Origin of the sequence: Pseudoramibacter porci (assembly GCF_009696145.1) — a bacterium.
In the GTDB taxonomy this organism is placed as follows: domain Bacteria; phylum Bacillota; class Clostridia; order Eubacteriales; family Eubacteriaceae; genus Pseudoramibacter; species Pseudoramibacter porci.
Genome location: NZ_VUMO01000003.1, coordinates 1 through 57,671, shown reverse-complemented (window position 1 = coordinate 57,671; position 57,671 = coordinate 1). Strand labels below are relative to the sequence as shown.

The 57,671-nt window shown below is 49.7% G+C and carries 51 protein-coding genes and 1 tRNA gene (1 of these 52 running past the window's edge); 32 read left to right on the top strand and 20 right to left on the bottom strand.

The genetic code is table 11. The features are described from left to right. Positions 1-387, top strand: the 3' portion of a protein-coding gene (locus tag FYJ52_RS03265) for a MarR family winged helix-turn-helix transcriptional regulator (RefSeq protein WP_205960748.1). Its footprint begins 93 nt before the window's first position; the window shows 387 of its 480 coding nt (coding positions 94-480); the start codon falls outside the window, past its left edge; the stop codon is at positions 385-387. Positions 388-449: 62 nt separating this feature from the next. Here FYJ52_RS03265 and surE read toward each other — a convergent pair whose 3' ends face one another. From surE to FYJ52_RS03245, 4 genes are all read right to left on the bottom strand, one after another. Continuing rightward, positions 450-1,256, bottom strand: a complete 807-nt coding sequence (surE, locus tag FYJ52_RS03260; protein WP_154575835.1) for a 5'/3'-nucleotidase SurE — start codon at positions 1,254-1,256, stop codon at positions 450-452. Positions 1,257-1,317: 61 nt separating this feature from the next. Then, a complete protein-coding gene (locus tag FYJ52_RS03255) occupies positions 1,318-2,136 on the bottom strand; it encodes an N-acetylmuramoyl-L-alanine amidase family protein (RefSeq protein ID WP_205960747.1) in 819 nt (272 codons plus the stop codon). 11 nt (positions 2,137-2,147) lie between these two features. Further along, on the bottom strand, positions 2,148-2,831 hold the full coding sequence (locus tag FYJ52_RS03250) for a YARHG domain-containing protein (RefSeq protein ID WP_154575944.1): 684 nt from the start codon (positions 2,829-2,831) through the stop codon (positions 2,148-2,150). Positions 2,832-2,978: 147 nt separating this feature from the next. After that, the gene (locus tag FYJ52_RS03245) at positions 2,979-3,725 is read right to left on the bottom strand and encodes a FadR/GntR family transcriptional regulator (RefSeq protein ID WP_154575833.1); all 747 of its coding nucleotides are present in this window, start codon (positions 3,723-3,725) and stop codon (positions 2,979-2,981) included. 233 nt (positions 3,726-3,958) lie between these two features. Here FYJ52_RS03245 and FYJ52_RS03240 point away from each other — a divergent pair, with 233 nt between their 5' ends. Next, positions 3,959-5,521 (top strand): L-lactate permease, encoded by a 1,563-nt coding sequence (locus FYJ52_RS03240; RefSeq protein ID WP_154575832.1) that lies wholly within the window; start codon positions 3,959-3,961, stop codon positions 5,519-5,521. A gap of 151 nt (positions 5,522-5,672) precedes the next feature. Here FYJ52_RS03240 and FYJ52_RS03235 read toward each other — a convergent pair whose 3' ends face one another. Next, a complete protein-coding gene (locus tag FYJ52_RS03235) occupies positions 5,673-6,890 on the bottom strand; it encodes an FprA family A-type flavoprotein (RefSeq protein ID WP_154575831.1) in 1,218 nt (405 codons plus the stop codon). A gap of 291 nt (positions 6,891-7,181) precedes the next feature. On the opposite strand from FYJ52_RS03235, the gene FYJ52_RS03230 reads away from it, so the two are divergent. The 8 genes from FYJ52_RS03230 to FYJ52_RS03195 all read left to right on the top strand — a co-directional run bounded on the left by FYJ52_RS03230 (position 7,182) and on the right by FYJ52_RS03195 (position 18,373). Further along, positions 7,182-8,618, top strand: coding sequence for an FAD-binding oxidoreductase (locus tag FYJ52_RS03230; RefSeq protein ID WP_154575830.1), 1,437 nt, complete (start codon positions 7,182-7,184; stop codon positions 8,616-8,618). Positions 8,619-8,812: 194 nt separating this feature from the next. Further along, positions 8,813-9,982, top strand: a complete 1,170-nt coding sequence (locus tag FYJ52_RS03225) for an acyl-CoA dehydrogenase family protein (RefSeq protein WP_154575829.1) — start codon at positions 8,813-8,815, stop codon at positions 9,980-9,982. A 310-nt stretch (positions 9,983-10,292) separates the two neighbouring features. Beyond that, positions 10,293-10,952: a recombinase family protein gene (locus tag FYJ52_RS03220; protein WP_328598753.1), complete on the top strand. Its 660-nt coding sequence runs from the start codon at positions 10,293-10,295 to the stop codon at positions 10,950-10,952. Positions 10,953-11,090: 138 nt separating this feature from the next. Next, complete coding sequence (locus tag FYJ52_RS03215) at positions 11,091-11,936, top strand: AP2/ERF family transcription factor (protein ID WP_154575828.1); 846 nt, start codon at positions 11,091-11,093, stop codon at positions 11,934-11,936. Between the two features lie 100 nt (positions 11,937-12,036). Further along, positions 12,037-14,583, top strand: a complete 2,547-nt coding sequence (locus FYJ52_RS03210) for a Cna B-type domain-containing protein (RefSeq protein ID WP_154575827.1) — start codon at positions 12,037-12,039, stop codon at positions 14,581-14,583. Between the two features lie 193 nt (positions 14,584-14,776). Next, positions 14,777-16,327 (top strand): SpaH/EbpB family LPXTG-anchored major pilin, encoded by a 1,551-nt coding sequence (locus tag FYJ52_RS03205; RefSeq protein WP_154575826.1) that lies wholly within the window; start codon positions 14,777-14,779, stop codon positions 16,325-16,327. A 256-nt stretch (positions 16,328-16,583) separates the two neighbouring features. Then, complete coding sequence (locus FYJ52_RS03200; protein WP_154575825.1) at positions 16,584-17,426, top strand: class C sortase; 843 nt, start codon at positions 16,584-16,586, stop codon at positions 17,424-17,426. Next, entirely contained in the window at positions 17,426-18,373 is a 948-nt protein-coding gene (locus tag FYJ52_RS03195) for a Cna B-type domain-containing protein (RefSeq protein ID WP_154575824.1), read from the top strand. The genes FYJ52_RS03200 and FYJ52_RS03195 overlap by 1 nt, the downstream gene beginning before the upstream one ends. A 346-nt stretch (positions 18,374-18,719) precedes the next feature. Here the strand turns inward: FYJ52_RS03195 and FYJ52_RS03190 are convergent, their stop codons facing one another. After that, entirely contained in the window at positions 18,720-19,028 is a 309-nt protein-coding gene (locus tag FYJ52_RS03190; RefSeq protein WP_328598752.1) for a cupin domain-containing protein, read from the bottom strand. Here FYJ52_RS03190 and FYJ52_RS03185 point away from each other — a divergent pair. Further along, positions 18,984-20,357 carry an MATE family efflux transporter gene (locus FYJ52_RS03185; protein WP_154575823.1) on the top strand — a complete coding sequence of 458 codons (1,374 nt, stop codon included), beginning with the start codon at positions 18,984-18,986 and terminating at the stop codon, positions 20,355-20,357. The two genes, FYJ52_RS03190 and FYJ52_RS03185, sit on opposite strands and share 45 nt — an antisense overlap. Before the next feature lie 4 nt (positions 20,358-20,361). On the opposite strand, the gene pheA is transcribed toward FYJ52_RS03185, so the two are convergent. After that, positions 20,362-21,255, bottom strand: a complete 894-nt coding sequence (gene pheA, locus FYJ52_RS03180; RefSeq protein WP_154575822.1) for a prephenate dehydratase — start codon at positions 21,253-21,255, stop codon at positions 20,362-20,364. Between the two features lie 420 nt (positions 21,256-21,675). Here pheA and FYJ52_RS03175 point away from each other — a divergent pair, with 420 nt between their 5' ends. Beyond that, positions 21,676-21,963 carry a Veg family protein gene (locus FYJ52_RS03175; protein WP_154575821.1) on the top strand — a complete coding sequence of 96 codons (288 nt, stop codon included), beginning with the start codon at positions 21,676-21,678 and terminating at the stop codon, positions 21,961-21,963. A gap of 80 nt (positions 21,964-22,043) precedes the next feature. Beyond that, on the top strand, positions 22,044-22,931 hold the full coding sequence (locus FYJ52_RS03170) for a DegV family protein (protein ID WP_154575820.1): 888 nt from the start codon (positions 22,044-22,046) through the stop codon (positions 22,929-22,931). Between the two features lie 73 nt (positions 22,932-23,004). On the opposite strand, the gene FYJ52_RS03165 is transcribed toward FYJ52_RS03170, so the two are convergent. Beyond that, on the bottom strand, positions 23,005-24,987 hold the full coding sequence (locus FYJ52_RS03165) for a fructose-1,6-bisphosphatase (protein WP_154575819.1): 1,983 nt from the start codon (positions 24,985-24,987) through the stop codon (positions 23,005-23,007). Positions 24,988-25,211: 224 nt separating this feature from the next. On the opposite strand from FYJ52_RS03165, the gene FYJ52_RS03160 reads away from it, so the two are divergent. After that, positions 25,212-25,287: transfer RNA gene (locus FYJ52_RS03160), tRNA-Val, on the top strand. A 124-nt stretch (positions 25,288-25,411) separates the two neighbouring features. On the opposite strand, the gene FYJ52_RS03155 is transcribed toward FYJ52_RS03160, so the two are convergent. Beyond that, positions 25,412-26,254 (bottom strand): undecaprenyl-diphosphate phosphatase, encoded by an 843-nt coding sequence (locus FYJ52_RS03155; protein WP_154575818.1) that lies wholly within the window; start codon positions 26,252-26,254, stop codon positions 25,412-25,414. A gap of 153 nt (positions 26,255-26,407) precedes the next feature. On the opposite strand from FYJ52_RS03155, the gene FYJ52_RS03150 reads away from it, so the two are divergent. After that, complete coding sequence (locus FYJ52_RS03150) at positions 26,408-27,385, top strand: hypothetical protein (RefSeq protein WP_154575817.1); 978 nt, start codon at positions 26,408-26,410, stop codon at positions 27,383-27,385. Positions 27,386-27,426: 41 nt separating this feature from the next. Here FYJ52_RS03150 and FYJ52_RS03145 read toward each other — a convergent pair whose 3' ends face one another. From FYJ52_RS03145 to FYJ52_RS03130, 4 genes are read right to left on the bottom strand one after another with little or no spacing between them, the layout of a single operon-like run. After that, a complete protein-coding gene (locus FYJ52_RS03145; protein WP_154575816.1) occupies positions 27,427-29,178 on the bottom strand; it encodes an acyl-CoA dehydratase activase in 1,752 nt (583 codons plus the stop codon). 31 nt (positions 29,179-29,209) lie between these two features. Next, positions 29,210-30,463, bottom strand: coding sequence for a 2-hydroxyacyl-CoA dehydratase subunit D (locus tag FYJ52_RS03140; protein WP_154575815.1), 1,254 nt, complete (start codon positions 30,461-30,463; stop codon positions 29,210-29,212). A gap of 51 nt (positions 30,464-30,514) precedes the next feature. Further along, positions 30,515-31,393 carry a DMT family transporter gene (locus FYJ52_RS03135; RefSeq protein WP_154575814.1) on the bottom strand — a complete coding sequence of 293 codons (879 nt, stop codon included), beginning with the start codon at positions 31,391-31,393 and terminating at the stop codon, positions 30,515-30,517. Beyond that, positions 31,393-31,971, bottom strand: coding sequence for a manganese efflux pump MntP (locus FYJ52_RS03130; RefSeq protein WP_154575813.1), 579 nt, complete (start codon positions 31,969-31,971; stop codon positions 31,393-31,395). Before FYJ52_RS03130 ends, FYJ52_RS03135 begins: the two co-directional genes overlap by 1 nt. Positions 31,972-32,197: 226 nt before the next feature. Between FYJ52_RS03130 and FYJ52_RS03125 the strand changes: the two genes are divergently transcribed. The 10 genes from FYJ52_RS03125 (at position 32,198) to FYJ52_RS03080 (ending at position 42,801) form a co-directional block, all read left to right on the top strand. Then, on the top strand, positions 32,198-33,475 hold the full coding sequence (locus FYJ52_RS03125; protein ID WP_154575812.1) for a GGDEF domain-containing protein: 1,278 nt from the start codon (positions 32,198-32,200) through the stop codon (positions 33,473-33,475). Positions 33,476-33,555: 80 nt separating this feature from the next. Next, positions 33,556-34,410, top strand: a complete 855-nt coding sequence (locus tag FYJ52_RS03120) for a deoxyribonuclease IV (protein ID WP_154575811.1) — start codon at positions 33,556-33,558, stop codon at positions 34,408-34,410. A gap of 24 nt (positions 34,411-34,434) precedes the next feature. Then, complete coding sequence (locus tag FYJ52_RS03115; RefSeq protein WP_154575810.1) at positions 34,435-35,391, top strand: cation diffusion facilitator family transporter; 957 nt, start codon at positions 34,435-34,437, stop codon at positions 35,389-35,391. 85 nt (positions 35,392-35,476) lie between these two features. Continuing rightward, a complete protein-coding gene (locus tag FYJ52_RS03110) occupies positions 35,477-36,184 on the top strand; it encodes a hypothetical protein (RefSeq protein WP_154575809.1) in 708 nt (235 codons plus the stop codon). Positions 36,185-36,234: 50 nt separating this feature from the next. Then, positions 36,235-37,740, top strand: a complete 1,506-nt coding sequence (locus FYJ52_RS03105; RefSeq protein ID WP_154575808.1) for a nicotinate phosphoribosyltransferase — start codon at positions 36,235-36,237, stop codon at positions 37,738-37,740. A 42-nt stretch (positions 37,741-37,782) separates the two neighbouring features. Further along, positions 37,783-38,862: an L-threonylcarbamoyladenylate synthase gene (locus FYJ52_RS03100; RefSeq protein ID WP_154575807.1), complete on the top strand. Its 1,080-nt coding sequence runs from the start codon at positions 37,783-37,785 to the stop codon at positions 38,860-38,862. A 131-nt stretch (positions 38,863-38,993) separates the two neighbouring features. Next, positions 38,994-40,271, top strand: a complete 1,278-nt coding sequence (larA, locus tag FYJ52_RS03095) for a nickel-dependent lactate racemase (protein WP_154575806.1) — start codon at positions 38,994-38,996, stop codon at positions 40,269-40,271. Positions 40,272-40,391: 120 nt separating this feature from the next. After that, positions 40,392-41,510: a glycerol dehydrogenase gene (locus FYJ52_RS03090; RefSeq protein ID WP_154575805.1), complete on the top strand. Its 1,119-nt coding sequence runs from the start codon at positions 40,392-40,394 to the stop codon at positions 41,508-41,510. Positions 41,511-41,698: 188 nt separating this feature from the next. Continuing rightward, complete coding sequence (locus FYJ52_RS03085; RefSeq protein ID WP_154575804.1) at positions 41,699-42,478, top strand: AzlC family ABC transporter permease; 780 nt, start codon at positions 41,699-41,701, stop codon at positions 42,476-42,478. After that, positions 42,475-42,801, top strand: a complete 327-nt coding sequence (locus FYJ52_RS03080; RefSeq protein ID WP_154575803.1) for a branched-chain amino acid transporter permease — start codon at positions 42,475-42,477, stop codon at positions 42,799-42,801. Before FYJ52_RS03085 ends, FYJ52_RS03080 begins: the two co-directional genes overlap by 4 nt. Positions 42,802-42,897: 96 nt before the next feature. Here the strand turns inward: FYJ52_RS03080 and FYJ52_RS03075 are convergent, their stop codons facing one another. From FYJ52_RS03075 to dhaM, 6 genes are all read right to left on the bottom strand, one after another. Beyond that, positions 42,898-43,551: a cupin domain-containing protein gene (locus FYJ52_RS03075; protein ID WP_154575802.1), complete on the bottom strand. Its 654-nt coding sequence runs from the start codon at positions 43,549-43,551 to the stop codon at positions 42,898-42,900. 232 nt (positions 43,552-43,783) lie between these two features. Beyond that, positions 43,784-45,682 carry a DUF2207 domain-containing protein gene (locus FYJ52_RS03070; RefSeq protein ID WP_154575801.1) on the bottom strand — a complete coding sequence of 633 codons (1,899 nt, stop codon included), beginning with the start codon at positions 45,680-45,682 and terminating at the stop codon, positions 43,784-43,786. Positions 45,683-45,708: 26 nt separating this feature from the next. Continuing rightward, positions 45,709-46,269, bottom strand: coding sequence for a LemA family protein (locus tag FYJ52_RS03065; RefSeq protein WP_154575800.1), 561 nt, complete (start codon positions 46,267-46,269; stop codon positions 45,709-45,711). Positions 46,270-46,384: 115 nt separating this feature from the next. Next, positions 46,385-47,035: a dihydroxyacetone kinase subunit DhaL gene (dhaL, locus tag FYJ52_RS03060; RefSeq protein WP_154575799.1), complete on the bottom strand. Its 651-nt coding sequence runs from the start codon at positions 47,033-47,035 to the stop codon at positions 46,385-46,387. A 20-nt stretch (positions 47,036-47,055) separates the two neighbouring features. Further along, positions 47,056-48,078 (bottom strand): dihydroxyacetone kinase subunit DhaK, encoded by a 1,023-nt coding sequence (locus FYJ52_RS03055; RefSeq protein ID WP_154575798.1) that lies wholly within the window; start codon positions 48,076-48,078, stop codon positions 47,056-47,058. A gap of 81 nt (positions 48,079-48,159) precedes the next feature. Further along, on the bottom strand, positions 48,160-48,561 hold the full coding sequence (gene dhaM / locus FYJ52_RS03050; RefSeq protein WP_154575797.1) for a dihydroxyacetone kinase phosphoryl donor subunit DhaM: 402 nt from the start codon (positions 48,559-48,561) through the stop codon (positions 48,160-48,162). Positions 48,562-48,792: 231 nt separating this feature from the next. Between dhaM and FYJ52_RS03045 the strand changes: the two genes are divergently transcribed. Next, entirely contained in the window at positions 48,793-49,569 is a 777-nt protein-coding gene (locus FYJ52_RS03045) for a triose-phosphate isomerase family protein (protein WP_154575796.1), read from the top strand. 109 nt (positions 49,570-49,678) lie between these two features. Here FYJ52_RS03045 and FYJ52_RS03040 read toward each other — a convergent pair whose 3' ends face one another. Beyond that, positions 49,679-50,029, bottom strand: a complete 351-nt coding sequence (locus FYJ52_RS03040; RefSeq protein ID WP_205960745.1) for a cupin domain-containing protein — start codon at positions 50,027-50,029, stop codon at positions 49,679-49,681. Positions 50,030-50,230: 201 nt separating this feature from the next. On the opposite strand from FYJ52_RS03040, the gene FYJ52_RS03035 reads away from it, so the two are divergent. The 6 genes from FYJ52_RS03035 (at position 50,231) to FYJ52_RS03010 (ending at position 57,446) form a co-directional block, all read left to right on the top strand. After that, entirely contained in the window at positions 50,231-51,265 is a 1,035-nt protein-coding gene (locus tag FYJ52_RS03035) for a sugar-binding transcriptional regulator (protein WP_154575794.1), read from the top strand. Between the two features lie 64 nt (positions 51,266-51,329). Then, positions 51,330-52,865: a glycerol kinase GlpK gene (gene glpK, locus FYJ52_RS03030; protein WP_154575793.1), complete on the top strand. Its 1,536-nt coding sequence runs from the start codon at positions 51,330-51,332 to the stop codon at positions 52,863-52,865. Positions 52,866-52,953: 88 nt separating this feature from the next. Continuing rightward, positions 52,954-54,459 carry an NAD(P)/FAD-dependent oxidoreductase gene (locus FYJ52_RS03025; protein ID WP_154575792.1) on the top strand — a complete coding sequence of 502 codons (1,506 nt, stop codon included), beginning with the start codon at positions 52,954-52,956 and terminating at the stop codon, positions 54,457-54,459. Then, the gene (locus FYJ52_RS03020) at positions 54,440-55,717 is read left to right on the top strand and encodes an NAD(P)/FAD-dependent oxidoreductase (protein WP_154575791.1); all 1,278 of its coding nucleotides are present in this window, start codon (positions 54,440-54,442) and stop codon (positions 55,715-55,717) included. Before FYJ52_RS03025 ends, FYJ52_RS03020 begins: the two co-directional genes overlap by 20 nt. 13 nt (positions 55,718-55,730) lie before the next feature. Continuing rightward, positions 55,731-56,093, top strand: coding sequence for a DUF1667 domain-containing protein (locus FYJ52_RS03015; protein ID WP_154575790.1), 363 nt, complete (start codon positions 55,731-55,733; stop codon positions 56,091-56,093). Positions 56,094-56,111: 18 nt separating this feature from the next. Continuing rightward, on the top strand, positions 56,112-57,446 hold the full coding sequence (locus FYJ52_RS03010; protein WP_154575789.1) for a RuBisCO large subunit C-terminal-like domain-containing protein: 1,335 nt from the start codon (positions 56,112-56,114) through the stop codon (positions 57,444-57,446). The last annotated feature ends 225 nt before the right edge of the window (positions 57,447-57,671 follow it).

Sequence of the window (57,671 nt, the reverse complement as noted above, 5' to 3'; positions counted from 1 at the left end):
GAAAAGGCGGATTTGATGGAACTGCGTTACGGTGAATTCGTCGCTTTTCTTCAGATTCTGCGGGCGGGCGAACAAGGCGCGAAAACGACGGTGTCTTCCCTCAGCCGGGCCAATCACTGCACCAAATCCAACATGTCGCAGATTGTGCGGGTGCTGGAGGAAAAGGATTACGTGACGCGGGTGCCGAGCCAAAGGGATCGCCGCACCGTTTTCCTCGAATTGACCGACCACGCCAGGGACACGATGATCAAGCATCGCTTGTTTCTCGACACGCCCCTCAACGAAGCGGCCAGCCGCATGGGGCAGGAAAAATCAGACCAGCTCATCGCCCTGCTTCGGGAGCTTTGGCACACCATGGAAGAAATCAAAGCGGACGATAATCCATAAAACACAACACCTGATTCTCACGAGTCAGGTGTTGTGTTTTTGCGCTAAAACGCGGCAACAATCTAAAGAATCGGACTTAAGTCGGTGTCGGCGACAGCGATGAACCGTTCGATGTGGCTGTAATCGGTCACGTCCATGTCGAGGGGCGTGACGACGACGTAGTTGTGGTTGACCGCGTAATCGTCATAGCTCAGATCTTCGGCGCTGTCGGCGTGATTGGGCGCGACCTTCATGTCGAAGTACATCGTGTCGGCGTCTTCGCCGAGGGTTTTCGCGTAGGAGTTGGTGTAATTGTGGCGGTGCCCCATTCGGGAGACGATGGTGCCCTTGATGTCGGCGTCGGGGCAGTTGGGCGTGTTGATCGAGAGGATGTAGTCGCGGTTGTCGGGCTGATTGACAAACCATTTGGCCGCCTTCAATGCGTATTTTGCCGAGTAGGTGTAGTCGTAGCGGCTGCCGCCGTTTAACGACATGGCGATGACGGGCACCCCGTTGAAATACGCGGCTGACGACGCGCCGATGGTCCCCGAGTGGAGGATGTCGTAAGCGACGTTGGAGCCGTGGTTGATGCCGGTGACGACGAGATCGGGCCGGGTTTCCGGGTCGGTCAGGATCGCCCTGAGGGCGACGTCGACCGAGTCGTAGGGCGTGCCGAAGACGCGGTAGCCCTTTTGAAGAGCGGGATCTTCCGGCTCGAAAGGTTCGGCGTGGACTTTGAGCTGTCCGCGGACCGCTTTGGCGTGGGATTTGGCGGACTGGGGTTCCGCCGGGGCGGCGACGACAATTTCGCCGAGCTTTTTCATTTCGGCGGCCAGGGCGTGAATGCCCGGCGCGTCGAAGCCGTCGTCGTTGGAGAGTAATATTTTCATGATAACGTCCTTTCTGGTCAAATGGAGAACACAAATAGAAAAATCGAAATTGAATTGGCAGTTAGTTTTTGAAAAACTGATCGATGCCGTTCGCGATGCCCTGGACCATTTTGGCCTGGTAGGCGTCGGTCTGCATGCGCTTGTCTTCGTCCGGGTTGGTCATGTAGCCGACCTCGATGAGGGTGGTCGGCACCTTCGCCCAGTTGTTGCCGGTCAAGTCGTCGCGCTCGACGACGCCTTCGCGCTTCGCGCCGGTGGCGCTGCAGTACGCGTTGAGGACGCAGTCCGAGAGCTTGCGGCATTGGCTGTAGGTCGACGGGGTGTACGGGCTGTGCGCTGTGATGTTGATGGTCATGGCGCCGTTCGGCGCGGGGCTTTCGGCGGCGTTGGCGTGCAGCCGGATGAAGGCGTCGGCATGGTTGTCGTTGGCTACCTGCGCCCGCTGGGTGCAGGAGTGGGCGGACTGGCTGTCGGTGCGGGTCAGCACGACTTTGTAGCCGCGTTTTTCCAGCTCGGGCTTGAGCTTGTTCGCGAGACTCAGCATGAAGTCGTACTCGGTCACGCCGGTGGCGACGCCTTTGGTGCCGACCATGTCCTTGGCCTTGTTTTCGCCGGCGCCCGGGCCGACGGGCTCGCTGCCCGAGGGCATGACGGCGGAATGCCCCGGATCGAGGACGATGGTCTTTTGATTGGCGCTTTGGTCCGATGCGGCAGACGTCTTCTGGGAGGTTTCTGTCTTGGAAGTTTCGGCGGCCGCCGTTTTTTGGGAGGTTTTCGAAGAGACGGCGGCGCTTCTGGCATGGATATCGTAGGCGACGGCGCCGATTGCGACGGCGATGACGGCAATGAGCACACCGATGATCAGATTTTGATGTTTCATCAGGTGCCTCCTCATTCCGGTGTGTAGCCGCCGCGGTCTTCCATCGCTTGTTTCAGCAGCTCGACGTTGGCCCGTTCGACGTCTGTCAGGGCGTAGTTGTCGTCGAAGTCGTCCGGGTCGATGGTCCCGTCGTACCAGCTTTTGCTGTTAAAATAGCGCTGCAGTTCCACCGCCTTAAAGCGCCGGCCCTCCCTGGCGTAGATTTCGTTGAGGGCGTAGTTGCATTCTTTGTTAGAAAAACCGGCAATGTCGCTGGAAGACAGGTATTCCGTTGTCGAATTGGGAAGGATGTAGGTCCGGTTCATCCAATCTGACGACGAAGAGGATGAGGAAGAGGACGACGCGGTCGATTTGCGGCTCTTTGACGGCGACGTGCCGCTTTCCGAGGATGCAGACTGGGATGTGCCGGCGCTTTGGCTTCCACCGGAATGGCCAGGTTTGACCAATAAGAAATACCGAGCCGCAACGCCGACGGCCACGGCACAGACGATGGCGACGACAATGACCAGGATGTTGCTGGTACGCGATGCCTTTTCCCGCTTTGGCGGCTGCTGAGCCTGAGCGTATTCGGTTAAGTCGTCGGTCTCGGCGTACAAGTCGTCGTCCGATGACGCGCCGTAGGGATTGGGTGCGCCGCAGACCGGGCAATAGGGTGAACGGTCGTCCAGATCGGCGCCGCAATGCGTGCATTTCATAGGGACTCCTTTTTGATCGGTGAATTTTATTGAACTTCAATAAGTTAAATTAATTATAGCATAAAGACCGGGTGCCGCGGGTGAAATCTAGAGGAAAAGAGGCAAAATAAAAACCGGCGGGAAGCCGGTTGATGTCAAGGTTAACGCTTATTTCTCGGGAGGCAGCTGTGCCAGATCGGGCAGCTTGTCCGGCGAAATGTCGGAGAGAAAATCCTCGACGTAGAGCATGTGCTCGAGCATGCGTTTGCGCGCGAGGATCGGGTCCTTTTCGGCGATGGCGTCAGCGATGCGCCGATGCTGGAAATAGAGGGCGTTGCCTTCGTCCTTTTCCCGTGTGATGATGGCGATGCGGGCTTGGTAGCGTACGGTTTCCAAGAGATTGGTCGCGGCGGTCAAGGCGTCGCGGATCAGGCAGTTGTCGGACGCGGCGGCGATGGATTGGTGAAAGTCGTCGTCGAGGGCTGCCGAGGTGTCGATGTCCGGCGCGATTTCCATCTGGTCGGCGAGGGCGGTGAGATGAGCGGCGAAAGATGGGGAGGGGGCGACGGCCGCGAGCCCGGTGGCTTCAACTTCGAGGCTTTGTCTGAAGTGGTGAATGTCGTAGAGGGAGCCACCGCCGAGGTAGAACGAGATGGTCATCGGCTGGAGCAGCGCCAAATCCATGCGGTCGCTGATGAAATTGCCTTCGCCCTGCCGGCTGACGACGAGGCCGATCATTTCCAGGGCGCGGATGGCTTCGCGGATGGTCGCCCGGGAGACGCCTAAGTTTTCCGCGAGCTGGCGCTCCGGCGCGAGCCGGTCGCCCGGGCGCAGTGTTTTGCTCTGGATGTCGTGCTGGATGCGCCGGATGACGGTCTGAAAGGCGCGGGATGCGTTTTGTTTTTTGTCGCTCACAGTTTTCTCCTTTATGTTTTCAATTGGCTTTGTTTTTGCAAATCCAAGGGATCGTGATTAATAAACTTTATTGTAAATCAAAACCGTCATCAAGATAGTGAATATTTTGTTCTAAAAAGATAGAAAATTTCAAATTTCGGAGAAATTGCAATTGACAAATTGGTCAGACCACTTTATACTTAAAGTGTCGGTAGTCGTTTACAGGTGCGAGGCTGCCGAGAAAAGGGGGAAATATGAATTTTGGTTTGTTTCTGTTGGCTTTGATTCCGATTATCTGGCTGATTATCGCTCTCGCGGTAATGAAAATGCCGGGATACTGGGCCTGTGTGATCGCGCTCGTGATTGGCGCGGTGATCGCAATGGTTTCCTTCGGAAGTTCTGGCTCTAACGTCGCGACTGCGGCTCTGGAAGGCGCGCTCAATGCATTGTGGCCGATTATTCTGGTCATTATCGCGGCGCTGTTTACTTACAATATCACGCTGGAAACCGGCGCGATGGACAAAATCAAGGCGATGCTCGCGTCGGTCTCGACCGATCAGCGCATCCTGCTTTTGATCATCGCCTGGGGTTTCGGCAACTTTATGGAAGGGATGGCCGGCTTCGGGACCGCCGTTGCGATTCCGGCTTCCATTCTCGTCGGGCTGGGCTTCGATCCGATCCCGACGGTTGTGGCCTGTCTGGTGATCAATTCGACGCCGACGGCCTTCGGTTCGGTCGGGGTTCCAACGACGACCATGGCGGCCGTTACCGGTTTAAGCGCGACGACCCTTTCTGCGAACGTCGCACTCATCGAATGTCTGATCATGTTCATCTCGCCGATCATCGCGGTTATGATTCTCGGTAAGGGCGCGAAAGCTATGAAAGGCGTCTGGGGCATCACTCTGGTCTCGTCTCTGGCCTTCACACTGCCGTGCTTCATCGTCGGCCGTTTCGTCGGCGCGGAATTGCCCAACATCGTCGGCTCTATCGTCTGCATGGCTGTGACCGTTTTGATGGCGCGGAAAATGCGCGGCCGCGAAGTGCCCGAAGCTTACAGCACGATTCAACAGAAAGATGGGAAAGGCGCGAAAGAAAAACTCACTGTGGCCGCAGCGGTTAACGCGTGGCTCCCGTTCATTTTAATTTTTGTGATTTTGGTCTTCACCTCAAGTTTGGTGCCCGTCATTCACGATCCGCTTTCGAAGGTGGCGTCGGCGGTGACGATTTATAACGGTAAGGGCGCATCGCCGTTGACTTTCACTTGGATTAACACGCCGGGTGTTTTGATCTTCATCGCCGCCATCATCGGCGGCCTGGCCCAGGGCGCCAAGGGCTCAACCCTCGGGCGGGTCTTTGTGAAGACCGTCACCGGCAACTGGAAAACCATCGTGACGATCTGCTCGGTGCTTGCGCTGGCGAAGATCATGACCCACAGCGGCATGACCGGCGAAATCGCCGCCGTCCTCGTCGCCGCAACGGGAACCGCCTTCCCGCTGATCTCGCCGTTGATCGGGACGATCGGCGCCTTTGTCACCGGCTCCGGGACCTCGACGTCCGTGCTGTTTGGAGATCTGCAGCGCCAGACGGCACAGGCCATCGGCGCCAACCCGGCTTGGCTGTGCGCAGCGAACGAATTGGGCGCTGGTATCGGCAAGATGATCAGCCCGCAGGGCATCGCCATCGGGACATCGGCCGTTGCCTTGGCTGGATCGGAAAGCGTTGTGCTTCGCAAGGTCGCGAAATACTGCCTGCTCTTCGTGGTCCTCGCCGGGATTATCTGTTTTGTATTCCCGATGATCGGACTGGTCATTCACTAGACAGCGCGTAAAATCCAAAGTATACTTAAAAGATTTGCTTATTTTTTACACCTATAGCAAAACATCCCCGTATCGATTCGATACGGGGATGTTTTTTTGTGCCGTGAGACTTGCTTAGGCTGACGACATGCGAAAGTCCGCACATCACCGCTTAATTCTTTTTTGCGTAAATATCGTCGGCGATGGCTTGAGCCAGCGCGATCAGGCTTTCGCGGTTGTCTTCGGATACCGATGATTTGAGGGTGACGCGGTTGCCGAGAATCGAGCAGTCGCTCAAGCCTTCCAATTCTTCCCCGATTAGGGTGCCGCATTTGATCGCCCAGCTGCCGTTTTCGACGATCGAGATGGTCCGGTTCTGGATGTTCAGGTTTTTCATATCGTCGATCAAATTGTGCACCGGCGGGTAAATGCCGAGGTTGTAAGTCGGCGAGGCGATGACCAAATGGGAGTATCTGAAAATGGCGGCGATGACGTAGGATGGGTGGGTCTTGGAGACGTCGAAGAAGCGGACACGCTTCACGCCGCGCTGCACCAGCGCGTTGGCCAGGATATCAGCCGCTTGTTCGGTGTTGCCGTACATGGAGCCGCAGGCGATGACGACGCCTAAGTGTTCTGGCTCGTAGCGGCTCCACAAATCGTATTTTTCGATGAAGCGGGCGATGTCATGGCGCCAAATTACGCCGTGGAGCGGGCAGATCATTTTGATGTCGAGGCCAGCAGCTTTCTTCAGAAGCATCTGAACGTTTTTGCCGTATTTGCCGACGATGTTGGTGTAATAGCGGCGGGCTTCGTTGAGCCAAGCGATTTCTTCAGCGCCGTTGATTTCATCTTCGAACAAAACGCCGTCGAGGGTTTTGAAAGAGCCGAAGGCATCGGCGGAAAACAGGGTGCCCGTCGTTGAGTCGAAGGAGACCATGACTTCCGGCCAATGCACCATCGGCGCGGCGATAAAAGTCAGTTCGTGTTTGCCGAAGGAGACGGTGTCGCCGTTTTTGACAGTGTCGACGCGGTTGGCGACGTCGTGGCCGAATTGTTCGAGGAAGGTCTTGGCCTTGGCTGAGCACAACACCCTGGCTTTCGGATAGCGGATGAGAATTTCATCTAAGGTGGCGGCGTGATCGGGTTCTGCGTGGTGGACGACGATGTAGTCGAGATCCTGACCGTCCAGCGCCGCTTCGACGTTTTCAAAGAACTGGCGCCCGCAGGACCAATCTACCGTGTCGAAGAGCACGTTTTTTTTATCTTTCAGCAGGTATGAATTGTAAGAGACGCCCTCCGGCAGCGGGTGGACATTTTCGAAGAGGTTTAACCGTCTGTCGTTGACGCCGACGAAGGTTAAATCGTCATCGATTTTGCGAATATTGTACATAGTTGACCTCCAAAATATTAACTAAATTCATATCGCCCTTATTTTATCATGATTTGTCAATTTTTTCTGGTCAAATGTGGAAAAAGAAGATATAATAAAGGAAAATATGGACAACAAACGATTTCACAAAAAAGAGTAAGCATCCCAAAAATAATTGGACAATTTGTGACGAATAACTTGATTTCAGAACAGGTTTACATTATAATAAGGGAAGTGGTCAGACCAATTTGTGAATTTGACCGTTAGCATGATTTAAAGTGTATTTGTTGGATAGTAAGAGGAGGAAGCTAAATGAGCTACACGTACAACCCGGTCACACCGGAAATTATCGAACAGATTAAAGAAGCGGCGAATGGCCATGTCATTTTGGGGGAAGACATTAACGAAGATTTCGCCCATGACGAAATGCGCATTTACGGGCAGGAATACCCGGATGTTGTTGTCGAACCAAGAACCACTGAAGAAGTGGCAGCTGTCGTCAAAATCTGTAACGAAAACAAAATTCCAATTACGCCGTCAGGTGCCCGCACCGCTTTAACTGGCGCACCGGTTTCCGTGAAAAAAGGTGTCATGATCTCAACCCTGAAGATGAACAAAATCCTCGGGTATGACGAAGAAAATTTAGTCGTCCGCATTCAGCCGGGTGTGCTCCTGAACGATCTCGCACAGGATGCCCTGACGCACGGCTTGATGTATCCGCCAGATCCTGGTGAAAAATTTGCAACTGTCGGCGGCAACGTCTCCACCAACGCCGGTGGGATGCGCGCGGTTAAATACGGCTGCACCCGCGACTACGTCCGCTCACTGACCGTCGTTCTGCCGACTGGGGAAGTCGTCACAGAAGGCGCAACCGTCGCAAAGACCAGCTCCGGTTATTCTTTGATGAATTTGATCGTCGGCGCTGAAGGGACCCTCGGCATTGTCACCGAAATGACGATGAAAGTCGTCGTCGCGCCACAGGCCACCATGTCCATGATCATTCCTTATCCGAGCATCGAAGAAGCCATCGGTTCCGTGCCGAAACTGTTCCAGGCACACCTCGATCCCCAGGCCCTCGAATTTATGGAAAAAGACGTCACGATGGCGACTCAGAAGTCCCTCGAAAAAGACGTTTATCCAGCGGAAATGGACGGCGTTGAAGTTGCAGCGTACGTTCTGGCTACCTTCGACGGCAACGACGAAGACGAATTGATGGACAAGATCGAAAAGGCATCGGAAGTCGTGCTCGAAGCGGGCGCTCTGGACGTGCTCGTCGCCGACACCCCGAGACTGCTCGCAGACGCATGGGCCATCCGCTCTGCGCTGCTTGAAACCATCGAAGAAAGCACCAAGCTGCTCGACGAATGTGACGTCGTCGTGCCGATCACCAAGATTCCGGAATTCTTGATCTACGCGAAATCCTTAGGCGAAGGCAAAGATTACGAAATCAAAGACTTCGGCCACGCTGGCGACGGCAACCTGCACATCTACCTGTGCTCCAACGGCGACGACAAGGAAGCCTTCATGAAAGAATCCGACGAATTCATGACCAAGGTTTACAACAAATGCGTCGAACTCGGCGGCTTGATCTCCGGTGAACACGGCATCGGCATGGGCAAGATGAAATACTTGAAGAACATGGTCGGTGAAAAGAACATGGAACTCATGCGCGGCATCAAGAAGGTCTTTGACCCGAACATGATCATGAACCCGGGCAAAGTCTGCTTCGATCCGGAAGCCGATGACTAAATATTATCTTTTTAAAGATAAATTTAATAAATTGACAAATATTTCACAGTTTACTTTTCAACACGAAAAATCTGTGATATAATATGTTCTGTTAATTCGGAACCTTCTCATTCCGGATTGACAGAACTTTTTTATAAATTTTGCGGAAAAATTTGAAAAGAGAAAATTTTAAAGAGAAGAAGGGAAACTAAAACATGGCTTATCAAATTTCTGACCAGGCGAAGGACTTATTGAACGACGTTCATGAATTCTGCGAAAGAGAAGTCATCGAACAGGCAAAGGATTACGACAGATCAGGCGAATTCCCAACCGAAATGTACGACAAGGCTAAGGAAATGGGCCTGAACATTTTGGAAGTTCCGACAGAATACGGCGGAATGGAAATTTCCGGTCCGGACGATGAAGAAGGGATGTCCCGTGTCGATATCGCGGCACTTTTCGAAGAAATGGCAAGAGCAGATGCCGGCTTCGCAACGACCATCTCCGCTTCTGGCCTTGGGACCAAACCTGTTCTGATCGCCGGCAACGACGAACAGAAATCCCGCGTTTGCGACATCCTCTGCAACGGCGGTTTCGGCGCATTTGCCCTGACTGAACCTGGTGCAGGTTCTGACCCGGCTGCTGGCAAAACCACAGCAGTTAAAGACGGCGATGATTACATCATCAACGGGACAAAATGCTTCATCACCAACGGCGGGATCGCAGATTTCTACTGCGTCACAGCCATGACTGATAAATCCAAGGGCACACACCACGGCATGTCCATCTTCTTGGTTGAAAAGGGCACACCGGGCCTGTCAACAGGTAAAGAAGAAGACAAGATGGGGATCCGTCTGTCCAACACAGCAGAAGTTATCTTCGAAGACGTCCGCGTTCCGAAGGAAAACCTCCTCGGCGCTGAAGGCGAAGGCTTCAAGATCGCAATGGAAACCCTCGACCAGGCACGTGCTTGGATGGGTGTTGTCTCCGTCGGTATCGCTCAGAGAGCAATGGACGAAGCCATCGCATATTGTAAAGAACGTCAGCAGTTCGGCCGTTCAGTCCTGAAATTCCAGGCAATGCAGTTCAAGATTGCTGATATGGCGATCAAGATCGAAGCAGCTCGTCAGCTCAACGCTTACGCACTGACATTGATGGATCAGGGCAAACGCTACACCAAAGAAGCGGCTATGGCAAAATGCTTCGCTTCTGACGCGGCAATGGAAATCACCACTGAAGCGGTTCAGATGTTCGGCGGCTACGGCTACTGCCGTGAATACCCGGTTGAAAAACTCATGCGCGACGCTAAGATCTTCCAGATCTTCGAAGGGACCAACGAAATCCAGAGAATCGTCACCGCAAACAACACAATCGGCAGATTCTAATCTCGTTTATATCGATCATCAGGAGTCGGTGCAATGCACCGGCTCTTTTTATATTTGCTTACCTTTATCTTTACAGAAAAATAAAAGGCAATAGTAATAAGAAGCTCTTCGAAGCTATCTCTTCTTCTTCACCGTTTTGGTGTGTAGGTTAATTGTCTACAGTATTGAGACGTCTCTTTGTCTAAAAATCGAGTTGTAATACTTGCAAATAGACACGACATGGAGGGGTCTTTTTTTATGTCCAAGATAAATAATGAATCGACAAAAGAGCAGCAATTTGATGATGTAATTAAGAGGGAAGGTTGAGAATATGATGAGAAGTAAACAGGCACATCAGTATGGATATGCGAGAGTATCCAGTAAAGATCAAAATTTAGCTAGGCAGATCACGGCGTTAAGTCAAATCGGGATTAAAAAAAATAATTTATTTATTGATAAGCAATCCGGAAAAGATTTTGACCGACCGGGGTACCAGAAATTAATCAAAAAAATACAAGCGCACGATGAATTATACATCAAGTCCATTGATCGTTTGGGTCGCAATTACGACGACATAATAGAACAATGGCGTATTTTGACAAAAGTAAAAAAAGCCGATGTGATTGTATTGGACTTTCCACTGCTTGATACGCGCCGTGCGATCGGTGGAGTAACTGGAAAATTTGTTGCGGATTTGGTTCTTCAGATCCTTTCCTACGTGGCCCAGGTTGAGAGGGAGAATACACATCAGCGGCAGTTGGAAGGCATTCGAGAAGCGAAAAAGCGGGGCGCTCGATTTGGAAGGCCACGAATTCCTATTCCAGATCAATTTGATGATATTGCCGACAAAGTCAGAAAGAAAAAAATGAGCTTGCGCAAGGGCGCTAGGATTCTTGGCGTCAGCTATTCTACTTTGCGGAATTGGCTAAAAAGGCAAGAAAAAAAGAAAAAAATGTCAAAAAAAGTAGACATTATTAACAAAGGGTGTTAAGATAATAAAAAAAATAAAACAAGTAAAATTTAGAGAGAAATATGGAAAATTCTAAAAATTAGTAGCAAATTAGCTGTGTGAAATAATGTCTGCTTTTTTTGACAGATTTCCCATTAAAAAGGGAAAGGAAAAAGACTGATGACAAATAACCAAGATTTGATCGGGAAAAAGTTTGGGAAGCTGACCGTGCTGGACATCTTCCGCACAAAAAAAGGCGCAAAGAAATGCCGTTGTCGCTGTGACTGTGGAAAAGATACGTCGGTCTATTACACCAATCTCGTTAGCGGCAGAACCAAAAGCTGTGGCTGTTTGATGAGACAAAATCAGAAAAAATATAGAGATTTGTCAGGCATGCAGTTTGGCGAGCTTCTTGCCTTGTCGCCAACAGATAAAAGAGGATCTGATGGTTCAATCATCTGGACATGCCGCTGCAGCTGCGGACAAGTATGTGAAGTGAACGAAAGGTATCTGGTGCGCGGACATCGCCGTGATTGCGGATGCGGGTGCGGTACAAATAAAAAGAAAGGACACCCTCTGGATTTAACGGGTAAGACGTTTGGTGAACTTACGGCATTGCACTTGACTGATAAAAGAGACAAAAAAGGGAGTGCAATCTGGCATTGCCGCTGTACCTGCGGGAAAGAAAAGGATTTTACCGAAGATGCGCTTTTACATGGACATACGGTCAGCTGCGGTCATGTCCGAGAGGAAAATGGGAAAAAACTTCGCGATAACCTGCATTTTGTTGAGAACAGCTGTGTTGAATTCTTAAAAAGAAAAAAGCGTATCGACAATAAAACAGGTTATACCGGTGTTTTTCGGACCAGCCAAGGTACATATCGGGCGAGCATTACGCTGAATAAAGTTCGATATTATTTAGGGACTTATCCAACTTTGGAAGAAGCAGTCAAAGCAAGACGGGAAGGGGTTAAAAGGTACCATCAACCATTTTTGGACAAATATGAACAAGCAACTGAAAAATAATTTGAAAGTAAAAATATTGTTTGCCTCTGTATGGGTATTAAAAAATGCCAGAAAGGGCAGATTTGAATAACGGATAAGGATTGATTGCAGGAGATGTGGAATGAAACATTTCAGAAAGAAAACAAAATGGAAAGTACAGATGCTGGCTTTTTTATGGACCGTGGTATTAGTTTTCGGGATGGTTTTATCAGACGGAATGACTAACGCTTACGCGAGTTCAATGAATCAAAAAGACGCAGCCTTGAAAAACAAGCCTAATTCTCTTGCAACAAGCAGTTTAAGCAGTGCAGATTCATCCGTTGGAGAACGAACGATTACCATCATAAAAAAATGGTCCGGAGAAAATGGCGATACCAGTAAACGGCCTAAAAGTTTGGAATTTATTCTTTATACGGTTGATCCCGCTCATCCTCTTACGACGGTTACCCTTTCAGCAGCCAATGCGAAAGACAGTTCTACCTGGGAATATACGCTGCCAAATAAATATCCGATTTACGATTTGTCCGGAAATATGATTCAATACCACATGATTGAGAACATGCCGGATTCCGTCGCGGCAAATTATCGTATCAATGATGCTTCTACATCTTCTGATTTTCAGGCCGGATACAGCGATGCCAGTGTCTATGTCCCAGTAAACAAAATAGAGGAAGGGGCAGATTATCTTGTTGCAGACGGCAATGCAGGTGCGGTGAAATTGCTTAGAGCAGAAGCCTATCAGACTAACGGAGTTCTGACAACGGCAGATGGTGCGATCAATGTTTTGAATGACAGGGTGTTGACGGGAAAAGACGGAACTTCCTACGCTAAGTATATTTTGACAAAAGATGCCTTTTACAAGACGCTCGGCGGACAATCGATTTATGATACCGATTTTATGACTTGGCGGGCGCAGGTAGAAAATGGCGGTGTCGTATTAAAAAGCAATGCTTACCGATTGTGGGGACTAGAGGAAAGTAATAATGAAAATCAATACAAAGGATTTCTGACAGACGGCGGCAAGACATGGAAAATCACAAAAGCTGATAGTTCCTCGGCTGATTCAAGCAGTTTGTTTACCTATGACGCGTCAACCGGAGGATTTCGGACAGGCAGTGGGAAGACCGTATACTTGTTTAAAAAAGTATCGGTAAAAGACGATTTGTCTGATCAGGCTGAAACGAAATTTACATTTTCCAATTACAAATACAGTGATGTGATGGATTCAAATCCGGATTCAACGCCTGCGGATGATGTAACAGATATCAATGTCACGAAACAATGGGATGATCAGGAAAATCATAACGATGATACGGTTACCATTGCGTTGTTAGCAAATGGAAAAGAAGTTCAAAGAATCCAGGTTAATGCGGCTTCCGGATGGAAAGGAAATTTCGAGAATGTGCCAATGGAGGATCAATCCGGAAATAAAATTTCATATAGCTTAAAGGAAATTTCTGTTACAGGAAAGGATGGAAAATCGCAAGATTACCAGATGGCAACAGCGGATGCGTCGGATGCTGCTGTGCGTACAGAAAAAATATGGCTTCCGGTCAATCGCCCAGACAAATCAAAAACCGGAGAAGAGTATGTGGTGATCTGTTGGCCCAATAACGTAAATGGCGGTGGCAGCTCTCTAACCGATGATGGCAGCGGCAAAAGTGCCATTACTAGAACGGCATTAACGGCAAATAAAAATGGCACACAATACGCATTGGGCGAAAAAAATGCCGGCAACGTAGGCGGAACGGGAAGCCTTGGGATTACATTGCAGACAAAGCCTGTGACGGTCGGAGGAAAGACGTTTAATTCCTATATTAAAGATGCAGATGTTTCAGATACTCATAAATGGATCATCAATTACGCAGGGAGAGGTGTAATCCCTGAAAATGGTTCTTACGTCAGAGATTTATTTACTTTCCAGTCCAGCATCAGCGGAAATTATCTTTCTACACAAGGCGCCATGACGCTGCAGGATAAAGCAGGTGGAAGAGAAAAATTTGCTTACGGATTTCCCCTTGGAGATGCAAACTGGCCGCAGAGCAAACATTTGGAAAAACAGGGATATACGAAAGACCAAGTCGCCCATATGATTTGTGCAATGGATCACTATACGCTTCGAACTAATCAGTCTCCGGGCGGTTTTAACGATGAGCATTATGGAAATACAGGCTTGTATTTGTATAAAGCCGTCAAACATACCACAGAAAATTTCGTATTAGTGAATAGGAGAAAGAATAAGACCTCTGTTACAGTTCAGAAAAAATGGGCGGACGATTCAGAAAACAATCGTCCTGACAGCGTCTCAATGGAATTGTATCGGAATGGCCAGGCGACAGGGAAAACCATCACTTTAAGCAAAACTTCCAGTTGGAAGGGGAGCTTTCAAAATTTGGAAATCTCGGATTCTATGGGCATCCCATATCAATATACTGTTAAAGAAATCTCAAAAGGATCTCAATATACAGCGGAATACGGCAAAATCACTCGGGATGAGAACGGGCAATTCTATCTCACGGTAACAAATAAATACCAATATAAAGGGATTCATATGCCAGAAACCGGAGGATTACAGGCAGCCCGTATCTATTTTGCAGGAATGATGCTCCTTTTGCTCGGTTCGTCAGTATGGCTTGTGCTTATTAATAAAAAGGGAAGTTCGCTATAAAAATAGGTTATTACAATGATATCCTTCTCTTTTGTTTATTTAGGTTAAAAAAGCAATACCGCGAGCCGCATGTACATATAACAAATGGAGAATAAATAATAAAGGAGGGTAATACCAAAAAGAAGAGAAAAAGTTATTAATGGATATTGTGTATACAGTAATCTGAAAAAGGAGAAAATCTGAGGAGAAAATTATGAGAAAATTGATGACGAAAATCGCAATGTTTCTGATGCCTCTAATCATGATACTGAGTCTTTCAAGTACTGCATTTGCAAGTCCTGTGCAGACAGCGAAGTTGAGTATCAATGGGACAGAAGGTGCGAAATATTCGGCGTATAAAGTTATGGATGCATCGAATCCGTCCGATGGAATTTTTACGTACACTGCGAATAAAAATTTCGCCGGATTCTTTGGCGCGAACAAGGCATATAGTTTAAATGCTGATAATGAAATTGTAGAAAATGCGACGGGAAAAGTAGTTGCAACAGATGGCCTTTCCTACAACAAGACAACCTACAATAATTCGTCAGCAGCGGCCAAGCTTGCTAAGGCATTAGCTGATTACGCAAAAGCTAATAATATTGCCGCTACAGATATTTCCAATCCAGTGGGCATCGGTCTTTATGTCATTGCCGAAACGCAAACGACAGGCGATCGTCAAATTGCCTCCAAACCAATCCTGGTTGACCTGACTAAGGACACAACGGTCACACCTAAAAATGATGAAACGACACTTGTGAAAAATGTGGCTGATCACAAAGATGTACACGAAGCAAGCGATTGGAAAAAAGCAAACAATGTGAATATCGGTGATCTGGTGGATTATAGAGTCCAAACTGCAATTCCGACTTATGAAGCAAACGCAAAAAATTTGAAATTTAATCTGAATGATAATTTCTCAGATGGGCTTACATTTGATGCAAGCACCTTGAAAGTGATCGTTGATGGACATGAAGTCGCTCCAGGCAGCAACACTTACACTGTCACCAGTTCAGACCACAAGTTTGCTGTTAATTTTGTAGAAAGCTATATTGCGGCGAACGAAGGCAAAAACGTTGAATTAACCTATTCCGCTAAACTCAATGAAAAAGCTAAAGTAGACAGTAAAACTGGAAATCCCAACGATATCGACCTTGAATATACCAATAATCCGGGAACGTCGACTGGTCATCTAACCGATAAAGTCACGACTTATACCTATGGATTTAAGATTCACAAGGTAGATAAAAACAACGATTCTAAGGATCTTGCGGGCGCCCAGTTCGAAATTAAAAATTCCCAGGGCAAAGTCATTGCAACTTATACTTACGATTCAAATGGAAATGTTGTTTTAAATAATGATAAAGATGTGGATGGCAAAGCAGCCGTTACAACGGATAAAAATGGTTTAGTTTCCATTGTGGGTCTCGATGCTGGCAGCTACACCATTACCGAAGTGAAGGCGCCGTCTGGATACGCCCTTCTTGGAACACCTGTGACGGTTGAAATAACGGATCAAGGCGGCAATACACCGAATGGGATTGCCCAAATCACCGTTTCGGGGGCCGGCACAGCTGAAACTTCTATTGAAAATAACAATGGCACGATTGATCTGATGGTTAGAATAGCGGATGCAAAAGGAATCTCTCTTCCAGAAACAGGTTCTAAGGCGGCCATGTATTTTCTAGTTGCAGGCGCAGCTCTTTTGATAGCGGGTGGATCGTTCTTTGGTGTTGCTTCACGCAGAAAGAAAACGGACGAATAAACTTTACTTTCGATAGTCTTCGACAGTAAAAAATAGCATAAGGTCTACCGTATTCTGTAAAATAATTGGATGACGCATTAAATCCACCGATGCAGAATACGGTTGGACTTTTATCAATTTCAGCTCGGGCTTGAAGATAAAGCGCTTCGCCAGTCCTGAAAAAGCCAGGAAGAAATGGATAAAGGCATTTGTTTTACGGGTTTGTGTATAGAACAGGCTCTAAAATAATTCGGGACATCTGGGGAGCATCATCTCAATGAAAATAAAAAAAATTTTTTATGTCGTGGGAGCACTTATCATATTAAGTGGAATCATTCTTCTTTGTTACCCCAGCTTTGCGAATTGGGTTAACCAGAGATACGCATATAAGGAAATTTCGGATTACAAATCGGCGGTCAGTTCTATGTCTAACAAAAAGATTCAAAATGAATTAAATATAGCGCGGGCTTATAACCAAAGATTACCCTTCTCTTTTCCGGCTGATCCATTCACCGGACATAACGAGACGGACTTTACAGATACAGAATTTGCGCACTTCGATATGGTGCAGAAGGGCACGATGATCGGGTATGTTGAAATCCCATCTATCGATGTGTACCTTCCAATTTATTACGGAACGGATGAGAAGACACTGTTAAAGGGAGCGGGTCTTGTCGAAAATACATCCCTTCCAATCGGAGGAAGCGGTACGCATGCTGTGATTTGTGCGCACACTGGGCTTGCATCGAAAAAATTGTTCACGGATTTACCCGAGGTCAAAAAAAGAGACGTGTTCTTCATCCATGTTCTCAATAAGCATTATGCTTATAAGGTCGATCAGATTAAAGTTGTGCTCCCTGATAATACGAGCGATCTTATGATTCAAAAGGGTAAAGACCTTGTTACGCTGCTGACATGCACGCCGTTCGGTATCAATGATCACCGTTTATTAGTGCGGGGTTCCAGAACGTCTTATGATTTTTCAAAAGATAAGAATGCTTTAGGCCTGTTTGCAGGGCATAAGGACATATATTTCTGGATTGCTGTGCTTGCTATTTCCGCAGCTATTATATTGATCTTGATGGCAATTCGCAGGGCAAAGAAAGGAAAACGGGAGTAATGAAGAACATAATAAAAAAAATAGGAATTTTATTTGCTGTACTGGTATTACTGGTCGTATTTCCTGTGGCAATTCAGGCACAAGATGCAGCGGGCAGGATTACGCTTTCGGAGATTGATCTCAATACAAAGCAACCGGTATCTGGCATTAAATTGGGAATTTATCAAGTTGCTTTAGCAGATCATTCTGAAGATGAGATAACTTATACGGCGGATTTTGCCGGTCTTTCTTCCAAACCAACAAGTCTTTCAGAAAGTGTTTTGATCGACGGAAACAATCAGACCTCAACGACACAAAAAATAGAGCAGTACATAGCATCACATCGCAATATTCAGCCCATGCAGACGGCAATTACGGATGGTAATGGTGAGATTACATTTGACCACCTTCCGGATGGTGTATATTTTTTCCGTCAGGTCGGACAAGCACAATCGTTAACAGACGCTGGGAAAAAGGCTACTGCTTATTCTTTTTTCATTTCGTTACCGGCGACCATAGATGGTATTTCCACACGAACAATAACAGATGCAAAGCCAAAATGTATAGTAGAGAGTGTACCGGAGCAAACAGATATTAATGTTTATAAAATATGGAAAGATAATAATGACAAAGCCGGCAAACGGCCTAAATACATTCAGGTGGAACTTCTGGATAGCAGCACTTGCGTTGATAAAAAAATTTTGAGTGATGTGAATAATTGGACTTGTCGATGGACTGGTCTTGAAACAAAGGGGCATGACTGGTCTATCAAAGAGGTTTCGGTTCCTGATGGGTATACATCGACAATAAAATCAAAAGGTTATAATTATTTTATTACAAATACGATTCACCCCTCACCCCCACGGATAGTCAAGACTGGTGATAATAATCATCCTGCGCTTTGGATCGGCTTGATCGCTATAACAGCTTTGGGAATGATATGGATGAGGAAACAAGAAACAAAATAAGATCGGTTATTAATGTAAAAGAAAGCAGATAACATCAATAAATTTTGCAGTTAAGAAATTCTGGATAAGCAAGTTTTATTAGGGAAAAGTTAAAATATGATTTGAAACTATGGAAAAGTGGCTTGATAAAGGACAAGGATCTATGGGCCTTACAAATGGGCACAAGGGTCCTTTTTTTGTGTTAAAATAAACTCACTAGAATGACTTAAATTAACAAGGGTATCTATTACAAATTTAATGGAATAGAAAATATAAAATTTTGACAAATAATGCAAGCAGCATAAAAAAGGACTTGTGAAAAATTGCTACTTTTTCACAGTCCTTTCCAATTATGGTGTTATCATCTTCAGTCGTTGTAGATTAGCGCCATGAAGATGAGATCTTCGCTGCTGTTGTTCTCCATACTGTGCCATTGGCCTGGTTCGATCGTGCAGGTGTCGCCGGCGTGGACCAATGTCTTGGATTGGTCGTTGTCGATAAAGGTGCCTTCGCCCGAAAGAATATAATACGGCTCCGTTTCGTGGATGTGCTGGTGAAAAAATGGCAGCGCGGGTTTGACCGTAAAATAGAGATTGAATGGATTGTAAACATACAGAAAGGAGATGTGAATATGGCAGCGCGCCAGCAAAACGCCCAGTATAATAAAATGATGCACACCCCGGTTCACCGGCTGATTGTGGCCTTAGCTATTCCGACGATAATTTCAATGATGATCTCGAGCATCTACAACGCAGCCGACACTTATTTCGTCGGCCGCCTCGGGACTTCAGCGTCGGCGGCGACGGGCATTGTGTTCGGCCTGATGGCGGTGCTCCAGGCGGTGGGATTCATGTGCGGCCACGGTTCGGGGTCAATCGTCGCCCGTTGCCTCGGGCAGAAAAAGCCCCAGGATGCGAGCGTTACCGTGTCGACAGGGCTGGCGCTTGTGGTGATCATCACCCTCGCCATCACGGCTCTCGGTCTGATTTTTGTCGACCCGCTGATGCGCCTTCTCGGCGCGACGCCGACCATTTTGCCCTACGCGCGCATTTACGGACGCTGCATTTTGGCGGCGGCGCCGTTTATCACGGCAAGTTTCTTGATGAACAACGTGCTGCGCTACGAGGGCCGGGCGGTTCTCGGAACGACGGGCCTTACCATCGGCGCGCTGCTCAACATCGCCGGCGACCCTTTCTTGATGTTTAAATGCCATTTGGGCATTTTCGGTGCGGGGCTGTCGACGGCGCTGTCCCAGATCATCGCCTTCGGGCTTCTGTTTTATTTTTTCCTGTCGGGGCGGACGACGACGCGGCTGTCGCTGCGTCTGGTGAAGCTCAAGGCGCCGGTGATTCTGGAGATTCTATCTGTGGGCATGCCGAGCCTCTGCCGTCAGGGGCTCAACACGGTGTCGACGCTGCTGTTGAACATCGCCGCCGCGGGATGGGGCGACGCGGCGATTTCGGCGATGAGCATCGTCAACCGCGTCACCTTTATGGTCTTCGCGGTGGTGATCGGCATCGGACAGGGGCTTCAGCCTGTGGCGGGCTTTTCCTACGGGGCCCAGGCGTGGCAACGGCTGAAAAGCGCCTTTGTGTTTACGGTGGGCCTGTCTACAGGCGTCGCCTTGGCGCTTGCCCTGGCGGTGGGTCTGAATGTGAAAGGCGTAGTCAGTGCGTTCATCGGCGATCCCAAAGTCATTGCCATCGCCGCGCCTGCCCTGGTTTACCAATGCGCAGCCCTCGTGTTTACGCCGCCTTTTACGATGACGAACATGACTTACCAGAGCGCGGGCATCGCCGGGAAGGCGACCTTCCTCTCGCTGCTTAGAAACGGCCTGTGCTTCATTCCGTTGATTTTAATTTTGCCGCGAACCCTTGGCCTCATGGGGGTGCAGACCGCTCAGCCGGTGGCAGACGCGTTGACCTTTTTGATCGCTTTGCCCTTTACTCTCGATCTGTTTAAGACTTTGAATCGGCGCGCGGCAGGTCAGCACACAAAAAAATAAGGCCTCAACCGTGAGGGTAGAAGCCTAAGAATTCGAAGGAGCGGGTGTGGGCCATGACGCGCTTCAAGATGGCGTCGAGGTGGTCTTCGTCGATCTCACCGATAAAATCGAGAAAAAACTGATAGTGCCATTGATTGTTCGGAATCGGGCGGGACTCAATTTTTGAGAGGTTGAGATGCTCTGCGTCGAAAATGCCGAGGAGTTGATAAAGCGCGCCGGGCGTATCGGATAAGGTGAAGCGCAGCGAGATTTTGTTGCGCCCCGGGCGGTTCTCCAGCAGTCGGGAGACGACGATGAACCGCGTCGTATTGTTGTCCGCGCCGTTGATCGATTCAGCGAGGACGTCGAGATGATGAATCTCGGCGGCGCGCTGGCTTGCGATGGCAGCCTTCGTTGGATCAGCCGCGTCGTGCACCATCTTCGCGGCAACAGCGGTATTGTGGTAGGGCACCAGCGTCCAATTCGGGTATTTTGAGAGAAAATCCCGGGACTGATAAAAGCCCTGCTCGTGGGAGTAAACGCTTTGGATCTCCGATATGGCGGCCCCGGGCACGCCGAGAAGGCAATGGTGCACGGGGATGAGCACCTCGCCGACAATCGCGGCCTGGTAGCGGATGAGCAGGTCGTAATTTTCGTTGATGGCACCGGTGGTCGAGTTTTCGATCGGCACGACCCCGTAATCCGCGCCGCCGCCGGTGATGGTCTTGAATACATCCTCGAAGCTTTTGTGGGGGATAAAAAGCCGGTTTTCCCCGAAAAAGCGGATGCAGGCTTCTTCCGCGTAAGAACCCCGCGTGCCCGAATAGGCTACGAGGCCGGCCGCACGCGGGCGGCGCATCTGCCGCTTCATCTGCAGGTAGCGAGCCATAGATGATTGCTGTTCGCCGGTGAATACCATGATGGTCTCCCTTTCTGTTTACATTGTGTTTTCAATCATAACACAAAAGCGGCAGCCACGGGGAAGATAGTTTTCAGTGAGCGTGTAGATCGCGGCATTTTCTTTTTAATTAAGAAAATGTTAAGAATAGAAATTGTCCTTAAAATTTCACAGAGTTTGAAAATTAATCATTAAGTTTCATTGATAAACGGCAGAAATTGGGGTTAAAATCGGCTAAAAATCAATATATAGACGTCAACGGCATGAAAATTTCAGAAAAAATACCATATCAAAAACAAAATGATGTAATTAATTACAAATAAAATAATTTGCACAAATTTACAGCTTGACATCTTCTATTTCAATTGCTATAATATGACACCTTTACTTTTTGATACCATCGTGCTATAATAATGACAACATACAAGCGAGGTGAAAAAGATGCCGCAACGTATCCATGCGACTTTGAATGATGTCAGGCGCGAAGTGGAATCTCACAAAGGGGATTTAATCAAACTTCAGGCGCATAAAAGCAAGAAGAAATTGTACCGGAAAATCGGTAGAATCGAAGGAATTTATCCGAGCATTTTTACCGTTAGAGTCGAAAATCCGAGAAGTCATGTTTCGGAACGCCTGTCCTTTTCGTACTCCGACGTACTGACGCGCGCCGTCAGAATCGCGCTGATCAAGGATGAAGAAGAGGAAGCGGAAAAAGCCATGACCGCGTAACCGCGATGAGGTGAATCCATAGCCATACAGCGCTTGAGCTGTATGGTTTTATTTTTTTAAAGTACACATAAGGAGGAAATATGGCCTACACAATTGTAACGGATTCTGCGTGCAATCTTCCGGCACAGATGTTCCGGGAGCACGACATCCGCGTGATCCCATTGAAGTTGATTGCCGGAGGAGAGCCGATGATTCTGGACAGCGAGCTGGCCGACGACGGCGAAGCGCTGCGAGGTTGGAATCAGCGGCTCAGAGACGGTGTCGATATTCACACGTCGCCGGCCAACGAAAAGACCTGCGAGGCCGTGTTTGAAAAAATCCTCGCCCACGGGGATGATCTGCTCTACATCGGTTTTTCGTCGCGCTTGTCGGACGTGTACGCGACGGCTAAAGCGGTGCTGACGCGCCTTGAAAAAAAATATCCGGAGCGCCGGATTTGCTTGTTTGACAGCCGGGCCGTCTCTTTCGGCGAGGGGCTTTTGGTGATGAAGGCGGCGGATATGCAGGAAAAGGGTGCAACCCTGACTGAGGTGTTTGGCCAGCTCAAGGACGACCGCAATTGTCTGCACCAGTATTTCACCGTCCCGAATTTGAAGACGCTGGCCCGTTCCGGCCGCCTTAAAGGGCGCGTGCGCCTCGCGGGCAGCTTTGGGCGTCAGCCGCTGCTTTCAGTCGATGAGGACGGCGGTATTCACGCCAAAGCGTCGGCGCGAAGCGACAAGGGCATCATCGATGCGATTGTCAAGCGCATGGGGCAGAAAATCGCCGACGCCGACGATCGTCCGGTGATGATCGCTCACACCGACTGCATCGAAAAGGCACAGAACCTTTCGCGCAAAATCCGCGAGGTCATCCACCCGAATTCGGTGCTGATCCACACGCTCGACCCGGTTATCAGCGCCCATATCGGCCCCGACGCCATTGGCGTGTTCTTCATCGGCGTCCCGCGGAAGAAACGTGTCGATTAAAAGACGTAAGGCATTAAAAAAGCAAGGGCATATTGACGTGCGCCCTTGCTTTTTTTGTGTGAAAATTGGGAATTTACACCTTTTCTTTGATGAAGCCCTTGCGGTAGGCCGCGATGAGCATTTCCAAGTCGTAGATATTGTCCCGAAGGTCTTTGCCGATGTCGGTGTCGGCGACGGTTTTTCTGCGGCTGTTGGTTTCGACGATTTCCTTCGTCGATTTGATATCGACGCCGTTGCGGATGGCCGCGTCGACGGATTCGAAAGGTTGATGGGAGATCAGTGTCATCCCGTAGGAATTGTAGGTCAGGGTGTAGCCGGCGATGCCCGTGGTCTTTTGGTAGGCCTTGGCGAAGCCGCCGTCAATGCACAGCACCTTGCCGCCGGCGCGGATCGGCGATTCGCCGTTCTTCGTTTTGACCGGGGTGTGGCCGTTGATGATGTGGCCGTCCTTCGGATCGAGGCCGAATTCGATCAAAATCTTATCGGCGATTTCTTCGCTGTCGGCGATGAGCTTGTAGTAAGGCATTTTTTCTTCGTGGTGGGTCGTCTTGTCGTCGATAAAATAGCGTTCAAAGGTTGCCATCTTTTTCTTCCCGAACAGCGGGGATTTTTTGTTGCACCAGAGGAACCACAGGAAGTCGTTGCGCGGCGGCGTCTCCCGCGCGTTCGTGAAATAGGCTTCCCGGGCGAGCTGATCGAATTTGTCCATAAGGGCCTTGCCCGAATAGGTATCCCCCTTGTAGACGACGGTGTCAAATTCGCCGTCTTCTGTCAGCGGGATGATGGCGTGGTAGAGCAGATTGTCGTTGTACGTCAGGTACAGGCTGCCTTTGGCGTACATGAAGCGGATGTGGCGCTGCAGCTTTTCCGAATGGCGGAAGGAGTGGCAGAGCAGGGACATCACGTGTTCTTCTTCTTCGGAGAGCTTCGACGGATTTTTTGGATCCAGGGTCGGGAAATTCGTATCGTTGAGGGGGTAGGCCACGCCGTCCACGGTGACCGTGCCCTTTTCCAGGTCGATTGCGCGCATCAGGCACCGGTCTTCCATGTGGTATTCCGGGTGGCGGTCGATGATTTGTTCTTCGACTTTGAACTGGATAATCGTAATGGCCTTGTGCATTTTCGAGATCAAGTCGATGTCGATGCTGGCGTTTTTATCGGCGATGTTCTTCGGAGTGAAATCGGTGCAGGGGTCGTCCCCGTAGGTTTTCTGAGCGAAGGTCGCCAGGGGCAGCATGTTGATGCCGTAGCCGTTTTCCAGGACGCGGGTGTTGGCGTAGCGCATGGCAATGCGGACCGCACAGGCGATGCAGGCGCGGTTGCCGGCCGCGGCGCCCATCCAGAGGATGTCGTGGTTGCCCCACTGCAGGTCCATCGAATGGTGGTGCATCAGCGTGTCCATGACGTGGTGGGGAGCCGGGCCTCTGTCGAAAATGTCGCCGATGATGTGCAAATGGTCCGTCGTCAGGCGCTTGATGACCGTGGAAATTTCTTCAATGAAGTGATCGGCCGTGCCGTATTCGACAATGCTGTGGATGATCGCGCGGTAATAATCTCGTTTGTTGTAGCGCTTTTCGTCTTCCTGAATCAATTCGTCCATGATGTAGCGGAAATCCGGCGGCAGGCTTTTTCTGACTTTAGAGCGCGTGTATTTGCCGGCCGTGGCGCGGCACACCTTGACCAGGCGGTAAATCGTCAGCTCGTACCAATTGGTCAGGTATTTGCCCTTCTTTTCCTGCTTGATCAGGTCGAGCTTCTGCTGGGGGTAATAAATCAGCGGAATCAGCTCTTCCAAATCTTCGAGAGAAACCGTGTTGCCGAGCTCTTCCATGACTTTGCGGCGGATGGCGCCCGAGCCGTTCTGGATGACATGGTTAAACGCGAGATCTTCCCCGTGGATATCGGTCAGGAAATGCTCCGTCGCCTTCGGGAGGTTTAAAATCGCACGCAGGTTGATGACTTCGCTGACCGCCGAGGTGATCGACGGAAAATCCTTAGAGAGCAGCTCCAGGTATTTCTTGTTCTTTCTCAGCTGAGTTTTTGTAAAATTCTGCATTTTTTCCCTTTCCATGATTACCAATAAATCGCACTTGATTATGATTTTTAGTATAATTAGTATACAACATAATGCCGATTAAGTAAAACAATTATACAACGATTTGTCGGAAAAGACCTTAAAAATCGAGAAAGGGGTGTGCTCGAAAAAATTGGCAAAAAAAATAAAAAAAGACTTTACAAAATTCTCATAAATGGTTATACTAATCAAGTACTCAGCGAGTTGATCCCTTAGCTCAGCTGGAAGAGCGCCACCTTGACGTGGTGGAGGTCACAGGTTCGAGCCCTGTAGGGATCACCATTTGATCACACAGCTCCGAAACTTTGTTTCGGAGTTTTTTTATTGCCTAAAAGCGACATCCGTTTACTAAAAAAAGATCGCGGCTAACAAAAAAACGGACCTTTCGGTCCGTTTTTTGTTTTGGCTAAATGAGGAACCCCACGGCAAGCACGATGATCCCGAGGGCGATGCGGTACCAGCCGAAAGCCTTGAAATCGTGGGTCTTGATGTAATTCATCAAAAATTTAATGGCGAGCACCGAGACCACGAAGGATACGATCATCCCAACGGCGAGGACTGCGCCCTGGTCGCCGGTGAAATGGTGGAAGTGGCGCAGCTTTAAGAGCGTGCCGCCGAACATCGCCGGAATGGCGAGGAAGAACGTGAATTCCGCCGCGGAGGTGCGGGAAATGCCGATCATGAGCGCCCCGATGATCGTCGCGCCGGAGCGGGACGTGCCGGGGAAGAGGGCGGCGATGAGCTGGAACAGCCCGATGATGATCGCGTCTCGGTAGGTGAAATCGTCAACGCTGTAGACCCGGGCCTTTTTGGTCGCGTTGCGGTTTTCAACGACGATGAACAAAATCCCGAACAAGATGAGCATGACGGCGATGGATGTCGGATTGTAGAAATGGGCTTCGAAGAAATCGTCGAAGGGCCCGCCAATGACCGCCGCCGGAATCGTCGCGATGATAACCTTGAGCCACATCTGCAAAATGTCGTGGTCCCAGCCCAGACGGCCGACCCGGTCTTTAGTGGTGCGGATCCGTCTCACCGGCCACAGCCGCTTCCAGTACAAGAGCACGACGGCGAGAATCGCGCCAAGCTGAATGACGACCATGTACATGGAGATGAAAGCCTTGGGTTCATTCAAATTCATGAAAGACTGAAAGAGATACAAATGGCCAGTGCTGGAAATCGGCAGCCACTCGGTGATCCCTTCCACAATGCCGAAAATAACCGATTTAATAATATTAAGCATACACATTCCTTTCGTATTTGATTATTAATTCGCATGATAATCCATGCGATATAAGCAAATTGTGTTATGATGGGATTGATTATATCATAGAAATTCCCGCGGAAAAGTGCGGAGCGGGATATTTTAGAAAAAATTTAGATTAATGAAGAGAGAGGTTGAATGAAAATGAAAGAGAAGCGTACCGCAAGGGACAGCGCGCCGTCAAAAGGCCTCGTTTTGGGTTTGGCCCTCGCCGTGATTGGGGCTATGGTCGGTGCGGCGGAAATCCTTAAAATCGAGGATATCATTTTCCCGGAGGCGGCAGCGCTGACCATCGGCTTCTGGATTGCGCCGGTCTGTCCGTGGCGGGTTGAGCCCCAAAAAGGCGTGGCCATGATGGTGATCGCCGGGGTCTTGGGCTACGGGATTTCCGCGCTTTTGCCGGCGCCGCTGCTGGTGAAAATCGCGGCCGGCTACGGCTGCGGCGCGGCGCTGATCGTGCTGAGCCGCTCGAGCCTTTACCCGGTGTTTTCGGCAGTGATGCTGCCGGTGATCCTCGGCGTCGACACGTCGGCATACGTCGCCGCCGTCGCGGTTCTGGCCTCGGTGATTCTGCTGCTTTCGGGAGCCGTGCACGGCGGTGCCGGCGCGGCGCAGCCTGAACAGGAGGGCGCTCTGCCGGTGAAGGTGCAGCTGATCCGCTTCGGGCTCCTCCTGGCTTTCGTGCTGATCCTGGCGGTTCTCGGCGTGCGCCTCGGGCACATGATGTTCATCGCGCCGCCGCTGATTGTCGGCGCGGCCGGCATCGTCGACAACCCCAAGCCGATTCCGATACTGCTGCTTGTGAAAATATTGATCCTCTGCGCCGCGGCGGCCGTACTCGGCGCCGGATGCCGCCTCGCACTCACCGAGACGATGGGGATCGCTGCCTGGATCTCTGCGGCGGCAGCCTTCGCTTTGGTGCTGCTTCTCGCGTGGCGCTGGGGGCTGTGGTTTCCGCCGGCCGGTGCGGTGACCCTCTTGGCCTACCTCGTCCCCGCAAGGGGGCTGCCGACTTATTTTTTGTGGATCGCCCTCGGGGCCGCGGCCCTCGGCGCGTCAGCGGTGGCGGTGCGCCTCATCACAAAAAAACAGACGGACAAGCCTCTGCGCTATTGAGAGGGTCCGTCTGTGTGCCGCATCGGATGCAAAGCCTTCGTTTAAAGCTGCTCGAGCCCTGAGAGGGCCGCGCCGTAGGCGCCGACAATTTCGGGTTCGTCGACGATTCTGAGCTTCAGCCCCAGCTGATCTTCGAGCACGGCCACCATACCAGGGTTTTTTGCGACGCCGCCGGTCATCATCACCGCTTCTTCGATGCCGACCCGGCGCAAAAGGGAAATCGCCCGGCCTGCGATAGCTGCGTGAACGCCGTGGGCGATGTCCTCTGGCTCCTTGTTTTCAGCGATCAGCGAGATGACTTCGGATTCGGCGAAGACGGTGCACATGCTCGAAATGCGGATGTCTTCCTTGGATTTTAAGGACAACTGCCCCAGCTCCTCGAGGGAGACGTCCAGGGTGTGAGCCATCATTTCGAGAAAGCGGCCCGTCCCGGCCGCGCACTTGTCGTTCATCACGAAATCGACGACGTCCCCGGCGGCGTTCAGGCGGATGGCTTTGCTGTCCTGGCCGCCGATGTCAAGGATGGTGCGCACCGCCGGGTCGAAGGCGTGGGCCCCCTTGCCGTGGCAGGTGATTTCTGTCAGATCTGCGTCGGCGAAGGGCAGGTGATCCCGGCCGTAGCCGGTTGAGACGATCCGCGCGAGATCCTCCCGTTTGAGCCCGGCCTTATCCAGCACCTGGTGCATCGCTTTTTCGGCGGACAAAATGGATTTTGCGCCGGTGCGGACGATGTCCCAGGCGACCAGCTGGCCGCTGCCGTCGATGATGACGGTGTTGGTCGAAGTTGAGCCGCTGTCGATGCCGAGGACGTAGGGCGCGGCGTGGTGTTCGGCGGGAACCAGCTTCACCGCTTCGGGCGTATCAGCCGGTGCCGCTTCGCCGTCTGCCTGGGTGTCTGCTTTCGATTTGTTCGCCGAGATTTCTTCGATAAAGGCCTCGACGCGGGTCTTGATTTGGCCGCTGGACTGCCGGGTCAAATCGGTTTCCAGGTTTAAAACCGGCACGTGGAAAGTCTCGAGTTTTTTCAGGGCGGCCGCCTCGTAATGATATTGGTCGCAGAATTTAACGGTGTGGTAAATCAGACCGTCGAGCTTGTCCTCAAAATCGTCGAGCATGTTCAGGCGGTCTTCCGCACCGGCCATGCGCATGCACGGGAATTGGGCCAGCAGCTGTTCACAGTAATCCTCGAGGCGGCCGATTTCCGCCGGGTTGAACAGACGGGCCAAATGGTTGCAGGTCACGTTAAACAAGAGCTTCGCGCCGTGGGCGTGGAGGGTGTCGATGAGCGACTGGCTGCACCGCGCGCCGATAAGGCCGACGTTGACCTTAGCGTCTGCGGGTGCATCGCTCTGCAGTGCAGGCGGGTGGGCCTTGAGATAAGCCTTCAGCGGGCGGATCATGCCGTCGCTGTAAAAGGCGCGGCCCGTGTGTTCGCTGTAAGCCGAAATCATGGTACTCACGTTTTTCGTGAACAGCTTCACGGCCTCGGGCGTCACCTTGCGCGGCAAATCGAGCAGGTAGATGAACTTGTCGGGATATGTCGCCTTCAGCGCGTCGTAAAGCCGCCGCCCGGAATCGCAGCAGGAGGTGATGATCATCCCTTCGACGTCGTCCCGCTTGCTGACGAGGTCGGCGAACATTTCGAGGACCCCTTTGACGTAGGCGCAGACGTTGGGGTGGAGGAGCGCCTCCGCCCGGTTAAACTGAACGACCTCCGGCTCCATCAGTTCCATTTCCACATCAATGGATTCAAACAATTCGATGGGCGTGTATTTACAAATATAAGCTAGCATGTTGTTCTCTCTTTACTTTGCATCGCTGTGATCACAGCATTTCCAGAAACGCTTCGAGCCGGGTTTTGATTTGACCTTCCGGGCTGTTGCGCGGATCGATGCCGTCGCCGTCCAAAATCAGGTAAGGGATGCCTGTGTCCGAAAGGGCCTTTTTCATCAGATTGGCGGCCCCGGCCATTTGCTTGCAGCCCCAATGATTAAAGGAAATGACGCCGTCGGCGCCAGTTTCTCGGATCAGCCGGCGTTCCGCATCGATGCGGCGGTCGAGGGGGCCGACGAAGATGTTGTCCACCATTTTTTCGGCCAGCGCCTCCAGAGGATGGTCGAGGTCCAACGGCAGGTTGTAGTCGAGGTTCATGTCCGTCGCTTGAATCTGGTATTTTTTGCTCAAATTGAAGGCGTGCTTCAGCGCCGGTTCGTAGAAAGGCAGGACGTGGAGCCAGAAGATGCGCTTACCGGAGAACACCGGGCGGGACGCCGCGTCGGTTTCGATGCGCTTGAAGAAATCCAAGGCCTCAGGGCTGCCGATGATCAGGTGGGACGCGTAAAGCACAAACATCTGCAGCGTCAGCGTCGACGGGTAATACCGCGTGCGGGTCAGCTCGATGAAATGGCGGTAGGCCTCGAAGGACTGGTTTTCCCGGTCAAGGGTATCCCGGAGCTTGTCGAGGTCGAAAGCCCGATGATTCAAGTCCTCGAGCTGGGCGATCCAATCCTTCAGCTGCTTCACGACGTAGGCCAGGCTGTCCTTCGTCTTTTCGTTGGGGATGTCGAGCAGTGTCGTCGGAATGTGTCTCGAATCGGCGGTGTAGCGGAAGGTCTGGAGGTTGGCGTCGCAGACGATCGACGTCGTCACCGCGCATTTCGGCATGGGGATCAGCCCGGCGTCCACGGCGCCGATGAAGGCCTTGTGGTACGAGCAGAGGGTCGGGGCGATGCCTTCGGCCTCGGCCTGGTCGATGCACCAGTCTTCGATGGTGAAGCCTGAGAGAAACGAGCCCATCATTTCAATCGACAGACAGGTCAAATCGAAATTCTGAAGAATCTCGACCGGCGTGAACAAATTGGTCCAGGCGGCGGATTCCGGATGCTCCAGGGTGTGCAGCATCCCGTCCAGGGCCAGACAGTTTAGATCCCGGTAAGGAAGTGGGACGTTTTTGTCGCCGAGGTGGCGCTTCGCGAAACTTTCGAGGCGCAGCCCCAAGCGGATATAACGGCTGGCCGCCTTGGGATTGTCCGGCAGTTTGTTTTTGATCCATTCGCCGTAGCGATGTACGATATCCATATAAACTCCTATTCGCAGAAATGATTCATTTCAATATTCAATGGGTTCCGGTCAGCGCAGCCATTTCGGCGGGCGGTTGGCCAGAAAGAAAGACGACAGAATGAGCGCGACGCCGACCGCGCCGAGCCAAGTCAAGGTCTCGTGGAGGAAAATCACGCCGAGAACTGTCGCCGTCGCCGGGGTGATGGCGAGAAACAGACTCGCCCGGTTGGAAGTGGTTCCGGACTGGGCATAGGGTTGAATCGCAAAGCCAAACACCGAGCAGACTACAGCTAAGTATAACACATTTCCCCAAACGCTGCCCGGCGCGGACAGGGTCGGTGTCTCGACGAGGAAGGTTGCGATCACCGAGCAGACCGCCATGACGGCCACCTGAATGACGCCGAGAGTGAAAGCGTCGTCGCGCTTTGAAAAGGCGTCGGTGACGATGACGGACAGGGCGTAGATCACGGCTGTCCCGAGGCACCAGATGATGCCGGGGCTTAAAACGATGCGGCCGCTCTGGCCGATGGTGAAGACGACGCCGGTAAAGGCGACGGCCGCTGCGACAACGTTGGCCTTCGTCGGCTTTTGGTGAAAAAATGCCCAGGAGAGGAAAGGCACGAGCATGATCGCGGAACTTTCGACGAGGGCCGTCGTCGAGCTCGAGGTTTTCGATAAGGCGATGGTTTCGCCGGCCATCATGGCGAAAAACACCACCCCGAGGATGACGCCGCGGCCGAGAGTTTTGAGACGCAAGCCTTTCAAATGGCGGTTGAAAATGACGATGAGCAGAACGGCCGCGATTGTAAAGCGCACCGCCAGCAGGTTGAACACAGAAAAAGCCGTCAGGCAGTGCTTGACAAGCAGAAACGAGGTCGAGCGTGCGAAGATAACGGCTGCGAGCAGCCCTTCGGCGTGGCGCCGGTTGTGAATGTCGAAGCGGTTCATCAGAAGGCCACCACGCCGAGATCGTGCAGCAGCACGTAGAGGCCGATCAAAAACAAAATCACTCCGCCGGCCACTTCAGCGGCCCGCCCGAATTTCGCCGAGATGAAATGCCCGATCAGCGTGGAGCCGAAGGAGCATCCGGCAGAGACGATGGCGATCATGGCCACGGCCAGCGGCACGTTAATTTTAATGAAGGCGAAGCTGACCCCTGCCGCTAAAGCATCCACCGAGGTGACGATGGAAAGCAGGATGATTTCCTGGGGCGAAAAATGTTCCGAAGACGCCTTGGCCTGATCGGCCGGATCTTCGTGGAAGGCGTCCCAGATCATTTTGCCGCCGATAATCGAGAGCAGAATGAAGACGACCCAGTGGTCGAAAGACGAAATCAAGCTGTAGAACTGCGATCCGAGCAGCCAGCCTAAGAAGGCCATCAACCCTTCAGCGCCGCCGTAAGACAAGGCAATGGTCGCGGCCAGCTTTGCATTGTATTTCGGCATGGCCAAGCCCTCGCAGGCTGAAACCGCGCTGGAGTCCATGGCCAGCCCGAAGGACAACAATAAAATTCCGACAAAACCCATAGTGCTAAATTTCTCCTTTATTGACGTCAAAAATATCGGTCTTATTTAAAAGTAGAAAAGAGTATAACACAACCGGGCGCGGGGCGCAATGAAGGCCTTAAGTTAGCAAGCTGCAAGGCGCCGAATGCTTGTTAAAAGGGAAGGGATATGATAGAATATTTTAAACATACAGCTTATTATCGAAAAAACGGACAACATATAGATCAGTTTAAATTTGGAGGAAATTATGGCATCCCGGGATCAAAAGCATCAGCTTGAAGAGCTCATAGAGGATTTTAGTTATTTTGACGATCTGCCCTGCGGGGTTGTCATTTTTACAATCGAAAAAGGGCGGGAATTGGTGCCGGTTTACCGCAATACCTGGTACCGCCGTCTTTTCGGCTACAAAAGCCAGAAACAAGCGGCCCTGAAGGATAACGTCTTCTCAAAAATCTACGAACCCGACCGCAAAAACGTCATCCGCTGCCTGCGGCAGAGTGCCGAGGGCACCAGCGGCGAAATGACGGCTCGTCTCGTTTTTGACGATCGGATCATGCTGCAGGCCCACCTGCGGATCTGGTGCGTCCAGCGGCAGTACGAATACCCGAAGGTCGGCATGATGATCACAGGATCTGACAACGAAGAAGAAGTCGATCCGACGACCATCACATTCAATCAGAATTACCGCAACATCGCGCGCTACGAGGCGACCTCGAGCTTCGACTACGACGTCGAGCAGGACCGCTTCTTCTACATTCTGCGCGACGAAAAGGGCGGCGTGAAAGAACAGGTGATCGATCATTATCTCGAAAACCTGCGCAATCACAAAACAGTGCACATCAGCACCGTGCGGGAGTACGAAAAGGCGCTCATGTCCCGGACGGCCACCGAAGTGGACTTCCTCGGCCTGCGCAAAGACGGGGAATACGAATGGCGCCGGGCGACGTGCACACCGACGACCATCAGCGTTCACGGCGCCGTGAGCCCCCACACCATCGGCCACATCGAGCCGGTGGATTCGAGCCCGACTGCGCCGCGCCGCGCCCACATGGATCTTGTCACCGGGCTGCAGGACCGCCCGTCGACGATGATGACCATCAACTGGATTCTCGAAGCCCGAGACCAGAGCCAGCGGGTTTTCGCCCTTGTCTGTCTCAACGGCTTGTCTGAAATCGACCGCGTCTGCGGCGAAAAGGTCGGCGACCAGATGCTCCACCGCCTCGGCTTTGTGCTGTCGACGTCGCTGATGGTCCAGGATGTCATCGGCCGGTACTCCGGTGCCTATTTCGCCCTGTTCATCCGCCACGCCAAGAGTGCGGAGCAGATCGCTCAAATTGTCGAAAACGCCCGCACCGAAATGGAAATCGAACGGTCGAAATACCCGCACTGTCCGGAAATCGGCCTGTCCTTCGGCCAGGCGGTCATGCCCGACGACGGGACCACCCTCGAGGAGGCCGAATCGGTGGCCAACGCCCGCCTCAACGAAAAGATCGCCGAATGGGAAGCGGCTCATCCCAAAGCATAATCTACAAATAGAATACCACATGACACGACAGCCAGTGAACGCTGGCTGTTTTTCAATTTTTTCACCAGAAAGGACATACGATGGCTCACACCGATTTGATTATTGGCCCCCACACGTCGATCGCCAAGGGATACCTGGCCGCTTTAAAGGACGCCTGCGCCGTCGGCGCCTCGACCTTTCAGTTCTTTACGCGAAATCCCCGGGGCGGCGCGGCCCGCGCCCTCGATCCCGACGAAATCGCGGTCTTTAAAAAAGAGCTGGACGCTCACCGCATCGGGCCGCTGCTGGCTCACGCGCCCTACACGATGAACATGGCCTCCAAAACGGAAACGACCCGCGAGTTTGCGGCCGCCACGTTCGCCGATGACCTCGCGCGCATGGCACAGCTGCCCTGCGCCCTTTACAACTTTCACCCCGGCAGCCACACCGGCCAGGGCGCGGCCGCGGGCATCGACGAAATTGTGGATATTCTCAACGCCGAGATGACGCCGTTCCAGACGACGACGGTGCTGCTGGAGACGATGTCGGGCAAGGGGACCGAGATCGGCCGCAGCTTCGAAGAGCTCGCGGCGATTATCGATCGGGTCAAGGTGCCGGATCGCATGGGCGTCTGCCTGGACACCTGCCACGTTTATTCTGCTGGTTACGACATTGTGAACGATCTCGACGGCGTACTCGCCCATTTTGACGACGTGGTCGGCCTCGACCGGCTGAAGGCGGTGCACCTCAACGACAGCAAAACCCCCTTCGGCAGCCACAAAGACCGCCACGAAAAGCTCGGCGCCGGCAGTATCGGCTGGGACGCCTTCGCTCGGCTGGTGCGCCACCCGGCACTGAAGGGCCTGCCCTTTTTCCTCGAAACGCCCCAGTCGCATTACAGCGGCTACCGCAGCGAGATCATGCGGCTGCGCCAGGTTTTCGCGGAAGCGGAATAGATTAAATAAAGAGAGATGATTTTTATGCAAAGCAAGCAACACCCATCGACCCTCGCCCAAACCGCGACGCGGGTGTCGATCGTTTCGATCATTGTGAACATTGCCCTTTCGGCCATGAAGCTTTTGGCCGGGATCGTGGCCCATTCCGGGGCGATGATCTCCGACGCCATTCACTCGGCTTCCGATGTGTTTTCGACGATCATCGTCATCGTCGGCGTGCGCATCTCCTCGAAAAAAGAGGATAAAGAGCACCCCTACGGCCACGACCGGATGGAATGCGTCGCCTCGCTGATTCTGGCGGGCCTGCTCGCTGTCACGGGGTTTTTGATCGGCTGGAGCGGCGTTCAGACCATCGCCTCGAAAAAGCCCATCGCGGTGCCCGGGATGCTCGCCCTGATTGCGGCCGTGGTGTCCATCGCCGTCAAGGAATGGATGTATCATTACACCATCCGCGCAGCCAATCGCGTCAATTCCGGCGCCCTCAAGGCCGACGCCTGGCATCATCGCAGCGACGCGCTGTCGTCGGTCGGAGCGCTGATCGGGATTGCCGGCGCCCGCCTCGGCCTGCCCATTCTCGACCCGCTGGCCCAAATCATCATCGCGCTGATGGTCATCAAGGTCGGCTTTGACATCGGGAAGGACAGTGTCAACAAAATGGTGGACCGCTCGGTGGACGAAAAGACGCAGGCGGCGATTCTTAAGGTGGCGGCACATCACCCGGGCGTCGTCCGCGTCGACGATTTGCGCAGCCGGACCTTCGGCGCGAATTTCTACGTCGATTTGGAAATTGCGGTGGACCACACCCTTGACATTCAGCGGGCGCACGCCATTGCGGAATCTCTGCACAATATTTTAGAGGCGCGCTACCCGAACCTGAAGCATTGCATGATCCATGTGAACCCGGACGTCGATCTGCCGGAGGAAAAGAAAGAGGCCCTGCAGCAGAAGGCCGAAGCCCAGGAAGGAATAAAAAAGTCTTAAGGGGCGCCTGTGAAAGTTGAGAGCGGCTTTTCGCCGTGGTATAATTAAGCGTCAGTTGACAACCCTATAGAAACGAGAAGAAGACATGGAACAAGAAAACAAAAAGCGCCGCGTGCCGGGTTCTTTTGAGCTGCCGAGGTGGGCGCTGCGCATCATTTACGCCGCGGCGGTGGCCTCGGTGGTCCTTGCGTTGTTTTGGATGGCGCAGCTCCACGGCTTTGCGGTGCGCAACCATTATGCCGGCATGGCCAACTCCGGCAGCGAGGCGGCGGTAAAGGTGACGAAGGTCAAAACGAAATCCGTCGATTCTGATCATATCGCCTACACCTCAAAGGCGCCGGAGCGGGTCGGCTGCGAGACCCTTGCGGCATTGGTGCTCGATCACAGCGAGGCGGACGTCAATTCTTCCCTGCGCCAGTATTATTACACGAAGACCCTGACCGGCCAGTACCGCTACATGAGCGACGCCACAGCCTACAGCGTCCCCTCTCACTACGAACACTACGTGAGCAAGAAGCTGGCCAAGGTGATGCATCAGCCGGTCAAAACCGTGCAGAACCGCTACACCTGGGTCATGCTGCCCAACCACAAGGGCAAGGCCTACGACGCCGAGCGCTACGGGTTCAATATTTATTGGGTCAACCGGAAAATCAACACCACCGACGTCCACAAGAACGTCGCGGCGGTGCGTTACAACACCAAAAATCAGACCTACACCAAGGGGACGATTTCAGTCAGAATGGTGCGTCAGACCGACGCGTCCATTATTCCCAAAACATTCGAAGCGAAATAATCCGAAGAGGCTTCGATCAACTTTACCAATGAGGAAATAAAGGAGAAGACATGCAATTTCCAAGAAAATTACAGCTGGCGACAGATCTCTATCAGCTCAGCATGGGTAATGTGTATTTAAATGACGGCAAGGCCGGCGAAACCGCTGTGTTTGACGCGTTTATCCGACGAAATCCTTTCAACGGCGGCTACACCGTCGCGGCCGGTCTCGAACAGATGATCGACTACATCAACGGTCTGGCTTTTACGGACGAGGACATCGCCCAGCTCCACCACTACCACCCGGAATTCACTGGCGCCTTTCTCGACTACATGCGCCATTTTAAATTCTCGGGCGAAATTTACGCCGTGCCGGAAGGGACGATCATCTTTCCCCACGAGCCCATCGTCCGGGTCAAGGCCCCGCTGATCGAGGCGCAGCTCGTCGAGACGACGATCCTCGCGATCATGAATCACCAGACCTTGATCGCCACCAAAGCCTCCCGCATTGTGGAGGAAGCCGGGGACGGCCCGGTCATGGAATTCGGTCTGCGCCGCGCCCACGGCACGGAGGCCGGGTATTTCGGCGCCCGGGCGGCGGTGATCGGCGGCTGCGCCGGCACGTCGGTCGTCGAAACCGAACCCATGCTCGACCGCGCGTCGATGGGGACGATGTCCCACTCCTTCGTGCTCAGCTACGACAGCGAACGGGAAGCCTTTGAAAAATTCTGCGACTACAATCCGGACAACGCGGTTCTCCTTGTCGATACCTACAACACCCTGGAAAGCGGCGTGCCCAACGCCATTGAGGTCTTCGGCCAATACAAGGCCGCCGGGAAAATTACCGGCAATTACGGCATCCGCATCGATTCGGGGGATCTGGCCTATTTGACCGCTGAGGCGCGCAAAATGCTCGACGACGCCGGCTTCACCGACGCGAAAATCGTCGCTTCGTCCGATCTCGACGAATACCTGATCCGCGACCTCAAATCCCAGGGCGCGAAGATCGACTCCTGGGGCATCGGCACGAAATTGATCACGGCCTACGATTCGCCGTCCCTCGGGGGCGTGTACAAAATGGCCGAAATTGACGGCAAGCCGAAAATGAAGATTTCGAACGATCCGGGCAAGATCACCAATCCGGGGACGAAAAAAATCGTTCGGTTCTATTCCAGGGACAACGGCATGGCCCTGGCCGATCAGCTCTATCTCGAAGATGAAGTGGTCGACGATACGAAACCGCTGCGCATTTTCCACCCGATTCACACCTGGAAACAGATGACCCTCAGAAATTTCACAGCCAAGGAATTGCTCGTGCCGGTTTTCGTGAACGGGCAGTGTGTCTACGACAAGCCGTCCATCGACGAGATCCGCGAACACCTTCAGGAAGAAAAACGCACGTTGTGGCCGACGTACAAACGCATGGTCAACCCCCACGTGTACCACGTCGATTTGTCCCGCAAACTTTGGGATCTGAAGCAGGATCTGCTCGACGAAGCCGACGTCGATCTGACCGACGGCGAGCCGCCCTTTGAAGATCCGAAAAAAAGCAAGGTTAACAGAAAAGCGTCGCGATAAGGCGCAGTTGAATCATTTTACCAAATAAGAAAGGCGTAGACTATGCCAGAAACGAAACCCCATAACGATCAGCCCATCCCTGAAAAAGATACTCAGATTTTCGATCTGAACACCGACGACGATACCGAAGCGATGGCCGTCTGCGGCAAAATCATCCGCGATGGCGGCACCGTCGTCTTCCCGACGGAGACGGTCTACGGTCTCGGCGCCAACGCCCTGGACCCCAACGCCGTCGAACAGATTTACGCGGCGAAGGGCCGCCCGGGCGACAACCCGCTGATCGTCCACATCTACGATTTGGCTCAGCTTGACGATCTCGTCGAAGACGTCCCGGATCAGGCGAAGCGCCTCGCCGGGGCTTTTTGGCCGGGCCCGCTGACGATGATCATGAAACGCTCGAGCCGCATCCCTGACACGGTGACTGCCGGGCTCGACACCGTCGGCATCCGCTACCCGAGTCACCCGATGGCGGCCGCTTTTTTGAGAGCGGCGGGCCGGCCGGTAGCTGCGCCTTCAGCCAATATTTCCGGGCGGCCGAGCCCGACGAAGGGCGAGCACGTCCTCGAAGACATGCTCGGCAAGGTGGACGCCATTCTCGTCGGCGACGAATCCGACGTCGGCCTCGAATCCACCGTTATCGACATGACGACCACTCCGCCGACGGTGTACCGCCCGGGCGGGGTCACCGTTGACGACATCCGCCGGGTTATCGGCGAAGTGAAGGTTTCGCCCGGTGCGGTGAAGCCGGTGGAACTGAAGGAGGTGCGCTCCCCGGGGATGAAATACCGCCATTATGCCCCGAAAGGGAGAATGGTCATCGCCCAGGGGAATCTGGATGAGATGGTCGACAAAATCAAAGAGGGGATGGCCAAGCTCCATGCCGACCAGAAGGGTGCCATCCTTGCCACTGACGAGACCATCGACCGCTACCACAAGGGCCTGATTTTGTCTTTGGGCAGTCGAAAAGATCCGGCGGGCATGTCTCACAAGCTTTTCGATTGTCTCAGGGCTTTCGATGATCTCGGCGCGACGGACATTTTTGCCGAGGATATCCCGGTAACCGATGATACGCTGGCGCTGATCAACCGGCTCTACAAAGCGGCTGGCTACACTTTTATCTAAATGAATCTTAAAACTCCGGATCAAACCGGAGTTTTTTTGTGCAATTTTTTAACAAAATCTTGAACATTGATTGCAAACGGTTTATACTAAAAGTATCAATTGGTCAGACCAATACAATAAATAGGGGGTTCATGATGAATTTTAAAATTCCGTGTGGCCAGCAGAAGCTGGACTTGACACTGCCTGATGAACAGGTAGTCGGTGTATTGGAATCGAACATTGGCACGATGAAGGCGACCGGAACAGAAGACGAAATCGTCCAGGCGGCGATGGCGAAGCCCTACGGCGGGGTGAAGCTGTCGGCGCTTGCGAGGGGGAAAAAGACGTGCACGATTATCTGTTCAGACCATACCCGGCCAGTACCGAGTAAGCACATCATCCCGTTTATGCTCAAGGAATTAAGAGAAGGGAACCCGAATATTGACATCACATTGCTGATTGCGACCGGCTTCCACCGTCTGTCAGTCGAAAAGGAAATGCGGGCGAAATTCGGCGATGACATCGTCGATCACGAAAAAATCGTCGTTCACGATTCCGCCGATGCGGATGCCAATGTAAAAATCGGGGTGCTGCCCTCCGGTGCGGACTGCATCATCGACAAGGTCGCGGCCAATGCGGACTTGCTCGTTTCGGAAGGTTTTATTGAACCGCACTTCTTTGCGGGCTTCTCCGGCGGACGCAAGAGCATTCTGCCTGGCGTGTGCGACCGAAAGACGGTCATGGGCAATCACTGCTCAAAATTCATCGACAGTCCTTATGCCCGGACGGGGATTCTCGAAGGTAATCCCCTTCATAAAGATATGGTGGCCGCGGCGAAGATGGCGAACCTCGCCTACATCGTCAACGTGGTCATCGATGAAGATAAAAAAGTCGTAGCTGCTTTTGCAGGGGATCCTTTTGAAGCACACCTGTCCGGGTGTAAGTTCCTCTCGGGCTACTGCCAGGTCAAGGCAGTCCCGGCGGACATCTCCATCACGAGCAACGGCGGCGCGCCGCTGGATCAGAACATGTACCAGTGTGTCAAGGGGATGACGGCGGCGGAAGCGACGACAAAAGAAGGCGGTGTCATTATTATCTGTGCGGAATGCGCGGACGGCACCGGCGGCGACGGCTTCTACAACGCCCTGAAGAACTGCGAAAGCCCGCAGGCCCTGATGGATGAAATTCTGAAGGTGCCCCAGGGAGAAACCCAGCCGGATCAGTGGGAATACCAGATCCAGTCCCGGATTTTGATCCACCACCCGGTGATTTACGTCAGCCGTCCGGAAATGAAACAGACCATCGAAGAAATGAAGATGCATTACGCACCGAATCTCGACGAAGCGGTTAAAATGGCGAAGGAAATCAGAGGAGACGACGCAACCTTCACGGTGATCCCCAACGGGATTTCAGTGATTGTGCGTGCGTGAAAAAAATGAGCCCGGTGCTGCCGGGCTTTTTTTAATGCTTCGTTATTGAAAAATTTTGCGTTCTTTTAGGCGGGAAAATCCGTGCTATAATAAAAGAAAAAGCAACGGGAGGATATTGTTATGACACTTCAGACACGGGCTTTTGCCTGCCCGTCCAAATACGTTCAAGGGCCCGGGGAAATCGAAAACCTCGCCAAATGGTGCGCCGATCTGGAAACGACGCGCGCCTTTGCGGTGATCACGCCGTCCTTTGTGGACAAGCTGTCCTCGATGCTGACTCAGACCTTTGAGGCTGAGGGGCTGATGATCACCTGCGAAGCCTTCGGGGGCCAGACAACTCGGACGGAACTCGACCGTTTGGCTGCTATGGCAGGTGAAGCGGACGCCGACGTGGTGATTGGCATCGGCGGCGGCAAGGCGATGGACGCCGGGAAATACGCAGGGATTCAGACCGGCGCGGCCATTGTGACCGTACCGACCATCGCCTCGACCGATGCGCCGACCTCGGCCCTTTCAGCGACGTATACTGAAACCGGGGAACACGCTGGCTCGATTTATTATAAACGCAACCCAGACCTCGTACTCGTCGACTCGCAGATCATCCTCGACGCTCCGGCAAAATACCTGGCCTTCGGCATGGGCGACGCGCTCTCGACTTATTTTGAAGCCAAAGCCCACGTCGATTCGGACACGAAGAACCGCGTCCGCGCCGGCTACAAGACGCCGCTGGCCGCGATGGCGCTGTCAGAATTGTGCTACACGACCCTTATGACTGAAGGCCGCCAGGCCCTCGCCGACGTCAAAAATCATGCGCTGACCGAAGCAGTGGAGGACATCATCGAAGTCAACACCTTGCTCTCCGGGATTGGCGTTGAATCCGCCGGATGCGCCGGTGCCCATTCCTTAAACAGTGGCTTCTCCGCCCTGCCAGAATGTCAGAAGGCGAGCCACGGTGAAATCGTCGCCTTTAGCACCATTTGCGAACTGGTGCTGGAACATTACGATCAGAAGACCCTCGAAGACGTCTTAGCCTTTAATCAAGATGTCGGCCTGCCGCTGACCCTGAGGGATATCGGCTTGTCGCGGGACGATACCGAAAGTCTAAAAAAAGTCGCCGAAAAGGCGATGACCACCAAACACATTGCCGCCGTCCCTGTCGAAACCAGCCCAGAAATTCTGGTGGACGCCATCCTCAAAGCTGATCAGATCGGTGCCGACTGGCGGGAAAGTCATCAATAATATTATTACCTGGGAAATAATTTCAATAACGCAAGAGCGTATCTGCGGGAGCAGGTGCGCTTTTTTGTTTTTGATAAAATATACGTGGCTGGCTAATCAAGTTGCGTTGACATCGCATTTATTATATACTAAATCTACCTGTTTAAATAGCAAAAAGAACATGCAGTATCGGAAAGGGAGAAAAGCAGATGAACCAGCAAAGCGAATACGCAGCAGCCTTCAGGGCGGTCTTCAAGTACACGCTCCCCGTGATGGCCGGATACATCTTCCTGGGGACTACCTACGGCATTTTGATGCGCACCTCGGGCTATCCGGTGTGGCTGCCGGTGGTGACGGCACTCATCATCTACACCGGTTCGATGGAATTTCTCATGGTGGGGATTCTCGCGTCGGCCTTTAATCCGGCGGCGGCTTTTGCGACGGCGGTCATGGTCGGCGCGCGCCATTTGTTTTACGGGATTTCCCTTCTTGGCACATATCAAAATATGGGGGCGAAGAAATTTTATTTGATCTACACGACCAGCGACGAGACCTTTTCGATCGTCTACACGACGCCGATTCCCGACGGGGTCGATAAAAGCAAGGCGTACTTGATCATTTCCCTGCTTGACCAAATATACTGGGTGGGCGGGGCACTCATCGGCACGCTCTTCGGCGGTCTCATCACCTTTGACACCACCGGTCTTGATTTCGTCATGACGGCGATGTTCGTCGTGATTCTGCTCAGCCAGTGGGTCAAGGACGGCACCGCGCTGAAGACGATGGTGCAGGATCACATCAGCGAACTGGTCGGCATTTTGGGATCGCTGCTTTGTTTGATCGTCTTCGGGCCAGATCATTTTATCATCCCGGCGATGGTTGTGATTTTTGCGGCGCTGACATTGCTGCGGCCCGTGCTTGATCCGGCGTATCCCAAAGGAGAGAAGAAGACGCAACGCAATGCACCCGCACAGGAGGAAAAAAGATGACACCCTTACAACAAGTGATCACTGTCGCCGTCGTCATTGCCGGGACGGTGCTGACCCGCTTTCTGCCTTATGTGCTGTTTCCGGAAGGACGGGCCGTTCCGCCTTTTATGACATATTTGGGCAAGGTGCTCGCGCCGGCCGTCTTTGGGCTGCTCGTCGTCTATTGCCTCAGACACGTCAGTGTCTTAAGGGGGACGCACGGCATCCCCGAGTTGATTTCGATCGGTGTCGTCGTCGCGCTCTACGCCTGGAAGCGCGGCATGATTTTGCCGATGCTCGGCGGTACACTCTGCTACATGCTGCTGGTACAGTTTATCTTTTAAACAAAAAAAGAGCCGTCCCGCGCGGCTCAAAATAAGTGATAATGTTTATTTTATGTTGTTTATCAGGGAAGGAAATAGGCTGCGGGATTCAAGCGGCTACTTGGTTAACAGCAGCGCCATTTTGAACGGGCCGTCTGCAGTGACAGCGTGCTTGCCGCCGGCGTCAAATTTAAAGTTTTCTCCGGCGCGGATCAGATGATCTTCACCTTCGTAGGTGATGACGGCTTCGCCGTCGAGCGCGAAAATCAGCGCTTCGCCGGGCGCCGCGTGTTCGGACAGGCCGGTCCCTTTGGTGAAGCTCATCACCGCCATCATCAGATGATCTTCGTCGATCAGATTCATGTTGACGATTTTGCCGTCCTGATAGGGAAGCAGGTCTTTCAGTTGAAAGACATTGCCGCTTTTAAGTAATGGGTTCATGTGTGTGTCCTTTCCGAGCGAAAGCTCTGTGTAAATGATGCCGCCGTCGGTACGAATGCCGACAGGCGTGTCTGCTGGGGTGATATAAAGATCGCCAGCGGCAAGTTTTGCCGTTTCTGAGTGGTCAATCATGACGGCGCCGCCGCCGGCTGCAACCATCCAGAATTTGGGCGCCGCGTAAGTTTCTTCAGAAATAGAGGTCTCCGGCGCCAGCGCAAAGACAGACAGCGGGACCTCGGCGGACGTCGACAAATTGGTCGAAATCGTACACCCTGGCGTCCAGGGGTTTTCCGCTGCGAGTTTAAAAACGTGTCCAGCTTGAAGAAGCATGGTTGTCACCTCACTTGCTTTGTCATTTGATAGGGTCATTATATAGGCCTGGACGGCAAAAATCTGTTGGCATGACAACAATTCACGAAAATGTTTGAAAAATTAAAGGACTGAGCCATTTAAGTTGACTCAGTCCTTTTTGCTGCAAAGTATATTGAATTTTACGACGCTTTAAAATGCTTCATTCATTGAAGAAAGCAGGTTTTGGCGATTGACGGCAATTGGTGCATCCTTACCAAGAGCCACCGCCGCCACCGCCGCCTCCGCCGCCGGAGAAGCCGCCTCCAGAGCCGAAGTCACCGAATCCGCCGGATCCGGAACTGGATGGCACGTCAATCATGTTGTGCTGCATCGCATCGAAGCTGCGGTTGAGCATCGACGCGAAATAAATTGTGTTGAACGTCGTGTACGGGTCGTAAGGCGTGTACCAGCTCGGCGGCTCGACCACGAGCCCTTCGAAATGCTTCGCCCATTTATCCGTTAGATTAAAGACGTAAGCGAAGGGCAGGACGTCATAGAAATAGGAGGGGTTGTCCGCGACGAGGGCCTTGATTCGGTCGAGCTCGGCGGTCTTGATAAAACGCCTGAAGCCGAGAATCTCACCGGTCCAGTTTCGCCCTTTTTCGCTCAAGTGTTCAATGCTGCTGTGCAGCACGCCGATGACAAAGAAGGCGATCTGCGCGGCGACGACTACCCACTGCGAGTCGATCCCCGATGTGCCTAGACATCCCACGCTGAAGATGGCGAGGATGATTACGAGGGCGAGGATGATGAGGCCGATGTGTCGGGCTGCTGGGTTGCGACGCCCTTGGACGGTGAGATCAGCCAGGACTTGGCACGCCAAGAAGTCAATGCCGAAAACGACGGCGAGGATCATGCCATTCAAGAAAATAACAGTCCCGTCTGCAATATAGGAACAGACAAAACCGGCGGCCACTGCCAGCGCGATACCAACGACCGTGAGCGCATTCCGGGATTTCTCCGAAAAAGGGGAGAACAGCGCGTTTTCCGGCTTGTCAAAAAACATCTGGACCTCCGTCTGTGCTGTCTCGACATTCTGGTAGAAAGTATTTTCGAGGGACGCAGATGTCGTCGCGGCGCCGCTTTGCGTCACCCCTTCGAAGACGGTCTTTAAAGGGGTCGGCTCATTTGTGTCGATATCTTTCAATTTGTGGAAGGTGAAGTCGTGCTTGCCGGTCTGTTCGATCGAGATGTAGCCTTTTTCGGCGAGGGTCATGATGCAGGCAGTGATGTGTTTTTTTGAGGAACCGCTAGCGATGTAGCCGACTGTTGCCGGCGTCAAGCCCTTCGGCGGGTGGAAGGCAATGACCTCAGGGATCGGAGTGATGTGATCCGCGCGGATGAACATCGCGACAGCTGCTACCACAGCTGCCGCCAGCACCGCGAAAAAGACGGTGAGGGGTCCGCGGTTGGTGTGCACGTCTGTGAAATAGCCGTCGGGCAGGCGCAAGTTGATCGTCGCGCCGACCCCTTCGGGTAAAGCCTTCGTGCTTTTGGCTGTGATGGTCTTGCCCGAGACCGACACGTTGAAATAGGCATACTCGCCGGAGCCGTAATTCCCGGCGTAAAGATGGACTTTGTCGGCGTCGAATGCTTTCGGCAGGGTTACAGTGACAGTGCTCGCGTCGATCGCCGTCGACCATCCAGTCGGCACCACGTTGAAATACACATCGTCGAAATCCGAGATGCCGTCGGCGCCTGGGTCCCAGGTGTAGCGGATCACGTAGCGGTGACGGCCGGTGACGGTGGTGTCGGCGTCGCCAATTTTCAGGACGACGTTGTCGTTTTCCCGGTCGATGTCGACAGCACCGCCTTCCACGGAAATGTCAGAGACCTTTGCGACGTAGGCTTTGTCGCTTTTTTTGCCGCCGATTTGTCGGTAAAAGTCTCCCTTGTAGGGAATGTAGCGGTAAATGCCGTGGCGCGGCTCGGTGAAATTCACGTCAATGGTCTCCGTGACGTTGTAGGCATGGTTGGAATTGACTTTCACGTCGACGTTGTAGGCGTTTGTGGTGTACCCGCCGGCATTGGCGGAAATTTTCCCTGGCGCCAGAACAAGCATCAGGGCTGCGACGATGGAAACGAACAAAAGCAGGGATTTGCGTTTCATGATTTCCCCCTGTTGGAACGGAATCGTTAGAACTGAACGCGGACGTTTTCCCGTTCGGCGGCATTGCTCACTTCGTAGAAAGGTTTGGTGGTGTAGTGGAACATGCCGGCGATGAGGTTCGACGGGAACATCTGCACCCGGTTATTGAAATTGCGCACGGTGCCGTTGTAGTATTTGCGCGCGTTGGCGATGTCGTCTTCGACGAGCTTCAGCTGATTCTGCAGGTCGATGAAATTGGTATTGGCCTTGAGATCCGGGTAAGCTTCGGCGATGGCAAACAAATGGGTCAGGGCCTGATCGATTTGATTTTCGCCCTTGATTTTCGAATCAAGGTCAGAAGACGGGGTCGCGGCGGCAGCGTTGCGGGCTGCGACGACGCGCTGCAGGGTTTCCTTTTCGTGACTGGCGTAGCCTTTGACGGTTTCGACCAGGTTGGGAATCAGGTCGTAGCGCTTTTTCAAGTAGACGTCCATGGTGGAGAAAGCTTCGTCCACCTGGTTGCTGAGGCCGACCAGGCTGTTGCGCGTGGCCACCAGCCAGATCAGGATAATCACAACCACCGCGATGATGATAATGGGGATGAGCATGAGAGTACCTCCTAATTTTTTGTTTCATTTTATCATGAAAACGAGCAAATCACAAACAGATTGCGGTAAGTGTATAAAAAAAGCCTGCGGAGATTTCCGCAGGCTGTGCGCCAGATTACGCGTCCGGCATGTCTTTGTAGAAAATTTCGAGCATTTCAGCGGTTGACGCTGCGCCGGGGTCTAAATGACCGACAGCCCGTTCACCGAGGCGCATGGCCCGGCCCTTGGTCGCGATCATGTCGCGGGTCGATTCGAGACCGGCTTTGCCGGCTTCGACGGCCTTGCCCATGGCGGTTTTGATGTCGTCGCCCGCTGCGTGCGCCGCTTTCAGCGCGTCGAGGGCTGGCATCAGCGTGTCGTTCATGGTCTTTTCGCCGGTGGTTGATTTGCCGCGTTTCTGGATGATCGAGATGGCCTTATCCATCATTTCGACGAATTCATCGCCGGTGACGCCTTCGTCCGGTCCTTTTTTCTTGACCGGGACGCCGAACTTCATAAAGAAGCTGCCGTAGAGCGGGCCAGCGGAGCCGCCGACCTTGTCGAGCAGCGCCTTGCCGACGTTTTTGTACAGCCCCGCGACGTTATCGGCTTTCCATTCGTCTAGATGGCTGGCCACTTCGCGGAAACCAATGGACAAATTGATGCCGTGGTCGCCATCGCCGATGGCGGAGTCGAGATCGGTGAAGTATTCCTTCCGGTCTTCGATCCAGGGAATCAAATCTTCAATAACTTGAATAAAATATGCCTTGCTCAGTTCTTCTGCCATATAGGTGTTGCCTCAATTCTTTAGACTTGTGTGAAATACGGGGTATCGCACGGATAGTCGAGCATTTCCTTCAGTTCGTCGTCGAGCTTGGTCAATGTGATCGACATGCCGGCCATATCCATGGATGTAGCAAACGGACCGACCAGCGTCTTGTAGACGGTGATGCCCTTTTCGTCGAGGATCTGCTGGACGCGTCTGAAGCAGACGTGCAGGTCCATCAGCGGGGTTGCGCCCAGGCTGTTGACGAGGACGTAAACTTCGTCGCCTTTTTCGAAAGGCAGATCAGACAGGATGGGGTCCATGATTTCGTCGACGACGTTGTCAGCGGTGTCGATTTTGCCGCGGCGCACGCCAGGTTCGCCGTGGATGCCCATGCCGATTTCCATATCGCCGTCTTCCATTTCGAAGATGGTGCCGCCCTTCGCCGGGATGGTTGAGGAGGACATCGCGACGCCCATGGAGCGGGTGACCGAATTGGCCTTTTCTGCAATGCGGACGACTTCGTCGAGATCTTTGCCCATGGCAGCTGCAGCGCCCGCAGCCTTGAAGACGATGAAGTCCCCGGCGACGCCGCGGCGGTCTTCAATGCGGTCCTTCGGTGCGGAGACAACGTCGTCTTTGACGGTGACGGATTTGACAACGATATCGTCTTCGTCTTCCGCTTCTTCAGCGCCCATGTCAAAGTTCATGACGTCGCCGGCGTAATTGCCGTAAAGATAAACGACGCCCTTGCCGGTATCGACCGCTCTCGCCGCGGCGTAGCACGGGTCCGGTGACGGAGATGTATTGATATTGCCCATGACGACCGCGTCAGCGAAATCCTTGCCGACGTAGCCGAGGAACATCGGTTCGTGGCCGGTGCCGCCGCCGACGACGATGCCGACTTTGTCTTTCTTACCGACTTCGTTAGAGACGAGTACGCGTCCCTGGGCTTCTTCACTTTCATCCATGTGGACGTATTGTTTGTGTGCTTTAGCGTAGCCTTCGATCATTTCGTCGACGACGTCATAGGGGTCATTGAATAAACGTTTGAGTTTTGCCATAATACTTACCCTCCTGGAATAAAAATAAAATTGGATCTATGATCAAGATGGCATCTCCGTCATCTTATCATCCCGAAAAAATTAATTCTTGTGAAGATTTCTCGCGTTATCGGATTCGGTTATGATTTTCTGAACGTCGTCCGAAGCGGCTGCTTCAACAGCGCCGAAGAAAGCCCCTTCGACGAGCGGTGCGTCGACAATGTGGCATTTCGCTCTTAAAAGGGTATTGTCGATCATATCGATTGCGGTTTCAGAGCTCAGAACCGAGCTGCCCAGATCGCAGTAGATCAGGATGCTCTTGCATTTGGATAAGGATTCGATTGCTTTCAAAACCGTCATCGCAGAAGTGCCCAGACGTCCGTCGCCTGTGCCACCGGCTGCTCTGAACTCGACATTGTCGTTGGCCATTTCTGAAGCCAATTTGACGACACCGTTGGCGATTTCTTCACTGTGTGAAACAATAACCATACCTGTCTTTGCCATGTTAAACTCCTTGTGTATCATTTTTTGCCAGATTGATTCAATGTGGCATCCTTATAGAATAAAATCCTATAATTTGGTTAAACTTATCATACCAGAATTGAACCGGGGATACCAGATGTTTAAGTAAATTTTAGGGTCTGAAATAATGTCAAAAATAAAATATCAATGTCAAGGGGCGCGGAATTCGGTATAATAAATTGAAATAAATAATATAGTTGAAGGGAGTATACAATGAAAAATTTTTTATGTGGCTCAGGATGGAAGATGTATTTAACTTGTGATGAAACAGTTGATAGATTGAAGAAATTACAAGATAATTTAAAGGATTTTAAGGATTTTAAAGTTGTTGTATTTCCATCATTTACTGCATTAGCAGATGCCAATAAAAATTTATCTTCAAATAGTTGCGTTCATATTGGTGGACAAGATATGTTTTGGGAGAAAGAGGGTGCGTACACAGGAGAAATTTCAGCAAGAATGTTACTAGATGTTGGATGTGAATATGTAGAAATAAATCATCAAGAACGCAGACGTTTTTTGCATGAAACAGATGAAATGGCAAATAAGAAATTAAAGTGTGCGTTGTCAACTTCTCTTGTTCCATTCTTGTGTGTTGGAGAAGAAAAAAAAGAAGATGCTGCGAGTGTTAAAAACTTTTTGTCACATCAAATCAAAAATTTATTAAGTGGTATTGAGAAAAAAGATGCCCAGCGTATCGTTTTTGCATACGAACCAATGTGGGCGATCGGCAAATACGAAGCTACAGATCCAAAGTATATTCAAACAACACATAAAATAATCAGAGATATTATTGCTGAACTTTATGACCAAACTTTAGCGGATAATGCCTATATCATTTATGGTGGAGGCGTTAATCATGAAACATTTCTTGATTTAGTGGCACTTCCAGACGTGAACGGGTTATTTACAACAGGATGCGGTATTGTGCCAGATGTTTTTGCAGATGTCATATTAAGATCAGCAGAATATCTAAGAAACCAAGAATAATTATTAATACTTACAAAAACACTGTATCAGAACACAATCAATATATTAGTTCTGATACAGTGTTTTTTATCTTTAATTAAATTATGGATAATAGGAAATAGGGCGATGGTTACCAATCAACATCGACTATAATTTTATCTCCTTCTTCAAAGAAGGGTGTTGTCGTAATTGTATATAGACAGGGTTTGTTAGTTTCATTTTTTATTAAATGTACTTCACCAGGATCCATGTGAATAAAGTCACCTGGTTGTCCAATGTACTTTTCTCCATCAATAATAAAAGTAGGAGAACCTTCTAGTACATAAAAATCTTCTTCCATTTTTTCATGTTTATGGGCATCATAAATTTCTCCAGGTAAAACACGGCAGATGCCAAAGTTCAATTTCGGACCATGAATAAAATATTTTGGTCCGCTTTTTCCATGGCGGAAAGTATGATCTTTTTCGTTTGTAATAAACATCGTATTCTCCTTCTTTACATTCATTGTTTATTAATATAGGTAATATCGAAAAAAATAACAAGTATGAAAATTATTTCCATAGTTATTATTAATAATATAATGAGAAAATTTTTTCACTATGGAAAATAATGAAATAACATTATATTCTAAATTTATACATAAATCATATCGCACTTTTACACAAGAATGTGAGGACAAAAGATGACAGAACTAAATAAATATGAACAATCTTCTTTTTTAATCATCAAAGTTTCTTATATGTATTACATTTCTGGTTTATCACAAAATGAAATTGCAAAAGAATTAAATATTTCGGTTACAACTGTTTCACGTCTGTTGAAAAAAGGCCGTGAAAAAAATGTTATTGAATTTGTAATTCGCGATCCGTTTGTTAAGTGCTTAAAGCAGGAAAAAAAATTAAAAACTATTTTTGGATTAAAAGATGTTGTTATTGCGCCTGCCGTTGATATTCAATCTGTTGGAGAAGATTCAAAAGAGAGTAAGGACAATGTTAAGAAGTTAGTTGCACTTGAAGCAGCAAGATATCTTCAGCGAATAATAAAAGAAGATGATGTTCTTGGTATTACGTGGGGAAGTACGATTTACTATATGATTAACTATTTAAACCCTGCACAACGCATTCCAGCAACTTTCGTAACCCTTCATGGTAGCTTGTCTTATTACGTTAATGAGTGGGATGTTAGAACTTTAATTCGGAGAATTGCGAAAGCATTTAGTGGAAAAAATTATTCCTTACCGACGAATGCGCTGATGAGTTCATCTAAATTGGCGCAAATGTTAAAACGAGAAAAAGATGTAAAAAAAGTTTATGAAATGTTTAAAAAAATTAATATTTCGATTTCAGGAATGGGCTCCTTATATCCAGAATTAAATTCAATATTATCAAAACCCGATTATCTCTCACCAAAAGATTTGAAAAACTTACAAAGCAAAAATGTTGTCGGAGATATTGCATTACATTTTTTTGATCGAAATGGCATCGAATGTCAAACAGATTTAATTGATAGAACCATATCAATGAATTTTGAAGATTTTAAAAAGATTGATCAAAAGATTACCATTGCTTCAGGGGTAGAGAAGGCTTATACCGCATACAGCGCTTTAAAAGGACATCTAATAGACACATTAATTGTAGACAACCAATTAGCAGGAAAAATATTAGAACTTTATCATCAAGAAAAAGAGTTAGGAATTGATATTTACCACAATATTTAAAGAGTTAATGATTCTATTATTTAGAATTACATAATTTTCATATTTTATTTAGGGGAGGAATATTATGGAAAAGTATATTTTAACGATTGATGAAGGAACAACTAGTGCCCGCGCCATTTTGTTTAACCATGAAGGGATGCCGGTGAGCATTGCACAAAACGAATTCAATCAATACTATCCACATCCAGGATGGATTGAACAGGATCCAAAGGAAATATGGGCAACGACAACAGAAGTCATCAATAAGTGTAAAAAAGCTGTAAACGTCAGTGATGATGATATATTAGCAGTTGGCATTACCAATCAAAGAGAAACTAGTATTATCTGGGACAAAGAAACAGGTCTTCCTGTTTATAATGCGATTGTTTGGGGAGACAATCGTCAGGAAATAGTTGATGGATATAATGCATTAAGAGAAGAAGGATACGAAGAAATATTAAAAGATAAAACGGGCTTGGTGTGTGACCCAGAATTTTCAGCTTTAAAAGTTAAGTGGATTTTAGACCATGTAGAAGGCACAAGAGAAAGGGCAAAAAAAGGAGAATTATATTTTGGCAATATTGATTGCTGGATTTTATGGAATTTGACGAGAGGAAAAGCACATAAGACTGACTATAGTAATGCATCTCGAACTGCATTATTTAATATAAAAACATTGGATTGGGATCAGGAATTATTAGATAAATTTGATATTCCAAGAATCATGATGCCAGAAGTATGTGACAGTTGCACGCATTTTGGAGATGTTCGAGTAGGGACAACTTTCCAAAAACCATTACCAATCATGTCTATGATCGGAGATCAGATGGCGGCAACTTTTGGTCAGGCCTGTTTTGACGAGGGCGAATGTAAGATGACATTTGGAACAGCAGGCGTTTTTGATTCAATTATTGGTGAAGAACCGAAAAAATCTGAAAGTGGGCTGTTAACAAGTATTGCTTGGGGGTTAAATGGCAAAATTACATATTTGTTCGAAGGAGTGGTCTTTAATTCTGGATCAACGATTCAATATTTAAGAGATGAATTGCGTTTTGTTGAAGCAACACCGGATTCTGAATTCTTCGCTAAAAAATCTAAAGCACCCAGGGGAAATGTGTATTTCCTGCCAATGTTTTCAGGTATAGGAGCACCTTATTGGGATGCTTATGCTAAAGGAACCTTATTTGGATTAACACGGGGAATCGAAAAGAATGACATCATTAAAGCCGCATTAGATTCTCTAGGATACCAGACACGTGATATGGTGGATGCGGTGATTAAGGATACTGGCAAAAAAATAAAAGTACTGAATATTGACGGCGGAGCGGCCAAAAATAATATGATTGCCCAATTTAATGCAGATATTCTTGGAATCGATGTTGATCGACCAAGCAATGTAGAAACGACAGCAGCTGGAGCTGCATTTATGGCGGGATTAGGCGTCGGCTTTTGGAATGGATTTGAAGATATTAAAAAAGCAAGAAAGTCAGAAAAAATTTTTAAACCAGAAATGCCTGAAAAAGAAAAAGAAAAATTATATGCTGGTTGGAAAAATTGCATCAATGCCCTTAAAGTGTGGGGAAAAGGGACGCAGGAAATTAGAAAAGAATTTGGCGATTAATTAATAATACGAAAATATTTTCTGTCTAGAAAATAATACCACATCTTCTTATAATTTAATTACAGATACAAATGAAAGAAGAAGAAAAATGAAAACAGACATATTAATCATCGGCGGCGGTGTAATTGGATCAGCTGTAGCAAGAAAATTATCGCAGTATGATTTGGATATTACATTAGTCGAAAAACAAAGCGATATTTGTATGGGAACCAGTAAAGCCAACTCTTCGATGATCCACAGCGGTTACAATATCGATGGAAGTAAGCTGAAAGGGAAAATGTGTTTAAAATCAGATACGGCAGTTTATGATAAATTCTGCAAGGAACTTAATGTTGATTTTAAACACACAGGATCGATTTTTGCTGGATTTGAAGAAAGCCATTTAAAAACGATGAAAGAAGAAGTTGAAAATGCAAAGAAAAATGGCTTACAAGGGGTCCGAATTGTCGATCATGACGAAATGATGAAATTGGAACCGAACATCAATCCAAAAGTTCGGTTTGGTTTGTTAGATCCAAATACAGGTACTATTAATCCATTTGAATGGACAATGGCATTAGCTGAAAATGCAGCAATGAATGGCGTGAAAGTTTTACTCAATGCCGGCGTAACAAATATTCATACAAGAAATGGAAAAATTGCAAGAGTTAATACTGAAGTCGGAACTTTTGAACCGAAAGTTGTCATAAATTGCGCTGGATTATATTCAGATAAAATTGCTGCAATGGTTGAAGATGTTGATTATTATATCCATCCGAGAAAAGGCGAGTATTTTTTATATGATAAAAAATGGAGCGGTTATGTTCACCATTGTATTTACTCACCTCCAACTCCAGTTTCAAAGGGGATGATCATTGTTCCTACGACAGAAGGCAACTTGCTTTGTGGATCAAACGCAGTGGAAATTAAAGATAAAACTGATTTTTCCACTACACAGCAGGGACTGGATGATATTTATGCAAGGGATGTTCATAAATTATTCCCTGCATTGCCAAGAATGGGTGATGTCGTTACAACATTTGCAGGTTTACGCCCAGCATCTAATACAGAAGATTTTATTATTGAACATGCGAAAACTGTTCCTACAATGATTAATCTTGTTGGTATACAATCTCCAGGATTATCTTCTGCACCAGCAGTTGCAGATAGAGTTGATGAAATTCTGCGGGATGTAGGAACTAGTGTAGGATTGAAATTTAATGTAAAACCAGACTGGAATCCAATTCGGCCAAAACCTGTTGTTTTAAGAGAACTCTCCAAAGAAGAAAAGAGTGAATTAATCAAAAAGAATCCAGATTATGGAAAGATTATTTGCAGATGCGAGACAATCAGTAAAGGAGAAATTCTCGATGCGATAAGACGTCCAATACCAGCGCGGAATATTGACGCGATAAAACGAAGAACACGAGCTGGCATGGGACGTTGTCAAGGAGGATTTTGCAGTCCACGTATTGTAAATATCCTAAATGAAGAATTAGGAATAGATCCTTTAGATGTTACAAAACGAGGAGGGCGATCCAATATCCTATTAGGGAAAACAAAAGATTTGTCCTTATTTGAAGGAGGAATCGATAATGAAAAAATTAAATTATGATCTTGTCGTTATCGGAGGTGGCCCAGCGGGACTAGCAGCAGCACTAGAAGCTAGTAAGAATGATATAAACAGTATATTAATACTTGAGCGAAGTGACCGCCTGGGAGGCATTCTCGAACAATGTATTCATAATGGTTTCGGGTTAACTTATTTTAAAGAAGAATTGACAGGCCCTGAATACGCAACACGTTTTATAAAAGAAGTGCTAAAACAACCAAATATTGACATAAAAACAGGAACAATGGTTGTTGATTTGACAAAAGATAAGATCGTTACTGCAGAGAATAGAGAAGATGGATTGTTTGAAGTAAATGCTAAAGCGATTATCTTGGCTATGGGATGTCGGGAACGTACAAGAGAATCCATTACAATTCCTGGAGACAGAGTTGCAGGCGTTATGACGGCAGGTACAGCACAGCGTTATGTCAATATCAATGGTTATTTGCCTGGAAAAGAAATTGTCATTTTGGGATCTGGTGATATCGGCTTGATCATGGCAAGAAGAATGACGCTTGAAGGATGTAACGTTAAGGGAGTATTAGAATTGATGCCATATTCCTCAGGATTGATTCGAAATAAGGTTCAATGCCTTGATGATTTTAATATTCCTCTTTATCTTAGCCATACAGTAACTAAAATTCATGGGAAAGATAGATTAAAAGCAATTTCTGTCGCAAAAGTTGATGAAAATCGTAAGCCGATTAAGGATACAGAAGTTTTGATCCCATGCGATACCTTGTTGCTTTCAGTTGGATTAATTCCAGAAAATGAATTATCGAAATCGGCCGGAATTGAATTAGATCCAGTTACTAAAGGCGCAAAAGTTGATGAAAATCGCTGTACAAGCGTCTCTGGAATATTCGCTTGTGGGAATGTGCTTCAAGTTCATGATTTGGTTGATAATGTTTCAGCGGAAGCGCAGACAGCAGGTCGAGCAGCAGCTAGGTATATTAAAAATGAAGTCACTCCGCTCAATATACCTATTACAGTACATGCAGGGAATAATATCGGCTATGTTGTGCCGCAGTTTATTGCTAATCAACAGCCAAAAGACGAAAAGGTTTTAAAGTTGTATATGCGAGTTAGACAACCTGACGAACATGTAAAATTAACGGTAAAAGATCAGAATGGAGATGTATTAACAAGTCTTAAAAGAGATATTGTCGCCCCTGGTTCTATGGAAATGATTCCTCTTCCAGTCAAATATGTAAATGATCAGGAAAAATCATTTAGTATTTCTGTAGAAAAAGAAGGATAGGGGATGTTTCAAAATGAAAACGAAAATAATTTGTACAAGCTGTCCTAGAGGATGTGCAATTACGATTGAACATCAGGGAAAAACAATCAAAAACATTACTGGATATACATGTAAGAGGGGATTAGCTTACGCTAAGGACGAGTTTACCTTACCAAAACGTGTTTTAACATCGACCGTGAAAGTAAACCAAGGAGAATTGGCAATGCTGCCGGTTCGTACTGCCGGTCCAATACCAAAAGCTAAAATTCTTGAATGTGTAAAAGCATTGTGTAATATGTCTGTCGATGCGCCGGTTAAAATTGGCAGTGTTATTTGTCCTAATATATGTGGTACAAATGTTGATTTAATAGCATCAAGGGATATTAATAAAAAATAATAATTTTAGGAGGAAAAAATGAACAGATTTTATAGCCCATTGTTGAATCCAACGTATGAAGGAATTAATGCAGACGATTATTGTGTGGCAACTTATTTAATTGGTATGGGAAGAGAAGAAGAACCAATTTTAAAAGCCAATAGTATCGGAATTGAACAGACTACAGGATCTTGGATTGATGTTCCTGCTGAAACAGATGAAGTTCGAGAAAAATATTGCTCAAAAATTTTAGGTGTTTATGAAGTCCCTGATTATGAAAATATGACAAATGTTCGGGATGACATTGGAGAAGATGAAAAAAGATTTTTTATCGTCAGAATTGGTTATCCAGTAGCAAATATTAAAGATAATATTCCACTCTTTTTTGCCACATTAACGGGTAACGTAACTTCTATGCCATACTTGAGATTATTGGATGTAGATTTTGGAAAGAATTTTGTAAAAGATTTCCAAGGACCTAAATTTGGCATTAAAGGGTTACGCGATTATATTGGTGTTCCGGAACGTCCTTTATTAAATAACATGATTAAGCCTTGTACAGGGTACACGCCTGATGTTGGTGCAAAATTATTTTATGAAGCAGCAGTTGGCGGCGTAGACATTATTAAAGATGACGAACTTATTGGTGGTGATCGGTCATTTAATAAATTGGAAGATCGTGTCCGCGCAAATATGGAAGCTGCCAAACGTGCTGATGCTGAAAAGGGTGAAACAACCTTATATGCCTGCAATATTACAGATGAAGTAAGTAAATTAAAAGAAAATGCTATGACAGTTATCAAAAATGGCGGTAATTGTATTATGGTAGATGCATGGGGCGTTGGACTGAGTGCCGTCAGAGAATTGGCAGAAGATCCAGAAATTAATGTGCCGATTTTGGGACATTGCTGTTTTGGACCTGCAGTTACTGTTTCACCATATCAGGGAATGAGTTCATTGGTGCAAACAAAACTCGCAAGATTATGTGGAATTGATATTTATTTGACTGAACCGCCATATGGTAAATTCGATATTACATTTAATAAATATATTCGCAACATCACAGCTTGCCAGAGCAAATTTTATGGATTAAAAGAAATCTTCCCATTTATTGGTGGTGGCGTTATTCCAGGATTGGTACCTCAATTGGTTGATGATATTGGATATAATGTGTTGCTTGGTGTTGGTGCTGGAATCCACGGTCATCCACAAGGACCAAGAGCAGGAGCTAAAGCATTCCGTGATGCTATTGAAGCAACTATGAATGGTGTTGATCTTAGAGAAGCAGCAAAAGACCATGAAGAATTACAGATTGCCATTGACAAATGGGGGATCGAAGGCGAAGAAAATATCAAAGATAATTATGCTCTGTAGAGCTAAAATAAGCTGATAAAATAAATCTCCTTAATTATAATGGATCTTAATAAAATCCTCTGATGAAGAAATCTCCCTGTGATGATATACAGGGAGATCAGACTGTAGACAAACGAGGCTCTGAGAAAATACTCAGGAGCCTCGTTTGATTTAATATCAAGCTGCAATTTGTAGATTTATAAATTGAAATCGAAATATAGGACGATTCGGTCCTGAGTGGTTCTT

Bases quoted from the DNA above. Each gene is read 5' to 3' on its own strand.
- surE (WP_154575835.1), bottom strand. From the start codon at position 1,256: ATGAAAATATTACTCTCCAACGACGACGGCTTCGACGCGCCGGGCATT.
- FYJ52_RS03255 (WP_205960747.1), bottom strand. From the start codon at position 2,136: ATGAAACATCAAAATCTGATCATCGGTGTGCTCATTGCCGTCATCGCC.
- FYJ52_RS03250 (WP_154575944.1), bottom strand. From the start codon at position 2,831: ATGAAATGCACGCATTGCGGCGCCGATCTGGACGACCGTTCACCCTAT.
- FYJ52_RS03240 (WP_154575832.1), top strand. From the start codon at position 3,959: ATGAATTTTGGTTTGTTTCTGTTGGCTTTGATTCCGATTATCTGGCTG.
- FYJ52_RS03235 (WP_154575831.1), bottom strand. From the start codon at position 6,890: ATGTACAATATTCGCAAAATCGATGACGATTTAACCTTCGTCGGCGTC.
- FYJ52_RS03230 (WP_154575830.1), top strand. From the start codon at position 7,182: ATGAGCTACACGTACAACCCGGTCACACCGGAAATTATCGAACAGATT.
- FYJ52_RS03225 (WP_154575829.1), top strand. From the start codon at position 8,813: ATGGCTTATCAAATTTCTGACCAGGCGAAGGACTTATTGAACGACGTT.
- FYJ52_RS03220 (WP_328598753.1), top strand. From the start codon at position 10,293: ATGATGAGAAGTAAACAGGCACATCAGTATGGATATGCGAGAGTATCC.
- FYJ52_RS03215 (WP_154575828.1), top strand. From the start codon at position 11,091: ATGACAAATAACCAAGATTTGATCGGGAAAAAGTTTGGGAAGCTGACC.
- FYJ52_RS03210 (WP_154575827.1), top strand. From the start codon at position 12,037: ATGAAACATTTCAGAAAGAAAACAAAATGGAAAGTACAGATGCTGGCT.
- FYJ52_RS03205 (WP_154575826.1), top strand. From the start codon at position 14,777: ATGAGAAAATTGATGACGAAAATCGCAATGTTTCTGATGCCTCTAATC.
- FYJ52_RS03200 (WP_154575825.1), top strand. From the start codon at position 16,584: ATGAAAATAAAAAAAATTTTTTATGTCGTGGGAGCACTTATCATATTA.
- FYJ52_RS03195 (WP_154575824.1), top strand. From the start codon at position 17,426: ATGAAGAACATAATAAAAAAAATAGGAATTTTATTTGCTGTACTGGTA.
- FYJ52_RS03185 (WP_154575823.1), top strand. From the start codon at position 18,984: ATGGCAGCGCGCCAGCAAAACGCCCAGTATAATAAAATGATGCACACC.
- pheA (WP_154575822.1), bottom strand. From the start codon at position 21,255: ATGGTATTCACCGGCGAACAGCAATCATCTATGGCTCGCTACCTGCAG.
- FYJ52_RS03175 (WP_154575821.1), top strand. From the start codon at position 21,676: ATGCCGCAACGTATCCATGCGACTTTGAATGATGTCAGGCGCGAAGTG.
- FYJ52_RS03170 (WP_154575820.1), top strand. From the start codon at position 22,044: ATGGCCTACACAATTGTAACGGATTCTGCGTGCAATCTTCCGGCACAG.
- FYJ52_RS03165 (WP_154575819.1), bottom strand. From the start codon at position 24,987: ATGCAGAATTTTACAAAAACTCAGCTGAGAAAGAACAAGAAATACCTG.
- FYJ52_RS03155 (WP_154575818.1), bottom strand. From the start codon at position 26,254: ATGTGTATGCTTAATATTATTAAATCGGTTATTTTCGGCATTGTGGAA.
- FYJ52_RS03150 (WP_154575817.1), top strand. From the start codon at position 26,408: ATGAAAATGAAAGAGAAGCGTACCGCAAGGGACAGCGCGCCGTCAAAA.
- FYJ52_RS03145 (WP_154575816.1), bottom strand. From the start codon at position 29,178: ATGCTAGCTTATATTTGTAAATACACGCCCATCGAATTGTTTGAATCC.
- FYJ52_RS03140 (WP_154575815.1), bottom strand. From the start codon at position 30,463: ATGGATATCGTACATCGCTACGGCGAATGGATCAAAAACAAACTGCCG.
- FYJ52_RS03135 (WP_154575814.1), bottom strand. From the start codon at position 31,393: ATGAACCGCTTCGACATTCACAACCGGCGCCACGCCGAAGGGCTGCTC.
- FYJ52_RS03130 (WP_154575813.1), bottom strand. From the start codon at position 31,971: ATGGGTTTTGTCGGAATTTTATTGTTGTCCTTCGGGCTGGCCATGGAC.
- FYJ52_RS03125 (WP_154575812.1), top strand. From the start codon at position 32,198: ATGGCATCCCGGGATCAAAAGCATCAGCTTGAAGAGCTCATAGAGGAT.
- FYJ52_RS03120 (WP_154575811.1), top strand. From the start codon at position 33,556: ATGGCTCACACCGATTTGATTATTGGCCCCCACACGTCGATCGCCAAG.
- FYJ52_RS03115 (WP_154575810.1), top strand. From the start codon at position 34,435: ATGCAAAGCAAGCAACACCCATCGACCCTCGCCCAAACCGCGACGCGG.
- FYJ52_RS03110 (WP_154575809.1), top strand. From the start codon at position 35,477: ATGGAACAAGAAAACAAAAAGCGCCGCGTGCCGGGTTCTTTTGAGCTG.
- FYJ52_RS03105 (WP_154575808.1), top strand. From the start codon at position 36,235: ATGCAATTTCCAAGAAAATTACAGCTGGCGACAGATCTCTATCAGCTC.
- FYJ52_RS03100 (WP_154575807.1), top strand. From the start codon at position 37,783: ATGCCAGAAACGAAACCCCATAACGATCAGCCCATCCCTGAAAAAGAT.
- larA (WP_154575806.1), top strand. From the start codon at position 38,994: ATGATGAATTTTAAAATTCCGTGTGGCCAGCAGAAGCTGGACTTGACA.
- FYJ52_RS03090 (WP_154575805.1), top strand. From the start codon at position 40,392: ATGACACTTCAGACACGGGCTTTTGCCTGCCCGTCCAAATACGTTCAA.
- FYJ52_RS03085 (WP_154575804.1), top strand. From the start codon at position 41,699: ATGAACCAGCAAAGCGAATACGCAGCAGCCTTCAGGGCGGTCTTCAAG.
- FYJ52_RS03080 (WP_154575803.1), top strand. From the start codon at position 42,475: ATGACACCCTTACAACAAGTGATCACTGTCGCCGTCGTCATTGCCGGG.
- FYJ52_RS03075 (WP_154575802.1), bottom strand. From the start codon at position 43,551: ATGCTTCTTCAAGCTGGACACGTTTTTAAACTCGCAGCGGAAAACCCC.
- FYJ52_RS03070 (WP_154575801.1), bottom strand. From the start codon at position 45,682: ATGAAACGCAAATCCCTGCTTTTGTTCGTTTCCATCGTCGCAGCCCTG.
- FYJ52_RS03065 (WP_154575800.1), bottom strand. From the start codon at position 46,269: ATGCTCATCCCCATTATCATCATCGCGGTGGTTGTGATTATCCTGATC.
- dhaL (WP_154575799.1), bottom strand. From the start codon at position 47,035: ATGGCAGAAGAACTGAGCAAGGCATATTTTATTCAAGTTATTGAAGAT.
- FYJ52_RS03055 (WP_154575798.1), bottom strand. From the start codon at position 48,078: ATGGCAAAACTCAAACGTTTATTCAATGACCCCTATGACGTCGTCGAC.
- dhaM (WP_154575797.1), bottom strand. From the start codon at position 48,561: ATGGCAAAGACAGGTATGGTTATTGTTTCACACAGTGAAGAAATCGCC.
- FYJ52_RS03045 (WP_154575796.1), top strand. From the start codon at position 48,793: ATGAAAAATTTTTTATGTGGCTCAGGATGGAAGATGTATTTAACTTGT.
- FYJ52_RS03040 (WP_205960745.1), bottom strand. From the start codon at position 50,029: ATGTTTATTACAAACGAAAAAGATCATACTTTCCGCCATGGAAAAAGC.
- FYJ52_RS03035 (WP_154575794.1), top strand. From the start codon at position 50,231: ATGACAGAACTAAATAAATATGAACAATCTTCTTTTTTAATCATCAAA.
- glpK (WP_154575793.1), top strand. From the start codon at position 51,330: ATGGAAAAGTATATTTTAACGATTGATGAAGGAACAACTAGTGCCCGC.
- FYJ52_RS03025 (WP_154575792.1), top strand. From the start codon at position 52,954: ATGAAAACAGACATATTAATCATCGGCGGCGGTGTAATTGGATCAGCT.
- FYJ52_RS03020 (WP_154575791.1), top strand. From the start codon at position 54,440: ATGAAAAAATTAAATTATGATCTTGTCGTTATCGGAGGTGGCCCAGCG.
- FYJ52_RS03015 (WP_154575790.1), top strand. From the start codon at position 55,731: ATGAAAACGAAAATAATTTGTACAAGCTGTCCTAGAGGATGTGCAATT.
- FYJ52_RS03010 (WP_154575789.1), top strand. From the start codon at position 56,112: ATGAACAGATTTTATAGCCCATTGTTGAATCCAACGTATGAAGGAATT.